This is a genomic window from Streptomyces sp. NPDC020965 (genome assembly GCF_044333555.1).
Classification (GTDB): Bacteria; Actinomycetota; Actinomycetes; order Streptomycetales; family Streptomycetaceae; genus Streptomyces.
Genome location: NZ_JBIRRE010000003.1, coordinates 740,279 through 795,074, shown reverse-complemented (window position 1 = coordinate 795,074; position 54,796 = coordinate 740,279). Strand labels below are relative to the sequence as shown.

The following is a 54,796-nucleotide window of genomic DNA, read 5'->3' as shown; positions in this document are numbered from 1 at the left end:
TTCGCCTTTCGGCTGCTCCGACTTTATCAGATCCTTTCGGGCCTGACTCCCGGTCGAAATCGGGTTGTCTTTCCGGCTGTTGGGCCGTTCCGACGTTTCAAACTCTAGCGGATTTCCCGACCGACTCATAATCGGGCCTGTCGAATGATTTTCGGCAGGCCGAAAATCATCCTGGTCAGGGATCGTGCTGAGTTTGGTTGCCGCATTTCGCGGCGGGAGTGGTCGTCGCAGAACCGTTCCGGCTCCGTGACAACTCGAAGAACCTTACGGACGGATGAAGTCCGTGTCAACTTCAGCCCACGACCCCGCCGAGCGACCCGTTCTGGTCCAGATCCGTCAGCCGGCCGCCCGCATCAGGCTGGGTGTCCTCCACCCTGCGGAGCAGGCGGATCAGCAGCTCACCCAGGACGCCCCGCTCGTCCGTAGAGAGGTCCTGGAGCAGGTCCTCCTCGAAGACGGTGGCCATGCGCATCGCCTCCAACCACTTCGTACGGCCCTCGTGCGTCAGCTCCACGATCACCCGCACCCGGTTGTTCTCGTCCCGGTCGCGGGTGACGAGACCTTCGCCCGCCATCCGGTCGATGCGGTGGGTCATGGCCGCGGGGGTGAGACCCAGGCGCTTCGCCAGTTCACCGGGACCCATCCGGTACGGGCTGCCGGCGAGGACCAGGCTCTTCAGCACCTCCCACTCGGCGTTGCTGATGCCGAGGGCGGCGACCTGGCGGCCGTACGCGACGTTCATCCGCCGGTTGAGTCGGCCCAGGGCGGAGACGACCTGCTCGACCTGGGGGTCCAGGTCTCCGTACTCACGCTGATAGGCGGCGATCTGCTCGTCGAGAGTCGGTTCCTGGATGGCCGGGCCGGTCACTGCTGGGCCCTCGGGGCTCGCGGTAGGCATACACCGGAGTATCGCATGGCGTTCATTGGCTTCGAAGTCCTTCGACATGTATTGTTAAGGCTCTAACTTTACTGTTGAAGTCTTCGGACTTCACTCCTCTTGAACACCAAGGCAGGTGAGTGTGACCAGGGTGATGGGTGCAGCGATGCGCCGAATCCAGGTGGGAAGCGCGCTGAGCGCGTTCGGACTCGGTTTCACGGTTCCGTACCTCTATGTCTATGTGGCGCAGGTACGGGACCTGGGCGCGACGACGGCCGGCGCCGTCCTCGCGGTCTTCGCGATGGCCGCACTCGTCGCGCTCCCCTTCACCGGCCGGGTCATCGACCGGCGCGGGCCGCTGCCCGTGCTGGTGGGGGCCGCGGTGCTGGCGTCCATCGGCGCGCTCTCCCTCGGTCTCGCGGGGAATGTGACGACCGTCGTCCTCTCCGCCGCCCTGCTGGGCGCCGGTACGGCGGTGATGCAGCCCGCGCTCGCCACCATGCTCGTCTGGTGCTCGGACGCCTCCACCCGGACGCGCGCCTTCGCCATGCAGTTCTTCCTGCAGAACCTGGGCCTCGGCCTCGGTGGTCTGATCGGTGGGCAGATCGTCGACAAGAGCCGTCCGGACAGCTTCCTGCTGCTCTTCGGCATCGAGTCCGTGATGTTCCTGGTGCTCGGCGGCATCGCGCTGACCATCCGGCTGCCGCGGCCGGCCACCTTCCAGGACCCGTCCGCCGCGCGTGCCGCCGCCAAGGGTGGGATGCGCGTACTGCTCGGGCACAAGGCGATGGTCCAGCTCTGTGTGCTCGGGTTCATCCTGTTCTTCGCCTGCTACGGACAGTTCGAGTCGGGACTCGCCGCGTACGGCACCGAGGCCGCGGGGATCGAGCCCGCCACGCTGGGTACGGCGCTGGCCGCCAACACCGCCGTGATCGTGCTCGCGCAGTTCCTGGTGCTCAAGTTCGTCGAGCGCCGCAAGCGGAGCCGGATGGTCGCCGCGGTCGGCCTGATCTGGGCGGTCGCATGGATCTTCGCGGGGTACGCCGGGCTCGGCACCCACAGCCAGGCCATGGCGACGGCCGCGTTCATCACCACGTACGCCCTCTTCGGACTCGGTGAGGCGATGCTGTCGCCGACCGTGGCACCGCTGGTCGCCGATCTGGCGCCGGAGTCGATGGTCGGGCAGTACAACTCCGCTTTCGCCCTGGTCAAGCAGCTCGCGCTGGCTCTCGGTCCGGCGATCGGCGGACCGATGGGGGCCGCGCTGCACGGTCCGTACATCGTGACGTTCGTGCTGTTCTCGCTCGCGATCACGGTGCTGGCGCTGCGGCTGGGCCGGGAGCTGACCCCCGTACAGAATCAGCCATCCCTCGCGGCGTCGTCGCGGGTGGTGGCGCAGCACAAGCCGGCCGAGCAGGTGGAGGCCGTCGCCTGACACCCGGACCGCCCGGTCCCCTGGCTGGGGGACCGGGCGGCGGTGCTCTCGCAACAGCCTTAGGAGGGCAGGGCGAACTCGCACCAGACCGCTTTGCCGCCGCCGGGAGTGCGGCGGGAGCCCCAGGACGAGGCGATCGTCGCGATGATGGAGATTCCGCGACCCGCCTCGTCTTCCGTTTCCGCGCGGCGGCGGCGCGGGAGGTGGTCGTCCCCGTCCGTCACCTCGACGATCAGGCGGCGGTCGGTGCGGCGGAGCCTGAGGCGCATGGGTGGGGTGCCGTGTTGGAGGGAGTTGGCCACCAGCTCGCTGGTGGCCAGGACGCCCAGGTCGCGCAGCTCCGGGGAGAACCGCCAGGAGGCGAGGACCCCGGAGGCGAACGCGCGGGCGCGCGGTGCCGCCTCGACGCCGCCGAGCAGATCGAGTGCCGCGTTGTGGAACAGCTCGGCGGACGCGCCCGTACGCGCGGGGTGCTGGACCACCAGGACCGCCACGTCGTCGTCGTGCTCTGCGGTCACTCCCAGGGAACGGATCAGCCGGTCGCAGACGACCTGTGGGGTGCCCGTCGCCCCGGAGAGTGCGCGCTCCAGGGCGGCCACGCCTTCGTCGATGTCCTCGTGCCGGCGCTCGACCAGACCATCCGTATAGAAGACGGCGCTGGAACCGGGCGGCAGCGCGATGGTGCCCGAGGTGTGCAGCCAACCGCCGGTGCCGAGCGGCGGGCCGGTGGGGTCTGCGGCGCGGCGGACCGTGCCGTCCTCGTCGCGCACCAGGATGGGGAGGTGGCCGGCCGAGGCGTAGACGAGCCGGCCCTCGTTCGGGTCGTGGACGGCGTAGACGCAGGTGGCGATCTGGCTGGCGTCGATCTCGGCGGCGAGCCCGTCGAGGAGTTGCAGCACCTCGTGGGGTGGCAGATCGAGGCGGGCGTACGCCCGGACGGCGGTGCGGAGCTGTCCCATGACCGCGGCGGCGCGCACCCCCCGGCCCATGACGTCGCCGATGACGAGGGCGGTGCGGCCCGCGCCGAGCGTGATCACGTCATACCAGTCGCCGCCGACCGCGGCCTCCGTGCCACCGGGCTGGTAGGTGGCGGCGATCCGCAGGTCGTCGGGTTGTTCCAGCTCCTGGGGGAGTAGGGAGCGCTGGAGGGTGACGGCGGTCTGGCGCTGGCGTCGCTCGCTGGCGCGGAGTCGTTCGGCGGCCTCGGCGTGGTCGGTGACGTCGGCGGCGAAAACGAGGACCCCGCTGCCCTCGGTCGGGCTGTCGACGGGCAGGCAGGTGACCGTGTACGAGCCTCCGGCGAGGACCTTGCGGGACTTCACGGTGCGTGGTCTGCCGCTGCGGATGACCTGGTCCATCAGCGGGGACAGTCCCAGCTCGGCCAGCTCGGGGCAGGCGTCGGCGGCGGGGATGCCGATCGGGCGGGGGCCGAACGCGGTGGTGTAGGCGTCATTGACGTAGGCGAGCCGGTGCTCGGGGCCGTACGTCAGGGCGACCAGGGCGGGCAACCGGCCGAGGATCTCGCGGACGGGGCAGTCGGCGATGGATGGTGTGGCGGCTTCGGGCGGTTTCTCGGATTCACCGCCGCGGGCCGCTGGGACCGCCCCTTCCCCTCTGTCGCTTCTGTCGTCTCTCTCGTTGTCCTGGGCACCCGTCTCCCCGTCCTGGGCGCCCGCTTCCCCGCTGCCGTCCCCTTTGTTCTCCCCTCGCCGGGCCGGTCGTGGTGCCGTGGAGATCGCCCGATCGGTCCGCCGCGCTGCTGCACGGCGCTGTGTACCCGGGAGCCTTGCGCTCCAACGCGTGAAGTTCACTGACTTTCTAGCCTCAATGGTTGTCGCCAAGGGTCACTAGGGTCACTCTGTGCAAATGTGAGCCCACCTATGGTCACACGTCCAGTGTGACCGACCGTACTGACAGTCGGTGTCGTGCGGTGGTCCGAGAGGCACCTTCGGCGTGGCCGCCGGGGGGCCGCTTGGACCGGGTTCAGGTGCCTCTGGGGTCGCCCTTCGGCGGTTCGCCGGCTGGCCCGCCCCCCGGGCCGGTTCCGGATCCCGGCCCCGGCGTGTTCGGCCCTGGCGGCTTGGGTTCGGGCCGGCCGCCCGCCGCGATCTCGAACTCGGCGCGCGGGTGTTCCAGCGAACCCAGGGAGACGATCTCCCGTTTGAAGAGCCCGGCGAGGGTCCACTCGGCGAGCACGCGCGCCTTCCGGTTGAAGGTCGGCACCCGGCTGAGGTGGTAGACGCGGTGCATCAGCCAGGCCGGGTACCCCTTGAGCTTGCGACCGTAGACATGGGCGACGCCCCGGTGCAGGCCGAGGGAGGCCACCGAACCGACGTACCGGTGCGCGTACTCCTTGAGAGGGGTGCCGCGCAGGCTCGACACGATGTTCTCGGCGAGCACCTTGGTCTGGCGGACGGCGTGCTGGGCGTTCGGGGCGCACTCGGCGCCCGGCTGGTCGGAGGTGATGTCCGGCACGGCGGCCGCGTCACCGGCGGCCCAGGCGTGCTCGGTATCGGCGACGGCGAGGGTGGCCGTACAGCGCAGCCGGCCGCGCCCGGTGAGCGGCAGATCCGTGGCGGCGAGCACGGGCGCGGGTTTGACGCCCGCCGTCCAGACGACCGTGCGGGCCGGGAAGCGGCTGCCGTCGCTGAGGACGGCGACCCGGTTCTCGCAGGAGTCCAGCCGGGTCTCCAGCCGGACGTCGATATTGCGGGAACGCAGCTCCCGGATGGCGTAGCGGCCCATCTCCTCGCCGACCTCGGGGAGGATGCGGTCGGTGGCCTCCACGAGGATCCATTTCAGATCCTCCGGCTTGATGTTGTGGTAGTACCGCGCGGTGTAGCGGGCCATGTCCTCCAGCTCGCCGAGTGCCTCGACGCCGGCGTAGCCGCCGCCGACGAAGACGAAGGTGAGGGCCGCGTCGCGGATCGCGGGGTCGCGGGTGGAGGAGGCGATGTCCATCTGCTCGATGACGTGGTTGCGCAGACCGATGGCCTCCTCGACCGTCTTGAAACCGATGGCGAAGTCGGCGAGCCCGGGGACGGGCAGGGTGCGGGAGACCGAGCCCGGGGCGATGACGAGTTCGTCGTACGGCACCGTGATGGCGCCGGCCCCCTCCTCGGCGGTGGCGAGGGTGGTCACGGTCGCCGATCGCTTCGCGTGGTCGACGGCGGTGACCTCACCAATAAGGATCTTGCACTTGTCCAACACCCGTCTCAGTGGCACCACCACATGGCGCGGGGAGATGGATCCGGCCGCTGCCTCCGGGAGAAAGGGCTGATACGTCATATAGGGCTCGGGCGTGATCACGAGGATCTCCGCCTCACCGCGCGCCAGCTCGCGCTTCAGCATGCGCTGGAGGTGCAGAGCCGTATACATGCCCACATAGCCGCCGCCGACGACGAGGACACGGGTGTCCCCGGTGCGCGCGGTCGGCGGGGGGCCGGGGGTCGAGTCCGGGGAGTCAGCTGCCTTCACCATCCCATGACGCACCGGTCCCCGGCGTTTGTCCACAGGCCCGGCAATTTGTGTGACCGGAGCTCCCCTGTGGCCATGCGCCGGGATTCCCCCACGAGACGGTGAAGGTGCGCAGGTCAGCGGGCGCGCGATAGGCCGTGCTCGGGGGCGTAAACGGGAGCCTTCCGGTCCTTGCTCCGATCGGGGGGCGCTCCATGCGGAACTACCCCCTTCTGAATTGACTCGGGCTCAACTATGTTCGTACCTCGTCGGGGTGCTCGGTCAAGGCACGCCCGACAGACCAGGCGGGGCGGTCTCCGGGGGGAGACACAGTGACCGGGGGAACATGTATGACCATTCAGGATTCGCATTGGCAGGCTGCCGTACCACCGACCGCGGACACGCGCGCGCACGGCGGTCACCTCGGCGGCGAAGGTAACGGACGAGCGGGATCGGGCGGGGCCAGCCGCTCGGCGCCGCTCCGAGTGGATGCGCAGCGCAACCTTGAGCATGTGCTGCGAGCGGCTCGCGAGGTCTTCGGCGAGCTGGGTTACGGGGCGCCGATGGAGGATGTGGCGCGCCGGGCCAGGGTCGGTGTCGGGACGGTCTACCGCCGTTTCCCGAGCAAGGACGTACTGGTGCGCCGAATAGCCGAGGAGGAGACCTCCCGGCTGACCGAGCAGGCGCGTACGGCCCTGGGGCAGGAGGAGGAGCCATGGTCCGCGCTGGCCCGGTTCCTCCGTACGTCGGTCGCATCGGGCGCGGGGCGGCTGCTGCCGCCCCAGGTGCTGCGGGTGGGCGTGGAGCCGGAGGACGCGGCGGAGCAGACGGCCCCCGACGGGGTGCGCGTTCCGCATCAGCGGTCGGGCGCGCAGCCCGAGCGGTCCCCCGGCGGGCCGCCCGAGTTGCGGGTGGTGGGACAGCGTCCGCCCGCCGGCGACGAGCCGGACGACGCGGGTGCGACGGATCTGCTGGAGGTCGTGGGGCAGCTCGTCGACCGGGCGCGGGCGGCGGGTGAGCTGCGGGGTGATGTGACCGTGGCGGATGTGCTGCTCGTGATAGCCACGGCGGCGCCCTCGCTGCCGGATGCCGCGCAGCAGGCGGCGGCGTCGGCCCGGTTGTTGGACATTCTGTTGGAGGGGCTGCGGCCGAGGGCTGCCTGAGCCATGGCCGGGGAGCGCGGTGCGCCGGGTGGCCGTGGCCCTTATGGGCGGACCGCTATGGGCGGACCGCGCTCCGTCCGGCGCCCGCAGAGCTGATTGATATTTTCACTAACAAGCCATGGAGGTGCGGGGATCCGGTCAAGTCTCCCCGGATGAGTGGTTGACGCGGATGGGGGCTCGGCGCGCTGTTGCCGTGTGGCACGCTTGCCCGGTGTTCGGGTCCGAGGGTGCTGACGGGAGCTTCCGCGATGAACGAGGGCTTCCGCGATGAGTGGTGACGGTCGGGACGCACGGGACGATTCACCGGGCGGTGCGGGTGGTGCGGAGCACGGCGCACCGCGTTCGCGGCAGGTGCCCGGGCAGGGCGGGCCCGGTGGGTCCAGGACGGGTTCCGGCTTCGGCCTGGGGCACGGTGTCCCCGGTCCCGCGAGCGCCGGTCCCGGGGCGATCGATCCGGACGGATCCGCTCACACCGTTCCCAACCAGGGGACCAGCGGTACCCCGGCCGATGACTCACCGGTGTTCGCCGCCTCCGGTGTCGAACCGGACGGCGGCCCCGAGGGCGGCTTCGGCAGTGGCTCGGACACCGGCTTCGGCAGTGGCTTCGACTCCGGCTTCGAGGCGGAGATCCATTCTGTGCCGTCGCAGCGCGAGCGGGTCCGCGGGTCCGACTCCCTGCTGCCGCCGTCCCGTGATCCGGTCCAGTCCGACGCCGAGTTGATCCAGCGGATGCGCGACGGCGACGACAGCGCCTACGCGGAGCTGTTCCGGCGCCACTCCGACGCGGTGCGCCGCTATGCGCGCAGTTGTTGCCGGGACGCGCACACCGCCGACGATCTGACGGCCGAGGTCTTCGCCCGCACTCTTCAGGCGGTCCGGGGTGGCGCCGGCCCTGAGCAGGCCGTACGGGCCTATCTGCTCACGACGGTTCGGCGGACCGCCGCCACCTGGACGAAGTCGGCCAAGCGGGAACAACTGATCGACGACTTCGCGGTGTTCGCCGCGGAGGCGGCCCGTGGCGCGGACTCCGGCACCGGCGAGACGCACGATCTGGGCGCCGATGTCCGGGCGATGCACGAGGCGGAGCAGTCGCTGGCCATGCAGGCGTTCCGGTCGCTGCCGGAGCGCTGGCAGGCGGTGCTCTGGCACACCACCGTGGAGGAGGAGTCGCCCAGCGAGATCGCGCCGCTCTTCGGTCTCACGGCCAACGCCACCGCGGTGCTGGCGAGCCGGGCCCGTGAGGGCCTCAAGCAGGCGTATCTCCAGGCGCATGTGAGTTCCTCGCTGACCTCGGAGGGCGATTGCGCGCGGTATGCGGACCGGCTGGGTGCCTATGCCCGGGGCGGGTTGCGGATGCGGGCCGAGCGCGGGCTGCGGAAGCATCTGGACGAGTGCGTCAAGTGCCGGCTGGCCGTGGGCGAGCTCCAGCATGTCAACGCCGGGATCCCGGCGCTGCTACCGGTCGCGGTCATCGGTTGGTTCGCCGCGGGTTACTCGGTCAAGGCGGCCGGGATCGTCGCCGGGGGCGCCGCGGGTGCGGCGGGAGCGGGAGCGGCCGCCGCGGCGACGGGTGGCGGGGGTTCCACGGGGGCCGCGGGAGGCGCCGCCGCGTCCGAAGGACTGGGGATGCCGGCGAAGGCCGGGATCGCCGGAGTGCTGGCGGTCGCCGCGGCGGCCGGGCTGGTGTGGGCGTTCACGGGTGATCCACGGCCGGCACCCGAGCCGAAGGCGAAGCCGCCGGTCACCCAGCCCCTCGCGCCGATGAAGCCCGGCCCGCCCCCGGCGAAGCCGGAACCACCGGCGCCTCCCACCCCGGAGGAGCCGCCACCGCCCGCGCCCGTGCGGGCGGAACCCCCACCGCCGAAGCCCGAACCGACCCCGGTGAAACCCGAACCGAAGCCGAAGCCGACACCACCCGAGCCGGCGCCACCGGCGCGTACCCCACCACCGTCACCGACACCGCCCCCACCCGAGCCGGAACCCACTCCGTCGCCGACGCCGGAGCGGAAGGTGTACCAGCTCAACCGGCTGGAGTTCAGCGTCACCGGCGACCACAGCGGCCCGGAGGTGGAGCTCGCCGAGAGCACCTGGCTCTGGCAGCGCACGGGCCTGCGGATCGGCGGCGAGCGGTACCGGCACGGGGTGACCGTGCACGCCAAGTCGAGCATCACCATCCAGCTCAACCGCTCCTGCGCGCGCTATGAGGCGCTCGTCGGGGTGGACGACATGACGCTGGGCCTCGGCGCGGTGCGCTTCTCCCTCTACGGGGACGGCACCCGGCTCTGGCGGTCCGAGGTGATCCGTGGCGGCGACCGAGCCGTGCCGATGGCGGCCTCGATCGCCGGCCGGAAGACGATCCGCCTGGTGGTGGAGCCGCACACACCGTTCGACTCGGTGGCCCTGGCGGACTGGGCCAGATCCCGCATCACCTGCGGCTGACCGCCCCCCAGCCACGACACGGCACCACCGCGCCGCGAACCTCTCGCCCCCGCCCCACCTCATCCGTGAACCACGCGGCAACGGGCCAACGAACGGGACCGGAACGAAAGGGCGGGAGGGGGGCGCGCAGGAGTGGTGGCGGGACGTAGAGCGTGATTTGTGGCGCTGAAGGTGCCCCGGCAAACAAGGGCCTGAGTAGCGCCGTAAATCATGCAGTCCCGCCGCCACACCGGAGCGCACCCCGGCACCACCCACCCACCCGCACAAGCACCCGGGGCACCCACAACCCGGCCCACCCACGCACCCGCACGCGGGAACCCCGCCCCCGCGACTAGGACCGCAGCGTGGGCCGTTGGGGAACGCCGCCCGCCACCGCGCGTTGGCGGGGGGCCGCCGTGCCCGTCCAGCAGGTGCCCCGGCGGGAGAGCAGCCGTCGCAGCCACAGTTCGGTCGAGATCAAGTCCGCCAGACCGTCCAGCGGCACCGGTTCGCCCTCCGACGCCGCGCGCAGGGCCTTGCGGACCACCCGCGCCTCCACCAGGCCCGCGTCCGCCAGCAGGGGTGCGTCGAAGAGGGCCATCAGATTCGGGAGCGCGGCGCGCAGGCCCACGAGCGCCTGCCCGGTCGAGGCGGTGGGGGTCGTCGCGCCCCAGCCCGGGGGCAGATCGTGGATGCCCGCGCCCGCGAGGACGGTGCGCAGTATCTCGGCCCGCGCCCCCGGCCGGACCCGCAGCGACTCGGGAAGCTCCCGGCACGCCCGTACGACCTGGTTGTCCAGGAAGGGGGCGTGGAGTCGCTGACTGCGGACCTCGGCCGCCTGTTCCAGGATGCGGTGGTCCGTCGCGTGGCGGGTGAGGGCCGCGCGGGCGCGGGCCTCACCGGGTCGCTGCATGGAGACCGGCCGGGTCGCCGCCTCCATCAGCCGAACCGATACTTCAGCCAGTGCCTCGCCCGTCAGCCAGCGCGCGGCCGGACCCGGCCGCGACCAGGTCAGGGCGGCCAGGGACGCGCCCAACGGCCCCACCCCGCCGCCCCGCGTCCCCGGGCGGTTCGCCTCCAGGAGCCGGTCGGCGGCGGCCTCAAGTCCCGTCCGGTAGGGCGTACGGGCCAGTCGCCGGGCCGCCCGGTACACGGTCAGCGGGATGAACAGCGACTGTGGCGAGGCCCCTTCGGCCCGTGCGAGCGCCGTCGCCGGCCGCATCAGATGGCGGCGGCGCCGGTCGATGAGGAGATCCGCGAGCCGGGCGGGGTGCGCGTCCAGGACCTGGCGGGCGCCCGCGCCGGTGAAGTGGTCCGCGCTGCCGGAGGCCAGCCGGCCGCGATGCCGCTCCCCCAGCACGAGGGAGGGCGCGGGTTCGTCGGTGAGCGGCCCGTTCTCCAGGTTCGCGTACGGCAGCCCCTCCTCGCCCGCCGCCACGACCACATGGTGCAGCCGGGGGTTGGAGGCGATGGCGCGGGCCCGTTCCAGTTCGGCCTCGCGGCCGTCCTCGGTGAGGTCGTTGTAGGTGACGGCGAGGAGTCGCTCGCCCGCGCCCGTGCCGTGTCCGAGTACGGTGCCCGGCACTCCGGGCAGCCCGGCGGCGAGGAGTGCGAGCGTCCCGGACGCGCTGCCGCCGGAGAGGTCGGCGCCGATCCCGGGAGCGGGGGCGCCCCGTCGCGCGCGGCGCTCGGCCGGTCCCATGCCGGGTACCGGACCCGGGTCGGGCGGCATGGTCTCCGGGGCGTGCCGGGGCGCGGTGAGTCTCGCCCGTACGGCGTCGATCAGTGCGTCCCGCACCCCGTCCACGGCCCGTTCGGGGTCCTTGCGCGGCCCGGCGACGGCGAGCGAGGCGACCGGCTCGTACCCCGCGATCTCGCGGGAGCCCTCCCGGAGGATCAGGGTGTGCCCCGGCGGGATGCGTTTGACCCCTTCGTACGGGGTGGAGTCGCGCAGCGCCTCCGGTGTCTCCGGGCAGGCGAGCAGCGCGGCGAGGTGCCCGATGTCGAGCTGGGCCTCGATGAGGTCGGCGAGGGGCAGCGCGGCGGTGGCGTAGGCGGTGCCGTTGGCCCAGGGGGTGTAGAAGACGGGCCGGGCGCCCGCGAGGTCGCCCACGATGGTGATCCGCCGTCCGACCTGGACGATGGCGGTGTAGCTACCGGCCCAGGCGGTCAGGTGCCGCAGTGCCCCGCCGCGCGCGGTGAGCAGTCCGGCCCGGAGTTCCTCGTCGCTGGCGGCGCAGCAGCCGAGGACGGCGAGCCGGGTGGTGGGGGCCTCGCGGCCGAAGCCGGGGGCGGCGTCGACGGTGACGATGCGGATCTCGTCGGGGCGCCAGTCACCGACCGCCCAGAGCGGATCGGGGTCGCCCCAGAGGAGTTGGGATCCGACGGGCTGCACGGCGAGGCCCTCGTCGGGCGAGCCGACGGCGCCGGCCGAACCGAAGTGAGCGGCGATACTGCTCCACCCCACCAACCACCGCATCGCCGCCTCCACAGGCTGTGGACAAACCCTGGCCGCCTGGATTCCTCGGCCGTACGGGAGCACGCTACGCCCGGTCCGGGAGCGCGCCACACCTGGTTGTGCGCAAGGCGCGTCGTGCGCCGTTCGGGAGCGTGCCGCACCCGGCCGTTCGGGAACATGCTGCCACGAAGGCGGCGCACGGGAAGAGGTTCGGGTAGCGCGCCCGCCAGCGGAAGGGGGCGCCGGGGAGGCCGTTTTGACGGTAGTTCAACAGTTACCGTAACGATCGCGCCAACGGCATACAGGGATATTCACCGCGAGAGGGACAGTCGACATTCAGCCAATCTACAAATGTCGACGGGCAGCACAAAGACCGCACAGGCCCACCGAACCAGCGCTCCAGCAGTCCGGATACATCACCATGCGTCCGGATACCGCCGCCCGGGGGCTACCGTGCGGTACGACAGCGCGTCACGACTCTCCCGTACGACAGTCCGGGAGGCGCTGCCACCTCCCGGACCGCTTCGCCGCCCGCGGGGATATGAAGGCGGCGTGTCCCCCAGCCCACTGGTTCCAGTACGCAGCGGGCCGACCCACGCGAGACTCATCGAAACGCCCGCCTCACCACCCGGGCCAGAGCGCACGCACGGGCGCACGGCCACACACCCGGAGCACGCGATGGGGCGTCAACGACCCTTCACGGAGGGCAGGTTCATCGCGCGCCCACCCCGGCGCGCAACAATCTCGCCATCCGGAACACCGCCCCTTAACGGTCGGGATGCGGCGAACTACGCTGTGTTTACTGATGTTCTGAACCGACGGGCATATTCCTCAGGGTTGGGCCAGGCGCTTGTGCGACCGGGACCGGTCGGGGGCGAGGAGCCGCCCACCGGGGACGACTCAGTACGAATGCCGCGCGCGCCGGACGGCGACGCGGCGGCCGTCCGGGTGTCGAGGGGTGGGCCATGACCAGAGAGCTACGCGGGCCGAACGAAAAGCTCGGCACTGTCCTCGCCCTCGCCGGAATCAGCAACGCCGGACTCGCCCGGCGCGTCAACGACCTGGGCGCGCAGCGGGGTCTGACCCTCCGCTACGACAAGACCTCCGTGGCCAGATGGGTCTCGAAGGGCATGGTGCCGCAGGGCGCGGCCCCGCACCTCATCGCCGCCGCGATCGGCGCGAAGCTCGGCCGCCCCGTGCCGCTGCACGAGATCGGGTTGGCCGACGCCGACCCGGCGCCCGAGGTCGGGCTCGCCTTTCCCCGCGATGTCGGCCAGGCGGTGAAATCGGCCACCGAGCTGTACCGACTCGATCTCGCGGGCCGGCGCGCGGGCAGCGGCGGCATCTGGCAGTCGCTGGCCGGTTCCTTCGCCGTCAGCGCCTATGCGACCCCCGCGTCCCGCTGGCTGATAACGCCCGCCGACCCCTCGGTGGAGCGGATCCCGGAGACCGGGGCCGCGGATGACGCCCCCGCCCGCGTGGGCCACAGCGATGTGGCCAAGCTGCGCGAGGCGGCGGAGGACGCGCGCCGCTGGGACTCCAAGTACGGCGGCGGCGACTGGCGCTCCTCGATGGTCCCGGAGTGCCTGCGCGTGGACGCGGCACCACTGCTGCTGAGCTCCTACTCCGACGAAGTGGGCCGCGCCCTCTTCGGCGCCGCCGCCGAGCTGACCCGGCTCGCCGGTTGGATGGCGTTCGACACCGGCCAGCAGGAGGCGGCCCAGCGGTACTACATCCAGGCGCTGCGGCTGGCCCGCGCGGCGGCCGACGTACCGCTCGGCGGCTATGTGCTGGCGTCGATGTCGCTCCAGTCGATCTACCGGGGCTTCGCCGACGAGGGCGTGGACCTCGCCCAGGCGGCCCTGGAGCGCAACCGCGGGCTGGCCACCGCCCGCACCATGAGCTTCTTCCGGCTGGTGGAGGCGCGGGCGCACGCGAAGGCGGGCGACGCGCTCGCGGCCGGGGCCGCGCTGAAGGCGGCGGAGGGCTGGCTGGAGCGGGCCCGGGACGGCGATCCCGATCCGTCCTGGCTGGGTTTCTACACCTACGACCGGTTCTGCGCGGATGCCGCCGAGTGCTACCGCGATCTGAAGGCCCCCCGGCAGGTGCGCCGCTTCACCGAGCAGGCGCTGTCCCGGCCGACGGAGGAATTCGTCCGCTCGCACGGACTGCGGCTGGTGGTCAGCGCGGTCGCCGAGCTGGAATCGGGCAATCTCGACGCGGCCTGCGCGGCGGGCACCCGGGCGGTCGAGGTCGCGGGGCGGATCTCGTCGGCCCGGACCACGGAGTACGTACGGGACCTCCTGCACCGCCTGGAGCCGTACGGGGACGAGCCCAGAGTGGTGGAGCTGCGGGAGCGGGCCAGACCGCTGCTGGTGGCTCCGGCGTAAAACCGGGCGCACGACCCCGGCCCGACTGGTTTAACCGCGTTGTCAGTGGGCCAGTGCACTATCGGGGTGGGAGGTGGCGTGGTGATGACGGTCAGACCTGGCTTCGACTGCGACGTGCTGGTGATCGGCGGCGGGATCGTCGGTCTGTCGACGGCGTATGCCCTGACCCGCGCGGCACCCGGCACGCGGGTGATCGTCCTGGAGAAGGAGCCCGGCACCGCCCGCCACCAGACCGGGCGGAACAGCGGAGTGATCCACAGCGGGATCTACTACCGGCCGGATTCGCTGAAGGCCCGGTTCGCGGTGGGCGGCGCGGCCGAGATGGTGAAGTTCTGCGCGGAGTACGGCATACCCCACCGGGTCACCGGCAAGCTGATCGTCGCCACCGGCCGGGACGAGCTGCCCCGGCTGCACTCCCTGGTCCAGCGCGGCCGGGAGAACGGCATCCCGGTCCGGGAGCTGGGCCCCGCGCAGATCATGGAGTACGAGCCGGGGGTGCGCGGACTCGCGGCGATCCACGTCGGGACGACGGGGGTGTGCGACTTCGGCGCGGTGGCCGGCCGGCTCGCGTCCGCCGCCGAGGCCGCCGAGGCCGAGATCCGCTGCGGCGAGGAGGTCACCACGGTCGACCGCCGCCCCTGGGGCGTCGCGGTGCGTACGGGGGCGGGCACGGTGCTGCGCGCGCGGGCTCTGGTCAACTGCGCGGGGTTGCAGAGCGACCGGGTGGCGCGGCTGGCGGGTGACGACCCCGGGATGCGGATCGTCCCCTTCCGGGGCGAGTACTACGAACTGACGGACCCCTCGCTCGTCCGCGGGCTGGTCTACCCGGTCCCCGACCCGGCCTTCCCGTTCCTGGGGGTGCATCTGACCCGGGGCATCGACGGCGGCGTCCACGTCGGGCCGAACGCGGTCCCCGCGCTGGCCCGCGAGGGTTACAACTGGTCGGTGGTGCGGCCCGGAGAGCTGGCCTCCACGCTGAGCTGGCCCGGTTCCTGGCGGATCGCCCGCCGCCACTGGCGTTACGGGGGCGGCGAGCTGTACCGCTCCCTGTCGAAACGGGCCTTCACGAACGCGGTGCGCCGACTGCTGCCAGCGGTGACGGAGGACGATCTGCGCCGGGCGCCGGCCGGGGTGCGGGCCCAGGCGGTGCTGCGGGACGGGACCCTGGCGGACGACTTCCTCATCCGGGAGGCGCCCCGCACGGTCCATGTGCTGAACGCGCCGTCCCCGGCCGCGACGGCGTCCCTGCCGATCGGCCGGGAGGTGGCCCGCCGGGCGCTGGCCCTGCTCTAGGCGGCGCCCCGGGGGCCGGCCGCTGGGCACCGGAGACCGCTACCCGGGCGGGGGGCACGGTGGCCGGCACGAGTCGCGTGGGCGGGGCGGGGCGGGCGGTACGAGGTCGGGCAGCGGTATCCGGGGCCAGGTCGGACGGCGGTACGGGGCCGGGCAGCGGTATCCGGGGCCAGGTCGGACGGCGGTACGGGGCCGGGCAGCGGTATCCGGGGCCAGGTCGGACGGCGGTACGGGGCCGGGTGGCGGTACGGGGCCGGGTGGCGGTACGAGGTCGGGCGGCGCCCCGATGAAGATCCGACAGTCCGGGGTGCTGGAGCCGGGCGCCGGGCCGGCGCGGACTCCCCCGTTAGAATCAAGGCACTGTGTCCAAGCTCCGAAACCCCACCCCGAACAGCGAACCCATCCGTGACCGAAGCGCGCCGCGCTTCCCCGGAGGGCCCGTCGCCGACCCCGCCGGATCGCATCATGAACGGCGGATCCGCAGCTTCCAGCCACGCCGCAGCCGGGTCACGACCGGCCAGGAGGACGCGCTGAAGCGGCTCTGGCCCGTCTGGGGCTTCGAGATCGACGGACACGGCGTCCTCGATCTGGAGGAGATGTTCGACGGGCTGCCCGTCGTGCTGGAGATCGGTTTCGGGATGGGCGAGGCCACGGCCCAGATGGGGGCCGACTCCCCCGGCACCGGCATCCTCGCCGTCGATGTGCACACCCCGGGGCAGGGCAATCTGCTCGGTCTCGCGGAGCGGAACGGCCTGTCCAACATCCGGGTGGCCAACGGTGACGCGATCATCCTCCTTCGCGAGATGCTCCCGCCCCGCTCCCTGGAGGGTCTCCGGGTCTACTTCCCCGACCCCTGGCCGAAGAAGCGGCACCACAAGCGGCGGCTGATCCAGCCCGAGTTCCTCACGCTCGCCGCCCGCTGTCTGAAGCCCGGCGCGGTGCTGCACTGCGCCACCGACTGGGAGCCGTACGCGGAGCAGATGCTGGAGGTGTTGTCGGCGCATCCGGAGTTCGAGAACACCCGGGACGACGGCGGTTTCGCCCCGCGTCCCGCTTTCCGGCCGCTGACCCGGTTCGAGGGCCAGGGTCTCGACAAGGGTCACCGGGTGAACGACCTGCTGTTCCGTCGGGTGGCCCGGGACGCACCGCTCGACCAGCACGAGCACGACCAGCAGGAGCAGGACCCGCAGGAGCAGGACCCGCAGGGATAGGACCGGCAGGGGCCAAAACAGGACCGGACTGACCAGGACCGGACTAACCAGGACGGACAGGTCAGGGCCGGATGGGTCAGGGCCGGATGGGTCAGGGCCCCCAGGGCCAACGGCCCCGGGGGAAGTCGACGGCCCGGTAATGGCGTCGCCGGTTGTCAGTGGGCGTCGTTAGGGTCATGAGGTGTCCGAGCCGGTCCCGCAGCACCCCGTCCAGAGCCACCAAGGCGCCCAGGAGGCCCCCGCCGACCCCGCCCACCCCGCGCGGCCTCCCCAGCCCCAGCACCATGCCCACCCCGCCGTCCCGGCGTTCCACCAGCAGCCGCGGTTCGACGCCGTGCCCGAGCGGGCGCGCTGGCGCTACAAACCCCGTCGCGCCTTCCGCCTCTGGCACAGCAAGGCGATCCGCGCCGGCATCCTGATCACGGTCCTCGCCCTCTGCGCGCTGGTCATCCTCGCCCTCGTCCGCGCGCAGACCGGCACCGAGGGATTCCTCGTCGGCCTCGGGCTCGCCACCCTGCCCGTCCCCCTCCTCCTCGCCGCCTTCCGCTGGCTGGACCGGGTCGAGCCCAGCCCCTGGCGGAATCATCTCTTCGCCTTCGCCTGGGGCGCGTTCGCCGCCGCGCTGGTGGCGATCCTGGCCAACTCCTTCGCGACCCGCTGGATCGCCACGGCGACCGCCGACCCGGCCGGCGCGGACACCCTCGGCTCCACGGTCGTCGCCCCGATCGTCGAGGAGAGCGCGAAGGCAGCGGCGATCGTGCTGATCTTCTTCTTCCGGCGGCGGGACTTCACCGGGATCGTGGACGGAGTCGTGATCGCCGGCTTCACCGCCACCGGTTTCGCCTTCACCGAGAACATCCTCTATCTGGGCACCGCCTTCGGCGAGGACCAGGACCTGGGCTTCTCGGGGCTCCCGTCGGTGACCGCCGCGACGTTCTTCGTGCGGATCGTCATGTCACCGTTCGCCCATCCCCTGTTCACCGTCTTCACCGGCATCGGCTTCGGGATCGCGGCACTGGCCGGGCGGCACCAGCGGATCCGCCGGATCGCGCTGCCGCTGCTCGGTCTCGTCCTGGCCATGGGGGTGCACGCACTGTGGAACGGCTCCGCGTCGTTCTTCGGGCCCTGGGGGTTCTATGTGGTGTACGCGGCGTTCATGCTTCCCGTCTTCGCCCTGCTGACCTGGCTGACGATCTGGACCCGACAGCGCGAGCTGCGTACGATATCCACCGAACTGCCCGCCTATGCCATGGCCGGCTGGCTGACCGCCGCGGCTCCGCAGGCGCTCTCCTCGATGAAGGCCCGCACCCTCGCCAGGGACTTCGCCCGCCGTGCGCACGGCCCGGCGGCGGCGCACGCACTGCTGGAGTATCAACGGTTCGCAACATCGCTGGCGTTTCTGCGCCACCGCGCCCGGCGCGGTACGGCCGGCCCGGACTTCGTGGCGCGCGAACAGGAATTGCTGCACCACATGTGGCAGCGGAGGGAGCTGGCGGGACCGGCCCTGACGTACGCGGCGCGGGCGACGGGCCGGGTGTGGGTGCCGCCGCCGTACCGGGATTACGAGGGCTACAACCCCTACCGACGCTGACCCAGCGCCGAGCCGACGGGACCCTGCCGAAGCTGAGCCACCGGGCCGGCCGGCCGGGACCGCGGCACGAAAGAACCGGCGGCCCTGGCGTCGGGGGGTGTGCGCCAGGGCCGCCGGGGTACAGGGACATCACACGAACGACGCCGGTGGTGTGGGCGCCGGAGTGCGGCTTTCAGCGGTACGAATCTCGGTGACACGGCCGCTGGTGACACGCCGTTGGTGACACGACGGACGGTATCGCGGGCGGGCGCACAGAAAACCGTACGGGCGGACCGTACGGAATCAGGGGTTCAGGTTCTTGCTGCGCAGCCAGGCCATCGGGTTCATCGGCGATCCACCCGGGGTGAAGACCTCCATGTGCAGGTGGTCGCCGGACGAATTGCCCGTCGATCCGACCCGCCCGACATTCTCGCCCGTGGCCACCTTCTGGCCCGCACCCACGCTCATCGACGACAGGTGCGCGTACCAGATCTCGGTGCCGTCGTTCAGCTCCAGCACGACGCGGTAACCGTACGAGCCGGAGTAGCCGGCCGACTTGATGGTGCCGGAGCCGACCGCCTTGAGGGGGGTGCCCGCTGAGGCGGAGAAGTCGAGACCGGTGTGCTGGCCCGACGACCAACTGGACCCGGACTGACCGTAGGTGGCGGTGATCAGGTAGGAGGAGAGGGGCATCGTGTAGCTCTTCGCGAGCCGCTCGGCCTCGGCCTTCTTCGCGGCCTCCGCCTCGGCCTTCTTCTTCGCCTCCGCGGCGGCCTTGGCCTTCTCCTTGGCCTTCTTCTCCGCCTCCGCCTTGGCCTTGACCTCCGCGGCGCGCTCGGCGGCGGCTCTCGCTTCGGCGGCGGCCTGGGTCTGCTGCTGTTCGGCCTGAAGGAGGATCCGGGAACGCAGCGCCTCGCCGGTGCCGGACTGCTCGGCGCCGACCTCCTGGGTGGCGAGACCCATCGCGGCGAAGGATGCCTTCTCGTCCGCCTCGGCGGCCTTCGGCTCCTCCTCCGTGGACATAAATGCCCCGACATCGGGAAGAGATATGGAGACGGCGGGCTTGTTCTGAGCGGTGGCGATGCCACCGGCGCCGACCGCGGCGATCACACCGACGCCGAGGACCGTGGAGCTGCGGGCGAAGCCGCCGCGCTGCTTCATGACCCGCTGGCGGTGGCGCCCACGCACCGGGACGGTGTCCGCGGTGGGGTTCCACTCCCCGGTCGACCGCGCGGCTCCGTCTTCACTGAAGACGCCAGTCGTGGGGGGTGCTTCCGGGGCAGGACTGTTTGACGCCACTGAGGCGTGCTCCTTTCCTTCCTTCTCGCCTACCGGGTTAGCTGACGGGTTCGGAGCAGGAAGGTCTCCTACGGGTGTCGTCCGCCGCGAGTAACTCGACGGAAGACGCCCGATTCACCCCAATTGGTGGTTCCCCGGTTCCCTTGCGGAATTCGGCGCTCGCGCACGGCGCCGTCCTGACGACGGCTGGGCGACCGCGCTGCGTTATCGAACGTTAATAGACACGGGGACTATATTCCAAGCTGTTCCGGTTGATCATTAACACCTTCGGGTGGGTCTAACCGGGACACAAGCGGCCGGATTCGGGCGACTTGCTTACACCTCGGAGAACCTCACACTCTTGATGGTTCGTCAAATGTTATGCGGAGGGCTGCACTTCAACTACAGCGTGTTGCCTCCGCATGCGCCCCCGGGTCCGGCCCCTCCCGCCGCCGCGGGGCCTGCCCCGGCGCTCCTTCGACAGACACCTCGGGAGACACCTCAGGAGAGCCCTCGGGAGACACCTCGGGGGCCGATTCGGGGGACACCTCGGCAGCCGGCCCGGCGGCTGACTCGGCAGCCGGCCCCGGGGGACCCTCCGAGCCCTCCTCGGACGGCCTGGCCACGGCCAGCAGCGCCATATCGTCCGTCGCGCCCCCGCCCGTATGCCGCCGTACGTCCTCGACCAGGACGTCGAGCAGCTCCCCCGGCCCCGCGAAGGACCGCCCGATGAGCCACGCGGCCGGATCGTAGAAGACACCCCGGGCATCACGCGCCTCGGAGAGCCCGTCCGTGTAGAGCAGCAGAGTGGCCCCCGGGGGCAGCGGATACTCCTCCGCCCGGTCCGGCCAGGTCGCGATGTCCACCAGGCCCAGCGGCAGCGCGGGCGTGCTGGGGGCCAGCACCACGAGGGAACCGTCACCGAAGAGCAGCAGCGGTTCGGGGTGGCCGCGGTTCACCAGCCGTACGACACCCGCCCCGTGCGGGATCTCGGCGAGTACGGCGGTGGTGAACCCTTCCTCGGCGTCGAGGGTGTCCCGCCGCTGGGCCTCGCGGATCATCGACCGCTCCAGGCGCGCGGCGACGTCCACCAGTGACCGCTCCATCTCGGCGGCCTCCCGGAACGCCCCGATGGCCACCGCCACCGCCTCGACGGCCCCCAGTCCCTTTCCCCGTACGTCTCCGACGACCAGCCGCACCCCGTGGGAGGTGTCCTGGACGGCGAAGAGGTCGCCGCCGATGAACGCGTCCGCGATGGCCGCCTCGTACCGCGCGGCGATCCTGAGCCCGCCGATCCGCTCGGCGGGAGTGGGCAGCACGGCCCGCTGCGCGGTCTCCGCGATCACCCGGGCCGAGGCGAGCCGCTCGCTACTGCGCTGGATGACCCGGTTGATCAGCAGCGCGAGCCCGGAGACCGTGATCACGGTGACGGTCTCGGTGTACGACGTGGACGCGTACACCGTGTCCTTGTAGATATGGAGGCCGATCACGCCCAGGGTCGCCGCGATCCCGGTCAGCAGGGTGGTGAGCCAGGAGAAGAAGGGAGCGGCGATCAGCGGGGCCGCCGCGAACATCGGCGAGGCCGTGAACCCCTTGGGGGTCAGGGCGTCGAAGGCGACCGCGCCGACGATCATCAGAGCCGGCAGCATCCGGACGAAGCGGCGGGCGCCGTAGCCGTTGGGCTGGTCTCGCTGCGCCAAGACTGCCCTCCTGCCCGGTCCGGCGACGGCCACGGTCACGGCTTCCGCGCCCCCCTCATGCTGGCGGCACCGGCGCCGGGCGGCGAGCCACCGCGGTCCAACTGGGCGATACGGGGATGTGCGGGCCCCGCAACCGCGTGCAGACAGGACGGGCGGGGGTCCGGAAACGATCTGGGCCCGGCACTCGCAATGAGTGCCGGGCCCAGATCTTCAGTAGCGGGGACAGGATTTGAACCTGCGACCTCTGGGTTATGAGCCCAGCGAGCTACCGAGCTGCTCCACCCCGCGTCGTTAAACCCAACTCTACGCCATCCGGAGCATGGCCCGCGCCACTCCCGCCCCCATGGGCACCCGAGTGGCGCGGGTCACCGTCATCCATGGAAATTCATGACGCTACGGGGTCACTCGGCTACCCATCGCTCAATTCCCGCTCCCCGTAGCTCCGCATCGCGTCGCGGACGAACTCCGCCGTCCCCGCACCGTGCCGGTCGTACACCGCACGGAAGCGCTCATCGGCGACATACATCTCGCCCAGCCCGATGAAATGGCTCTTCGACGGCGCATCCATGACCGAAAGCCATGCGTACTGACGTCCGGCGATCCTCTGCACCTCGTCGCTGTCGGCGGCGGCACCCGCCGCCAGTGCGCGGGCGAAGTCCTCGGCGATGGCGGTCTGCTCCTGGTGGAACGCCTGCTTCCGCTCATCGCTCAGCGAACGCCACCACTGGTCGCTCCGCCGATAGGAGTCCCGCCCCCAGCGCTCGGTGACCTCCTGTTCATAGGTCGTGTGGTCAAAGCCGTCCAAGACTTCCTCGGCCATCAGTTCCTCTCCTCTCTCCGTCTTGTGGAGAGTGGTCCGCACCGAGGCGATCAGCCGCCCGACGCGTTCGCGTTCCTGTTCCAGGAGTCCCAGATGGGCCCGGAGCGCGGCGGCGGTGTCCCGCTGCCCTTCCAGCACCTCGGCGATGGCGGGCAGCCCGAGGCCCAGCTCGCGCAGCAGCAGGATCCGTTGCAGCCGGACCAGCGCCTCCGGGCCGTAGTAGCGGTAGCCGTTGCTCCCCACCCGGCTGGGTTCGAGGAGTCCCAGCTCTCCGTAATGCCGCAGTGTGCGGCTCGTCGTCCCGGCACGCCGGGCGATCTCCTGGATCGACCACTCCATGACCTGAACGCTAGAACTTGACGTTGCGTAAAGGTCAAGCCTGGGCCGATCGGCCGATCCGTACCGGTCCCGGACACCGGTCCCGGCCGGGGTGTCAGCGGGGCAGTCGGGCCGCGCGGGTCCGCAGGTACCGCGCCTCGGGCTCGCTGAGTGTGCCCCGCGCGGCGAGCCGGTAGGCATCCCGCGCGCCGTCCGTGTCCCCCGTCTGCTCCAGCAGGTGCGCGCGTACGGCGGCCAGCCGGTGGTGCCCGGCCAGCCGCTCCGCCAGTCCCGCGACCTCGGCGAGCCCGGCCTCGGGCCCGTACACCTTCGACACGGCCACGGCCCGGCCCAGCGCGGCCATCGGCTCGGGGGTCTGGCGGACGACGAGGTCGTACAGGGCCAGGATCTGTGGCCAGTCGGTGGCGTCCGCGGTCGCGGCCTCGTCGTGGAGGGCCGCGATGGCGGCCTGGAGCTGGTACGGGCCGGCCGGACCCTGCCGCAGCGCCTGCTCCACCAGGTCCACGCCCTCCCGGACGGCGTCCCGGTCCCAGCGGTCCCGGTCCTGTTCGTCCAGCGGGATCAGCTCGCCGGAGGGGCCGGTGCGGGCGGCGCTGCGGGCCTCGGTCAGCAGCATCAGCGCGAGCAGTCCGGTGACCGCGCCGTCCTCGGGGAGCAGCCGGCGTACGGAACGGGTCAGCCGGATCGCCTCCCGGGCCAGGTCGGCGCGGTGCAGCGAACTGCCCGATGTGGCCGTATAGCCCTCGTTGAAGATCAGGTACAGCACCTGGAGCACGGCGGAGAGCCGCTGGTCGCGGTCGGCGGGCTCGGGCGGCCGGAACGGCACCCCGGCGATCTGCCGCTTGGCCCGGCTGACGCGCTGGGCCATCGTCGCCTCCGGCACCAGATGCGCGCGGGCGATCTCCGCAGTGGTCAGACCGCCGACGGCCCGCAGGGTGAGGGCGATCTGCGCGGCCGGGGTGAGGACCGGGTGGCAGCAGAGGAAGAGCAGTGTGAGCGTGTCGTCGTCGGTGGGGGCGCGGCTCTCCCCGGGGCCCGGGGCCGTGTGGGCGTCGCGCGGGGTGAGGGACGCGGCGGTCTCCTCACGACGGCGGCGGGCCTCGTCCGCGCGGAGCAGATCGATGAGCCGGCGCGCGCCGACCTTGATCAGCCAGCCGCGTGGATTGTCCGGGACACCCTGCCGGGGCCACTGTTCGGCGGCGGCGAGCAGGGCCTCCTGGACGGAGTCCTCGGCCGCGTCGAAGTGTCCGTACCGGCGTACCAGCGCACCGAGGACCTGCGGCGCGTGGTGGCGCAGCAGGTCCTCGGTCTCGTCCGTGCGTCTCATACGGCCGGGAGTGTCACACATCGCCTCCGCCGGTGCCCTGGAGGGGCCGGATGACGATGGGGTAGTTGACCGCCCCTGCCGGGATCGGACAGAGCGAGATCCTGGTGGCGATCTCGGTGACGCGCTCCAGACTCTCGCAGTCCAGGACCCAGTAGCCGGCGAGGACCTCCTTGGTCTCGCCGTAGGGACCGTCGGTGATCACCGGCCGTCCCTGGGGGTCCACCTCGACCGTACGGGCGCGGGCGGGCTCGGTGAGCCCCTGGGCGTCGACCAGTTCGCCGGACTCGGCGAGGTCGTTGTCGATGGCACCCATGAAGTCGAACATCGCCTTGAGGTCGCTCTCGCTCCAGGCCGGGCTGTTCGGGGATGCCTGGCCGGCCATTCCCGCGTACTCGGCCTGGGTGCTCTGGACCATCACCAGATACTTCATGACATCGCTCCTGTGGATACGGGGTCGTCCCTGGTGGGCGACTCTCACAGGGGACGTCGGAGCAGGTGCCGGGTTCTCGACACGTGCCGGGAATGTTTTCCGGATTTTTTTCTCCGGGGCCCGGCCGGAGTCTCGGTGATCCAGCGCGCTCCGGATCGATCCGGAGCGTATCCGGTGCATCCGGCGCGTATCCGGGTGAAACGCACTACTGGACGGCGCCGAGGACCTGGGTCACCGGGGCGGTCAGCGGGAGGAGGTGGTTGGGCACCTCCATCAACTGGTTGAGCTGGTTCAGCTCCCTGAGCTTGCCGAGCTGGTCGAGCGAGGTGGCCCCGGCTGCCGTCTGCTCGGTGGTGTGTCCCGAGGCGGCGGCTCCGGAGACGGCCATCGCGGAGGCTCCGGCGGCGAGGGCCACGGCGGTGAGGATGCGCTGAGTCTTGGTCATGCCGGGGACAACGGTCGGGGCGATCGGGGGTCACGGGCCGGGGCACGGGATGACCCGCAAGGACCGCGGGGGTCGGGTGGTGTTCGGCCGACCGGGGGCGGCGGGGTGTTCGGTCGGGGCAGGTGCGGGTCCGGGGGGCGGCACGGGGGGCCGGGGCGCGGCGCGGGCGGGCGAGCGGGCGAGGAGTCGGCGGGGCGGGCGGATGCGGGTCCGAGGGGCGGCGGGGCGGCGGCGGGCGCGGGGGTTGGGGTTGGGGTTGGGGACCGAGGGTTGAGGGGCGGCGGGCGCAGGGTCGGGTGCAAAGGCTGAGGGGCGGCGGGCGCGGGACCGGGGGACACGGAGCGCGGGCGGGGTGAACCCACGCGCCCATCCGGCGCAGTTGTTCGGTTCACTGATCCACTTCAGGGTGATGGACGCGTATCCCCGTTGACGTGATCAAGAATCTGTCGCGGGCCGCCACGGCCGTCGCGCTCGCCCTACTGCCCCTCTCCCTCTCCGTCCCGGTCTCGGCCGCCCCCACCACATCAGCCACATCAGCCACATCCGGCGCTCCCATCGCGTCCGCCGCGTCCGTCGGCTCGCTCGGCTCGCTCGGGCGGGCGCCCGAGACCGTGCCGATCACGGTCGGGGTCAGTCGGCTCTCCGTCGTGGTCGAGGACCGCACCGGCTACGAACGGGACTCGTTCCGCCACTGGAACGCGGGACTGAACCTCACCGACGGCTGCAACACCCGGGCGGAGGTCCTGATCGCGGAGGCGGTCACGGCACCCACGGTCGGCGAACGGTGCGCGCTCACCGGGGGCTCCTGGTTCTCGTACTACGACAACCAGACCGTGACCCCGGCCGGCTCCCTCGACATCGACCATATGGTCCCCCTCGCGGAGGCATGGGACAGCGGCGCCTCGGCATGGACGGCCGGGCGCCGCGAGGCGTACGCCAACGACCAGGGAGCCGCTGCGTCGCTGGTCGCCGTCACCGCCCGCGCCAACCGGCAGAAGTCCGACCAGGACCCGGCCCAGTGGCTGCCCCCGGCCGCCGACGCGCTCTGTCGGTACGTGTCCGAATGGACCGCGACCAAGCTCCGTTGGGGCCTGACGGTGGACGAGACCGAGCAGGACCGGCTGTTCGCGCTGGCGACGGAGTGCTCGGGGACCACGGTCACTTACGAGCCCGTACCGTAAATCTCACGAACTGACCCACTTCGGCAGCATCGCGGAGGGTGTGACGGGCCCCCGGCCGTCGCCGTGTTGACGGCGGCCGGGGGCGGCGGCCGAGGACGGCGGCCGGGGGCGGCGGCCGGATGTCACGCCGTATGGCGGCCCTGGACCGTCTCGTCGAAGTACCTGATGACCGCGGACCGTCCGCCGCGCAGGCCCTGCACCGCGCCGGTGACGTCCGCCTTCACCCGGGCGGTCCAACTGCTCGAACGGCCGTTGTTCTTCCGGTTCTCGCGGATGTCCATCCGGTTCATGATGGGGCGGAGCATGAGGGTCAGCTCCGTCATGAAGTTCATGGCGTCCCCGAACCAGTTGAGCGCCTCCGCCCGGGACAGCTCCCGCGTCTGGAGCCGCGCCTTCGCCTCCTCCATGTCGAAGGCGTCCATCCGCTTCATCACGACGACGGACGGATGGTCGTCGGGCGCGTAGTGGTCGGTGGTGTCCTCCAGCGCCAGATAGATGCGGAAGAGCGCGTCGTCCACCATCTCCAGCGAGGCGAAGACCGGGGCGAGCCGGCCGATGTCCGCCACATGGGCCACCGGCAGCCGCGTCACAGAGCTGTCCGGCTCGGCATCGGCCGGCTCGGCGACGGCCGGCGCCGGCTGCCCCCCGTCGTCCCTGACGACCGTCAGGGGGAAGGGACGGAAGTCGGCCCGGCCACCCCCGGTGGCCCCCGGGTGGAGGGCACCGGTGAGGATGCGGAGAACGTCGGTGTCGGGATCTTCCAGGAGCTGATCGAGGAGGTACTGGGCGCCATTCGGCTCGTGCCGGTGCGGTGTGAGGTCACTCATGTGCGTCCCTCTGTGTCAGTTTCCGGGGTGATGACGAGACGGGACCCGGGTCGGTGGGGCTGGTGCGACATCGACGGTGCGACCACGGGACGGTGTAGCGCATCGGGCGGGAGAAGTGAGGCGATCGCCCGGTGTGCCGCGGGCTCGTGTGTCGTCGGCGGGGTTCTCGTACAACCTCGACGGCCATGGCGGACAACTCCGGGGAGTCTGCTCCGCGCAACCGTCGGGCCTGGGGTTTCTACGGCTCACCGCTGATTTCATCCCGTGTTCGGATTGTTCGGCAGCCCCTTCCTGTGACGAAACATTGGCCTTGGGCGATCTTTCAGGGTGGGAAGTGTGTGCGTAGCTTGAAGCGTTGGTCTTGGAGGGGCGGGTGGGATGGCGGGGCGACGAGAAGTACCGGTGGACCCGGGAGCCGGACCGGTTCAGCGGTTCGCGTACGAGTTGCGAAAGCTGCGGCGGGACGCCGGCGGCCTCACCTACCGGGCGATGGCGCGGCAGGCGGGCTACTCGGTGACGACACTGTCCCGGGCGGCGGGGGGCGAACAACTGCCCTCGCTTCCGGTGGCCCTCGCGTATGCCGTGGCGTGCGGCGGCGACGAGGGGGAGTGGGAGGCCCGGTGGCGCACGGCGGTGGAGGAGAGCGCCGTCGAGCAGGCAGAGGGGGAAGAGTGCACGGATCCGCCGTACCGGGGACTGGCTCGGTTCGAACCGGGGGACCGGGGGCACTTCTTCGGCCGGGACCAGCTCGTGGACGATCTGTTGGCACTGGTCCACTCGCGGCGGATGGTGGCCATCGTCGGCGGGTCGGGGAGCGGGAAGTCCTCTCTGTTGCGCGCCGGGCTCATCCCCCGGCTCCAGGAGGGCGATCTCCTGCCGGCCGCGATCCGGATCCTCACACCCGGCGAGCACCCCGCCCGTACTCATGGCGATGTCTTCACCCCGAGCGAGGCGCCCGGCGACACGATCGTCATCGTCGATCAGTTCGAGGAGGCGTTCACCCTCTGCACCGATCCGGCCGAGCGCGCCCGCTTCATCGGTCTGCTACTCGGGGCGCTCGCCCCGGAGAGCCGGCTGCGCGTCGTCATCGGCGTCCGCGCCGACTTCTACGGCCGCTGTGCCGAGCACCGGCCCCTGGCCGACGCCCTGCGCGGCACCGGACTCCTCGTCGGACCCATGACCCGCGCCGAACTCCGGGAAGCGATAACCCGGCCGGCCAAGGCCCATGGACTGACCGTCGAACGCGAACTGACCGCCCGCATCATCGACGAGATCGCCGACGAGCCCGGCGCGCTCCCCCTGATGTCGCACGCACTGCTGGAGACCTGGCGCCGGCGTCGCGCCCGTACCCTCACCCTCGACGCGTACGAGGCCACCGGTGGCGTCCAGGGTGCCGTGGCCACCACCGCCGAGGCGACGTTCGCCGGCCTCTCCGCCGAACAGGCCCGGCTGACCCGCCGCATCCTGCTCCGGCTGATCACCCCCGGCGACGGGGCGGCCGACACCCGCCGCCCCATCGACCGCCGGGAGCTGGACACCCCCCGGTCCGACGAGCGCCGGGAACCGGACGCCCAGCCGGCCGGGGACACCGCGCTGGTGCTGGAGCGCCTCGCCGCCGCCCGGTTGATCACCCTCGACCAGGGGAGCATCGACCTCACCCATGAGGCGCTCATCACCGCCTGGCCGCGCCTGCGCACCTGGATCGACACCGACCGCCAGCGGCTGCGCGTCCACCGGAATCTCACCGAGGCCGCCCGCGCCTGGGACGACCTCGGGCGGGATTCCGGGGCCCTCTACCGGGGGCTCCGGCTGGCCGAGGCGCGGGAGGCGTTCCGAGCGCTCGACCGGCTCGCGGAACTCACCCAACTGGAGCAGGACTTCCTGGTCGCCAGCCGCGCGGGGCGCACTAACGAACGACGCCGCAGAAACGTTCTCACCAGTGCGATCTGTCTATTGCTCGCCTTGACGCTGCTGGCCGGAGTCACCGCCTGGCAGCGCAGCCAGGCGGGCGAACAGCGGCTGGCTGAGGCCACCTCACGGCGAATCGCCTCCCTCGCCGACACCATGCGTTACGACGATCCGCGGACCGCCATGCGGCTGAGCGTCGCGGCCTGGCGCATCCACCCCACCCTCGAAGCGCGCGCGGCGCTCCACGGTTCCCTGTCCCAGCGCGAACACGACTCCGTGAGCCTCCCCAGGTCCCGGGTGGAGAGCCAGGTGCACCTGAGTTTCGACGGCAGGAAGGCGGCCGTCATCGACGCCGGCGACAAGGCCCACGTCTGGGACCTGGAGAACCGCGAACCGGACCAGACCGTCCAGCTCGCACACGGGGAGGAACTGGTGCCCATCCCGTTCGTACCGCCGCATCTGCTGACGAGGGTGGACGACCGGTGGCACCTGCGGAACATCGTGTCGGGCTCGGTGCACCCGCTCCCCTTCGGCCCGACCGAGACCTTCAACATCGTGGGTTCGAACGGAACCGTCTTCTTGTCGGCGGCCAGGGATTCGGTCAGCGTGTGGGACGTACGGAAACCTCGCAGGCTGTTCCACCGCGCGATCCCGGTCCGGCGCGCGATGCTCAGCGCGGACGCCCGGATCGCCGCCTTCTGTACGACCTCCGACCAACTGGAGGTGTGGGACGTTCGGCTGAACCGCCGGATACCCACCCCCGAAGCGGCGGCACTGTCACGGCTGGCCTGCGACACCCAGGGGACCGGCATACAGATCGAGTCACAGGCGCGGCGGCTGATCATCACCGCCGAGGAGCAGATCAGGATCTGGGAGCTGGACCGGGGCAGGGCCCTGCGCCCCATCCCCGTCACCCGGATGAACCCGTCCGACGTCAGCGACGACGGACGGTTCATCGTGACTGCGAACGAACAGGAACTGGCGGTCTGGCGGGTCGACCGCCAGGAGGCGCCCGTCTACCGGTACGCCTTGAAGGGCGGCACCCTCGGGGAGCTGACGCTGGACCCGGAAGGCAAGGTGGTGCGGTACATCGAGCCCCACCCCACCTCCACGGTCCGTACCCTTTCCCTCGGCAACGCCCTCGACCCGGCCTGGCACCCGCGGGAGCACGAGACACCCCCCGCGCGGCCGCCGCTGCCCACCGCCGTGACGGAGGACGGATCACCCGTGGTGGCCGGCCCGAAGGGCAGCGGTCGCCTGGCGCAGGGCAACAGGACGGGCTGGGTGACGATCCTGGACGCCGACCATCAGCCGCTCGCCAGCTTCGCCGCCACCTCCACGGCCACGGGGGCTCCCGAACCCGAGGGCGTGCGGGCCCTCGCCTACTCCCCCGACGGCCGGATCCTCGTCTCGGGGGGCTCCACCGGGACCGTACGGCTGTGGGACACCGCATCGAACCGGCCACTGGGCGGTCCCCTGCTCACCTCCGGGGACTCGGTCGTCTCGCTCTCCTTCAGCAAGGACGGGAAGACACTCACCGTCGACGGCGACCACACTCCGCCGCGCACCTACCCCGTCGATCCCGATCGGGTGGCCGACGCCGTCTGTGAGCGCTCCGGGGGCGGTCTCCACGCGGACGAGTGGAAGCAGCACATCTCGAACCTGCCCCACCGGAAGACCTGCTGAGTGAGGCGGGGGCGACGGGCGGGGCGAATTGGGTGACCGGGGGCGGGGTGCCGGGGGGTGATGGGGGCGGCCGAGGGCAGAGGGCTGATGGGGGCGGCCGAGGGCAGAGGGCTCAGATCGCGTAACGCCACGTGGTGAGCATGTGCGCGCCGTACCAACTGCCGAAGAGCGTCGCTGCGGTCAGGGTGACGACGACGGTACGGGTACGGGCCCGGCTCAGCCCGTGGGCGAGCGGCAGCAGGAAGACGAGCGCGGGAATGACCAACCGCAGCTTGGAGTGGTAGTAGTTGCTCTGCCCGAGGGCCACGACCAGCATCACGGTGCCGTAGACGAGCAACGGGGGCCAGGCGCCGCGACGCCAGGCGGCGAAGGTGGCGCAGACGGTCGCCAGCAGGAGTACGGCGGTGCTGACCGGCACCCAGCCGTCCCCGCGCAGCAGGGTGTCGCGCACGAAGTCGACGAAGGCGGCGCCGTTGTCCCAGCGGGTGCCCCAGCCCGCCTCCTGTATGACGAACCAGGCGTTGAGCTGCCCGGACCGGTTGCCCACCCAGAGGAGATAGAGCGGAGTGCCGGCGGTGGCCAGGCCGAGACCGATGAGCGGGGGCCAGGCGGGGCGGCGCGCCCGCCGCATCTCCAGGACGACCGCGACCGCCAGGGCGACGACCAGGGCGAGGGCCGCGGGGCGGGTGAGACCCGCCAGCAGGCCGAGCACACCGGCCGACAGCCAGTGGCGGCGGTGGGCGGCGAGCAGGGAGGCGGCGGCGAGGGCGAGGAAGAGGGCCTCGCTGTACGCCATGAGGAAGGTCAGCGCCATGGGCTGCGCACCGGCGAGCAGGGCTATGGCGATGGTCGCGGTGCGCGCCCCGTACAGCGGGATCAGCAGTCGGTGTACGGCGAAGAGCGCGGCGATCAGGGCGAGATGGGCGACGATGACGCCCGCGGTGCCGGCGTCGAGGCCGGTCAGTTGGTGCGTCCAGCGGGTCAGCAGCGGGAAGAGCGGGAAGAACGCGAGGTTGTTGCCGGTCGGTTCGCCGTCGGGGTTGTAGGTGAGGCCGTCGGGATATCCGTCGGTGGCTATGGAGAGGTAGAGCAGTCCGTCCCAGGCCAGCAGCCGATCGCGGACGGTGGGGCCGTCGGGGCCGGTCATGACGGCGAGGACCAGGAGGTGGACGACGGTGCTCACGGCGTAGACCGTGAGGACGGACCAGGCGGTACGGGCGGTACGGGCGGTACGGGCGGTACGGGGCGAGAACGAGTCCGGGGCGGCGGCGTGCTCCGCTCCCGTACCCCGGCTCCCCTCTCCCCAGCCGTCGCCCTCACCTTCCCGGGCGCCTTCCCGGGCACCGCCCCCACAGATGTCCCGGTGGTCGCCGTCCCGGTCGCCTTCCGGGTCGCCTTCCCTGCTGTCGTTCTGGCCATCGCCCCGGGCCTCCGCGACCTGGTCGCCCTCTCCCCGGCCGGCCGGCCGAGCGACGGGGGCAGAGGCGGGGGTGGGGATGGAGGCGACGATGGCGGGGGTACGGGTGACGTCGCTCTCTGTCTGGTTCACCATCGGCTCCTCGTGGGTCGGCTGCTACGGGCCTGTGTCCGCAGGCCGCGACGGGGTGGACGGAACGGTCACGGTGAGACGCGCGTCATCCGGGGAGGCGTCCGCCCGGGGGGCGTGACCGCCCAGGCCCTGTCCGGGCCGCCAGACCCGCCCCCCGGGCGGATGACGCCACTTTGAAGACACTCCCTAGGGCGACCGGGTGGGCCCGGCCCCGGTGGTCGCGGTGGTCGGGTCCGGTTCGCCGGTGCCCCTCGGCGGCCCCGTCGACGGCGGAACGGTCCGGCTCGGCACCGGCGTCGGGAGTCCGAGCGAGTCCTCGGGCAACGGCGCCGGCTCGATCGGCACCGTCGCGGGCACCGAAGGCGGTACGGGCGCGGGAGCGGCACCACCGAACAGCACCAGCACCACGGAGGCGACCGCGCACAGCGCGCCCGCCCCCGTCACGGCCAGCGCCCGCCGGCGCCGGCGATCGCGCGCCCTGGCCGTGATCGCCCGGATGTCCATGGGCCGCGCCCGCTCCGCGGCGCGCCCGGCGGCGTACCGCAGCTCGTCCGCCACCCGGTCGTCGTACTCAGGCGTCACGGCTCTCCCCGGTGTACGCGTGGTGGTCCAGCTCCCGGGCGAGCTTGGCGCGCGCCCGCGAGAGATGGGTCTTGACGGTGCCGGTGGCCAGCCGGGTCTCGGCGGCGATCTGCTCGACGGGAAGGTCGCAGACGTAGAACAAGGCGGCGCACTGCCGCTGGCGGAGGGGCATCCGGCGCAGCGCCCGTTCCAGATCGACGAGGCCGGGCCCGGGTCCCTCGCCTGACACCGGGTCGCCGCGCCGCTGCCAGGCGCGCTGTCCGCGCACCACGCGCCGCCACCGGCTGATCGCGAGCCGCCAGGCGACGATCCGTACCCATGCCTCGGGCCCCAGGTCCCGTTGGAGCTGCCGGCGCCGCCCCCAGGCGCGGATGAAGGCTTCCTGCACGACGTCCTGGGCCTCGTGGAAGTCGCCTGTCATCACATACAACTGGCCGGTGAGCCGGTGGACCGATCGCGCGTAGAACTCGGCGAACTCCTCCTCGGTCAACGTCGGCTCCTCGCAGTCATTCGGGTCTCGATGGCACTACGCCGGGGAACGGGTGTCCGGTTGACGCGGTGAGACACGGATCACTCTCGTCGGCCCGTGCCGTCCCGGTCTCCCGGCCGACGCAAAGTGGCAGCCGTCCCTCCGGATCGCACCGCGCGGAGGTCACTGGCTGCCATGGCCCGATCGTGACCGGAACCGAGCGGCGCATGGCCGGCTTCCGACCTTACGGAACATATAAGTACGGTAACCGGGCCCCTACACCCGAAACCGCGCGCCATGCATTCCAGGGCGGCGGCACATCCGCACCCCTTACCGGCGACGCGGTTCGATTGACGCACATTCGTACGATAGTTAGCCTGCTCCGGGCACACACAGCCGCGCGAACACACAGCCGCGCGAACACACAGCCGCGCGAACACACGGCCTCGGGACGGGATGACGCAATGGGACGCCTGGCGGACAAGGACAGCGACATACGCCAACAGCGCCGGCTCAGCGGCGCGGCGAACGCGGCGGACTTCTCGGAGGCGCTGGCGCGGGGGCTGTCCGTACTGTCGGCGTTCGGCGCCGAACGCCGCCGACTGACCCAGGCGGACCTGGCCCGCGAACTCGGCCTCTCCCGGGCCACGGTGCGGCGGGCGGTGCTCACCCTGGAACACCTCGGCTATCTGGTGGCGGACGGTCGGACGTACGAACTGACCCCCCGGGTCCTCCGACTCGCGGCGGGCTACCTCAGCTCCAACACCGTGAGCTCCGTGCTCCAGCCCGTCTGCGACCGGATCACCGCCCGGCTGGGGGAGGCGTGCTCGGTGGCGGTGCTCGACGGCGAGGACGCGGTCATCGTCGCCCGCGCGGTGCCGAACCGACTGATCGCGCTGGGCAGCAATATCGGCTACCGCACACCGGTCGCCATCTCCTCCCTCGGCAAGGTCCTCCTCGCCCACCTCACGCCGCCCCCCACCGACCCTTCCCCCATCGGCTCCTCCACCGTCGAACGGATCCGTGCGGACGGCTACAGCTATGTCGCCCACGACATCGAGCGGGGCTCCCACTCGATCGCGGTCCCGCTGCGGCGCTGGGACGGCAGGGTAATCGCGGCGCTCCATGTGGGCTGCGTCATCGAACGGATCGATCCGGACACCATGCACGGAGAGGTGCTCTCCCTGCTGCGCGAAACGGCCGCCGAACTCGCCCCCCAGCTCATCTGACGCCACCGTTCGGATCGCGCCGGAAGACGGGCGCGTACCCCTGACCCCCGCCCCTCCCGCCCTCTTCACCCTCCTGCCCTCTTCGCTCCTCCCGCCCTCTTGACCCCTCCCGCCCTCGTCACGCCATCCGGTCGGCCATCAACTCCCCGGCCATGACGGCCGCCAGATGCGTGTTCGCCCGGGGAACGGTCGGGAAGACGGAGGCGTCGACCACCCGCAGGGCGTCGACACCCAGCACCCGGCACTCCGGATCGACCACGGTCGCCGAAGCCGCCGGATCGCCCATCCGGCAGGTGCTCGTCGCGTGCTGGGCGTCGGAGACCGTGGCGAGCAGATGGGCGTCCAACCGGTCATCGTCGTCGACGACCGCGAGCAGATCCCGGTTGAGCCGGTCCGGCGAGAACGCGGTGATCGGCGCGGTCTGCTCGCTCCGGGCCAGGGCGAGCAGCTCCCTGATCCCGGTGCGCAGCCGCGCGAGATCCCGGTCGTCGGACAGCATCCGCTGGCGCACCTCCGGCTGCGCGGTCGGATCGGCGGAGACGAGGCTCACCGAACCGCGGGAGTGGACCTGGTTCACCCAGAGCCCGAAGGCGCCCGCCCCGAAGTGGACCTCGGCCACCTCCATGGCCAGCACGTTCTGATTGCCCGCGGTGATCAGCATGTCGTTCACCCGGGCCTCCGGATGATCGCTGGTGTAGCGGACGCAGACATTCGTGTGACGGTCGTCCGGGGACCTGACCGCCGACTCCTCATTCAGCGGGATACCGACGAACACCACGGGATGGTCCTGCAGTCCCTGTCCGACCGGCAGGTCCCGCACCACGTCGATCCCCAGCGACCGCAGCCGGTCGGCCGGGCCGATGCCGGACCGCATCAGGATCGCCGGACTGTGGACCGCCCCGGCGCTCAGCACGACGAGATCCGCGTACTCTCGCGTCATCACACCGTCGACCAGCACCTCCACACCGACGGCCCGCCCCCCGGCGACCAGCACCCGGTCCACCAGCGCCCCACCCCGGACGGTGAGCCCGGCGAGCGCCCGCGCGGGCTCCAGATACCCGTCGTTGGTCGACACCCGGCGCCCGAGCCTGGAGTTGATGGGGTACGGGGACACCCCGGTCGTCCCCGGCTCGTTCACATCCCCGGCCCAACCGTGCCCCGCCGCCCGCGCCGCCCGATCGAGCGCGGCGTCCACCACGCCCCACCGCTCCCGGGGCGTCCGATGGATCGGAATCGGCCCGCCGCGCCCGTGCCAGGGCGCGTCGCCGAACTCCTCGTCGTCCTCCAGCCGTACGAAGTGGGGCAACACATCCTCCGGCGCCCAGCCCGCACACCCGGCGCGGACCCAGTCCTCGAAGTCCTCCATCGGCGGCCGGATCGCTATCTGCCCATTGATCGCCGAACTGCCGCCCACTCCGCGCCCCCGCCAGAACGGCGCCGGATCCTGCGCATCGGTCCGCGAGGCGTAGAGCCCTCGCCACACCAACTCGGCCCCCGCGGCCGGATCCAGCAGCGCCCGCATCGGATTCGGCGACCGCCACACCTCGGGCATCTCCGCCGCCCGGTAGTCCGGCCCGGCCTCCAGCAGCAACACCCGCTTCCCCTGCCCGACCGCCCGCGCGGCCACCACCGCCCCCGAGGATCCGGCACCGACCACGATGAGGTCCCAACCGCGCTGTCCCACAGGCCGTCCTTAGCATTGAGTTCGATTACCGCACCAACGTTCGTTATTCATGGGCACGGTAGGTCGTGGACGGCGATCGACACAACGGGTTTAGCGTGGCGACAGGCCATGAACGGGCGGTCGCGCGACCACATAAGACACGGTCTCGACCGAGCCGGCGACCGATCGCCGCCCGCCCCTGACGCGAAGGAGACTCCTATGCCCGCCGCCCCTCTGAGCGATGCCGACCTCGACCAGGCCCTCACCGACCTCCCCGGTTGGAGCGTGCGGGACGGCAGCCTCACCGCGGTCTTCAAGGCCGACCGGGCGGCGATCCCCGGCCTGTACGCGGCCGTGGCCGCCGCCGAGGACGAGGCCAACCACCACGCCGACATCCGCGTCCTCTACGGAACCATCTCCTTCGCGCTCAACACCCATGACGCCGGTGACGCGATCACCGCCCTGGACACCGCCCTCGCCACCCGCATCACCACGCTGGCCACGGAGCACGGCGCCCGCCCGGACGCTTCCTGAGGTCCTCGGACCCGCCCGACCCCGGCACAACAGAAGCGCCCCCGCCCGGCGGGGGCGCTTCCATCGAGATCCGGCACCGGTGCATGCGTCGCACGGCTCAGTTCATCCGCCCAGAATCCAACTCAGCCCGTCGGGGTTGTCGAGCCGGACGCGTTGCTCGTCGGCGGTGATGGCGATGCCGTAGCGGTCCGGGGCAGGGCGACCCGCGATCCGGCAGGCGCGGTGGGCGTCTTCGAGAGCGGCTCGGAGAAGGCAGGGCCCCGCCCTGCGACCAGTGGGCTCAGCTTCATCACCATGATCTCGATCTGCCCGTGACCGTCTTCCCACCCCGACACCGGCTCACAGCCCTCGTCCTGTAGGACGGTCGTTGTCTCACCCTGATAGCGGGGCATCATGCCCTCCTCGCCGTCCGTGCAGAAGTAGGCGAGATGCGTGCGCAGCGCGGCGTGCTCGATCGTGGCCAGGTCCTCCTCCCACTCCTCCTGCGGTTCCGTGGGGAGGGTGAGGGTGAAGGGGACCAGGTCTTCGGGGGTGCGGCCGGTGTCCAGAGCGACACGCAGGGCGTCGAGAAGGGTGCCGTCGGAGACCAGGCGGGGGAAGTGGATGTCCCAGGTGTCTCGCAGGGCAGGGGCGGTGAGATCGACGCCGAACCGGTCCAGCAGAGGCGCTATGTCGGCGCCTCTGACCAGGCTCCCCGCGAAGCAGGCGGCCTTCAGGGCCGCCGCGAAGTCCTTCGGGAGCGGTGATTGCGGGCTGTCGCACCGGTCGAACTCGAAGATCGAGGTGCTCGCGTCGAACAGCGGCAACCGGTCGGCCTCGCTGCTCAGGCCGAAGGGGCAGGGGATCGGTCTGACGCCGCTCAGGGCCTCCGGAAGCACCCAGTCCGGCTCCCGCAGGAACCCGCTCTCGTACAGCGCATTGCCCCGGAGCCCGGCCGCGTAGACCGCGTCCGGGTCGAACTCGTCCAGGGGGCGGCCCACCAGGACGCCGAAGGCGCGGGCCAGTTGGCGGTCCCAGTCGGACAGGAAAGCATCAAGGGTTCCGGGGGGTTCAGCTGTCATGGCGGCACCGTAGTGCCGCCCACTGACAATCTGACGCCCCGGCCACAACCGGGCGCCGCCCCGCTCCACCGGCCCCCTCACAGCGGTGCTCACCTCAGACGCGGGGGAACCTCGTCTCCCGCACACGCAGAGAGACGGCAGCCGAATCGAGCCGTCGAGTACGACTTACGACGACTTCCCCAAGCCGGAGACCCGCTGGAAACGAAGCTGACCACAGGCAAGTGCGTGAAGGGGAAGGCCGTACTCACAGTGCCTGCGAAAGAGCGACCCGCGACGATCGTGTACGCACCGAACTCCGTTGAGATACCGCTGGAGTAGACCGTTCCCGCGAAGTAGCAGGCCGGAGGCACCAACCGTTGTAGCGGCGCCCTCCTCAAGGTCACGACGTGCGTGATCGTCACATGGTCAAGATCCGGGTTGGCCCGTCGGGGCTATCGAGCCAGACGCACTGCTCGCCGGGCCTGATGGTGATGCCATAACGATCAGGCCCCGGGCAGTCGGCCATCAGGTGGGTCCGGTGGACATCTTCGAGCGCAGTCCAGAGAGGTCGGAAGCCAGTCTCGGTCACCGTGGTGCCGGGGTGAAGCTGAGCGATTGAGCCGTCAGGGTGCCAGACGCGGGCTCCCGTGATCTCGCCGTTCTCGCCCAGGTCGTACTGCCAGGTGAGGCCGGGAACGGCGATGCCGACGAGGAAGCGGAAGTCGTTGTCGGCGATGGCCTCCGCGGTAAGGGTGGAGGGACGGCCGGGAACGGTGGGCAAGGGCGGTCGGCGGGTCGGAACGCCGTCGGTCGACGTGTGGCGGAGAGGCATGAAGAAAGCGCCGTGGGGGAGGAAGCGGCCCGTGGCGGCGCCCGGTCCCGTGGGGTGGATGCGGGCGAGAGCGTTACCGAGGGGGGCGAGGAGGAAGCCGTCGTCCGTGAGCTGCTGGAGCAGGGCCGGGGGGACAGAGGAGAGGCCGCAGGTGACGATGATGCGATCGTAGGGCGCACGGTCGGGGGCGCCGAGGGAGCCGTCGCCGGTAATCACGGTCGGGTGGTATCCGGCGGTGGCCAAACGATCGCGGGCAGGTCCAGTGATGTCCTCGGCGATGTCGACGGTGGTGACGTGATCGTCGCCGAGGCGGTGGGCGAGGAGGGCGGCGTTGTAACCGGTGCCGGCGCCGATCTCCAGCACGCTCATCCCGTCCTGGACGGCGAGGGCTTCGAGCATGGTCGCCATGAGGGAGGGCTGCGAGCTGGACGAGGTCGCCGCCCCGTCCGTGCGGTGGGTGACCAGGCTTCGGTCCTCGTAGACGGCAGTGAACCACTGGTCGTCGCCAGAGATCCGGTCACCGGACGGCGCGTAGAAGTACGGGACGAAGACATGGCGCGGAACCTCTTCGAAGGCCCGGCGCCACTGGAGGTCGGTGAGGTCGCCCGCGTCGGTGAGGGCCTGGGCGAGCGCGCGCCGAGCCACGGCGGCCCGGATCGTGAGGTCGTCGGTCATCAGCGGGTGGAGCCCTTCTGGAGGAGATTGGCGATGGCGTGGGTGATCGGTTCGCGGGTGGGTTCGATCCAGGCCCACTGGCCTCCCGCGTTGACGTCGACCAGGTAATGCGCGCCCTGGGCGTCCACGATGAAGTCGAGGGCAGCGAAGACCAGGCCGAGGCGGCGCATCATCTCGCGTACCGCGTCCGCGATCGAGACGGACAGGTCGATGGCGGTGTGGGTGAAGGCGTCGGAGTCCTGGCGCCAGTCCGGGGCGGTGCGCCCGGCCGGAGCGTGGATCGCGGCGGCGAACAGCCTTCCGGCGACGACCGCGACGCGGACCTCGTACACCCGGTCGGTGATCTCCCGCTGAAAGAGGTGCGCAGTCAGTGCGATCCGGGGGTCGCGCCACTGTTCTTCGGGGACACGGCGGGTGTAGAGCTGGCCCCGGGTGCCGCCTTCGGTGTGGACGATCCCGCCCAGCACCTTGGTCACGATCCGCCCACCACAACGCCGGGCGAAGGGCGGCACGGCGGCCGGGTTGTTGGTGATCAGCGTCTCCGGCACCTGGAGTCCACTGGCCACGGCGGCGGCCAAGTGGGCGGGCTTGGTGCAGTCGACGTTCGCCTGCGGCCGGTTCACCCACAGCACCCCGGGCAGGGAGCCGAGGACAGTGACCGCCCGCTTGGCCTGCCCGACCGCGAACCGGCGCTCCGGACCACTCATCGACTCCGGCAGCTCGTGAACGGTGGGCTTGCGCCACCACACCGCCCGCAGCTCCGATAAGTCGACACCTCGGGCGTCATCGTGCAGAGAACCGGTCCACCGGCCGTGAGCCCCCAGCTCCGTCCGCAGAGTGGTGCGGGTGGGGAAGTCGGCGAGGTCGGTCCGCCAGAACGGGACCCGCCGCTCGTTCAGCTCCCGCAGGACGAAATCCGCGGTGGGGTCCAGGGCGTGGGTGACGACGAGCACGCGCGGCGGGAGACAGCCGCGCGTGCCCTGATTGGCGCGGAACGTCATCAGTCGTCGTACTCGTCGTCGTTCTGGTCCGTGTCGACGGCGATGGCGTCCTTGCCGTCCGACTCGGTGTTGCACGACGTCTTGCTCATGGTCGGGTGGGCGCCGGCCGGGAGGCCGTCGGCCAGGGAGAGCTGGGTGACCGGGTCCACGGTCAGCACCGGACGGTGACCGGTGACCGGAACCGGGTTGGTCAGGCTGTCCAGACCGAACGGGCGAGTCTCGGCCGGTCCGGCGGGTTCGGCGACGATCTCGTGGGAGAGCGACGGGACGCGTTCCAGCAGCAAGGACACAGGTTTCCCCTTTCATCGTGGAGAAGGCTCTCGGGCGTCCCCGGTCCGCATGGACGGGGTTCGTGCACCCCAGCAGGGCGCGGGGGTTCAGAGTCCCTGCCCGGGGCGATCTCAGGTGGTGGGCGGTCCGGGTCTCAGTCCGCCGGTGAGGAAAGGAAACCGGCAGGTGGGGCACCGAGGGAGAGTCGTCCTGCCGACATGCAAGCGACGTACATCCGGCGTAAATGACGTACAAAACCTCGTGTTCCGGGCGGCGTTGACGCGACAATCCACTCAGCGGAAGGTGGGGAACCGTGGTCCTGGACGACACACACCCGATCTGGAGCACGCCGCCGATGCTGGAGGCCATCGCTCAGAGCAGATCCGGTGCCATCGTGAGACTGGCCCGTGTCGCGGCGGAGCTGACCCAGGCCGAACTGGGCGCGTCAACCGGCTACACCGCCGCGTCGATCTCCAGGATGGAGCGCGGTAAACAGCCAATGCGGGACATGGCGTTGCTGAGGCGGATCGCGGAGGTTCTGAACATCCCGCCCCAGCTACTCGGCCTCGCGTTACGACACACCCCGTCTGGGGCGTACGCATCCGACTCTCACCTGCCCGGCCCGACAACTAGGGTGGCCGGAACATCGCCGTTCGGCGAGGAGGGTGAGGATCCTGTGCGACGCCGCAATCTCCTGACCGGGCTGGCCACGACCGCCGCGAGCACGGTCTTCGGCACGGCACCGGCCACCGCCCGGCCGGTTCTGTCCGGGCTGGAGGATCTGCTGCTGCACCGGAGTGGCTCGGCCACTGGCGTTGAACCCACTCCGCAGACAGTGGCCGCCGCACTCGCGGCCTCCCGCCGGGAGTTCGGCACCTGCCGGTACGACGTCCTCGCCCGTGCGCTGCCTTCCCGCATCGCCCTGGCTCAGGCCCTGGGCCAGCAGGGGGCGGCCGAGCGGTCTGCCACCGCCGTCGCCGCGCTCTACAACACGGCCACCCGGCTGTGCATCAAGCTGGGGGAGGACGGCCTCGCCGCGGTCACCGCCGACCGGGCGCTGACCGCGGCCCTCTCCGGTGCCGGTGCTCTCACCGTCGCCGAAGCTCACCGCATGGTCTCCAGTTCCTGGCGCCGGCAGGGCCATTACGCCCGCGCCACCGATGTCGCCGTGACTGCCGCCCAGCATCTGGCGGTGGATCGCACCGCGCCGGGCGCCGAACGGCTCTCCGTACAGGGCAATCTGTATGCCACCGCGGCCTACACCGCCGCCAAGCAAGGCGATCGACAGACAGCCCGCGAGCTGATCACCGAGGCAGAGACCACCGCCGACCGTCTGGGCCACGACGAGCTGGGTGGCACCGCCTTCTTCGGCCCCAGTCAGGTCCTACTGCACCAGATCTCCATCAGCCACCTCCTCGGCGACTCGGGCCAGGCCATCGAACACGCCCGCCGCGTCGATGTCGGCCACTTGCCGACACCCGAACGACAGGCCCGCTACTGGATCGATGTCGCCCGGTCATTCGACCAGTGGGGCAAACCCGATCGCTGCTATCGGGCCCTCTTGGCCGCCGAACAGGCCGCCCCGCAGGAAGTCCGCCGCGGTTCCGTACGCACCATGGCCGCCGGCTTGATCAGGCACGACCGCGTACTCCCCGGCGTCCGGGCTTTCGCCAACCGCGCGGGCGCACTGACCTGAAACCGTCGCTTCCAGCCGGCTGGTCTGTCGGCGCCCCCGCTCCCCCACGAGCCCCCAACAGCGAAGCGCCCCGCCCGGTATCAGCCAGGTGAGGCGCTTCTTCGCAGGTCAGAGCAGTACAGCCTGCCCCGCGACTCGTAGGCCGTGTGGGACTCGAACCCACAACCAACGGATTAAAAGTCCGCTGCTCTGCCAATTGAGCTAACGGCCCTCGACGAGTCACCCCCGAGCATAGCCGGAGCCGACCCGTGAACCGATCGGGTATCCGATCACTGTCCCGGACACGCCCACCGTAACCGCCCGGTCGGCGCCTCCCGGAGCCGGGCCCGCGCGACCCGGCTCCGGGGGATGAAGCTCCGCGCGACCCGGCTCCGGGGACAGGCGCCGCGCGATCGGCCACGGGCGACAGGCAAAACAGGAGACGACTCCGGGCCCCGGGGAGACGAGAGGGACCGGCCCCCGGGGCAGGCCAGACGAAAGGGTTCAGTACAGCGCCCGGTACGCCGCCCACCCCGTCCCCACCCTCACCGTGCCCCCGAAGGACCCCTTCCCGTCTCCCGCGTTCCGGAGCAGTTTGCCGGTCGTGTCGCGGGAGAGCAGGTCCGGGCGGCCGTCGCCGGTCAGGTCGCCCGTGCCGAGGATTTCCTTGCGGCCCGCGCCCCAGTCCTTGAACACCAGTGCCCGTGGCTTCAGGCCGCCCCGGCCGTCGCCCGCGTACCGCCAGAGTTCGCCGCCCGTGTCACGGGCCAGGAGGTCGCCGTGGCCGTCGCCGGTGAGGTCGCCCGCGCCGATCAGGGTCAGGCCCCGCCAGCCGGTGCCGACGCGGACCGGGGCGGCGAAGCGGGCCGTGGGGGTTGCGGCGTAGAGGAAGAGGTGGCCCGTCGAGGTCTGGCGGGCCAGCAGGTCGGGGCGGCCGTCGGCGGTGAGGTCGCCGGGGGCCGCGAAGGAGTCGAAGGCGTTGAAGCCGGTGCCGATCCGGACCTGCCGGGAGCCGGGCGTGAAGTGGCCCTCGCAGCCGCCCCCGGTGCGCCACATCGCCCCGTCCACGGTCCGCCGCAGCATGTCCTCGCAGCCGTCGCCGTCGATGTCTCCGAACGGGATGAACCGGGTCGCCGGGTCCCACGGCCCGCTCGACCAGGAGCCGGTCGCGCCGATGCGGTGGGCGGAGAGCCTGCCGGCCTTCGTCATCGCGTAGAACTCGCCGAGCCCGTCGGCGTCACCGTCGCGGAACGCCGTCCGCCCGCCCGTCACCCGTACGGTCCCCGAGCTGATCGCCCGTAGCGGCGGGCCGTCGCCGGGGGTCACCGACAGCGTCCAAGTGTATGGGCCGCTGATCACCGGACGGCCGTCGACGTCGCGGCCGTCCCAGGTGGTGCGGATCGCCGCGCCGTCGCGCGCGCTGCCGCCGATGGTCTGCACGACCCTGCCATACGGCGACGTGAGGGTCAGGTTCCAGTGTTCGGCGGGGCGGCTCAGCCGCCAGTGGCCGGACCAGCGGGCCGACGGGGAGCCGCCCAGCCGGAGGGAGGCGTCCGTACGGGCGTCCAGTGCGGCGATCGGGGAGCGCGGCACCTTGATGGGGGTGAGGTGGATACGGCCCGCCTCGTCCACGAACGCCACCTGGCCGCCGTACTTGTCGACCGTCCAGCTCCAGAGGTGCGACTGGTCCGCGATCACCGTCTCCGTGGTGGGCGATCCGCCGCCGCGATGGAAGTCGATCATCTTCAGCCGGTACCCCTCCTGGGGCTGCCAGACGATGAATCCATCGCCGAGCTGAGCCCGCCAGACGACCGGCAGCGGGATGTTCCGGCGCGTCGAGTGGTCCCAGATGCCTGACTTGTTCTTGTCGGCGCACCGCCAGTAGAGCCAGCGCCCGACCGCCTGGAGCTCATCGGGCCGGCAGTCCGCGCCCAGCGCGATATCGGCCGAGTTGACCTTCGTCCGCAGGTCGAAGGAGTTGACCGTGCCGAGCCTGGTGCCCGGTTTCCACAGTTTGTCGCCCCAGACCGCGGATGCGGTGATCGAACGGGCGTGGGCCAGCCCGGGTGAGTCCCCCTGCGGATCGCGGTCCGACGCGTCGAACGATCCGATGAGCTGTTGGCCGCGGCGTGTGTTGTTGACGATGACGTACGGGCCCGAGGCCCCGGCCACCAGGTCCGGCGACTCCCACCAGCCGAGCTGGGTGGAGCTCTTCGGCATCTCCCCGCCGGCCGCCTCCTGGTTCCCCATCGGCGAGTTGTAGCCGATCCGACCGTCGCCCAGTGCCCACAGCCGGGATTCGAAGTGGTCGCACAACTCCTCGGTCTGCCCCCCACAGGGCCACTGGGTCCAGAAGTGCTCATCGACCGTCCGGCGCGGCCCCGGAGTGGGCGTCCCGGAGGCCGGCAGATCGTACTCGTACAGCCCCCGCCAGCGCTCCGGGTCCGCCCAGCCGATGGCACTCAGCCGGCCGCCGCCGAGTGCGATGCCCTCGGGGCGGGCGATCCGGCCGTCCCGGGTGCCCAGGGTGAAGACGACGTCATCGGCGCCGGGATCACGCGGAACGGCCGCCGCCGGCGCCAGGGGCGTCAGCCCGGTGGCTCCGACGGCGGCCGCGAGTGCCACGCCGATCGTGAACGCCGTCCGTTTTTTCGTTCGGTCGGTCATGCCTGTTCCCCCTGACGGTCACACCCCATCAACTGAGAGGTGTGACCCACGACACAGGGGATTGGTTGTACAGGGACGTACGGGGATGTACGGGGATGTACGGGGGAACGGGGCTGGGGCGGCTCAGTAGAGGCCGAGGTAGCGCTGCCAGCCCGTACCGATCTGGACCGTGCCGCCGAACGATCCCTTGCCGTCGCCGAGGTTGCGCAGCAGCTTGCCCGCCGCGTCCCGGGAGACCAGGTCGTTCTTACGGTCGCCGTTGAGGTCACCGGCGCCGACGAACGCGTTCCGCCCGGCACCCCAGTCCTTGAAGACCAGGGTCTTCGCCGTGAAACCGCCCTTACCGGTGCCGTTGTACCGCCACAGCTCACCACCCGCGTCCCGCGCCAGCAGATCACCGTGACCGTCACCGGTGAGGTCACCCGCACCGATCAGCGTCAGCCCCTTCCAGGAACCCGGCAGCTTCACCCCGGCCTTCAGACCGCCCGTACCGTTGTCCGCGTAGAGGTAGAGGTCGTTGGTGGTGCGGACCCGCGCGAGAAGGTCCGTACGGCCGTCACCGGTGAGGTCACCGGCCGACAGCGGCGGGTTGAAGGCGTTGAACCCCGCGCCGATCCTGGTCTTCGGGGACTTGGGGGTCGGGATGCCCTTGCAGGCACCGCTGTACCGGTACAGCTCGCCCTTGGCGTTCCGGACGACCGTGTCGTTGCAGCGGTCGCCGGTCATGTCCCCCATGGGCACGATGTGGTTGGCGTCGGTCCAGCCCTTGGAGGTGGTCCGCGCGGCCCCGGCCGAGGCCGTCTTGACGAGCTGCTCGTGCGCGACGAGATCCGTCGACTGCTTGGTCAGCAGCTCCGGGACGCCGTTTCCGTCGTAGTCGCGGAACGGGGTCGCCGCGCGGCTCAGATCGAACGCGCCGCTGCCCACCGCGCGCAGACCGTCGCCTTCGCCGGAGTCGGCGTTCAGCGTCCAGGTGTACTTCCCGCCGAAGACCGGCTTCCCCGAGGTGTCCTTGCCGTCCCAGTTCGTGGTGATCACCGCGCCGTGACGGACCGTGGACGCGATCGTCCGTACGGTGGTTCCCGCCGCGTTCTTGATCGTGACGCTCCAGCGGGCCGGGGGCCGGGTGAGCTGCCAGGTCCCCTTCCAGACCGGGGTGGCGTCGCCGTACGCGGAGGTGCTCACCATGGTCTCGGCGACCCCGACGGGGGTCTTCGGCACATTCACCCGACGGACATGGACGGCCTGCTGAGCGTCGGTGTAGGCGAGCCCACCGCCGAACTTGTCGACGGCCCACGGCGCACCGGCCGGGATGTCCGCGATATCGGTGGTCTTCGCGGTGCCGGTGCCCTGGTGGAAGTCGGACAGCCGCAGCTTCGTCCCGTCCTGGTGCACGAGGAAGCCGTCACCGAGCTTGGACTTGCCCACCGGTACGGGGGTGGACTTACGGGTCTTCTGGTCCCACACGCCCGCCTTGCGGGTGACACAGCTCCAGTGGATCCAGCGGCCCACTGCCTGCAGCTCGGTGGGCACACACCCCGAGCCGATCGCGAGGTCGGGCGACTTCTTCCCGGACTTGACGTCGTGCCAGAGGATGCTGCCGGCGGTCTTGCCGGGGCTCCACAGAGTGCTGCCCCAGATGGTGGCGGCGCTCTGCGGGCGGGTGAGGACGACCCGACCCAGGGCACCATGCTCCAGATCCCCGACCTGCTGCATACCGTCGTCGGTGTCCATCACCACATAGCGGCCGGTGGCATCGACGATCCGGTTGACGATGGGGCCCGTGTTGATGGATCCAAAGCCCGTCTCGCCCACCGGGATGAGCACATCGGTGCCGTCGCTGTAGGCGTACCGGCCATTGCCGAGGGCGTGGACAGCGCCGTCCGGGCCGGGGTTCAACCGGGAGTTCAGCTTGCGCTCCGAGAGCTCCGGCGCCCCGGCCCCGGCGCTCACCTCGTGCTCGTACAGGGCCGGTCCCGACGACTCCTGGGCGCTGACGTAGGCCAGCTTCCCGGCGCCGAGCAGGAGCTGTTCGACCCGGATGCTCACCGGCTGCACATCGAGGAGCTTCGAGAGCTCCGGAGCCCCGTCTGCGCCCTCGGTGATCCGACGTACGGCCCAGTCCTGGGAACTGCTGCCCCCGACCGCGAGCACACTTCCGTCCGGCGCGGCGACGAACTGGGCGTTGGCCTTCGCGAGCAGCTCACGCGGCGCGCCCCCGCCGATCGGGACGGCCCGCAGCTTGCCGGAGTCCACGGTCGTCCCGGTGTGGCGGTACACCAGCCAGTCGCCGATGGCGCCGGCCCGGAGCTGGCTCTGCGCCGCGTCGGCCGGCGGCGGCAGCGTGGTGGTGACCGGGGCCACCGTGGGGTCGCGTCGGTCGACGGTGACCGCCTGGGCGTTCCCACTGGTGTAGGTCAGCAGATGGCGCCCGTACAGGCGGATGCTCGTACCGGTCCGGTTGAACTCCGCGGGCAGCTCGGTCGCCGTGGCCTCGGCGACCTGGTGTTCGACGAGGACGTTGAGGGACCCGCCCGGCTTCGTGAGCCGCAGGACCGCGCCCCGGGTGTCCTGCCAGGAGTGCTGGGTCGCCGCCCTGGTGTATCCCGCGGGCAGCCCGGTCACCGGGCGCGCCTCGGTCCGCCCCGCGGCGGCGGTCAGCACGGCCAGCTCACTGACCGTTCCGTCCTCTCCCGTCCGGTGGGCAACGACCGAGTCCTTGGCGTACGCGCCGGTCCAGGTGTACCCCGCGGGCATGGTGACCGTGACGACCGTCCCGTCGGCCCGATCGGTCAGGGCGATGCTCCGGGAGCCGTCGGCGGCGGGCTCGGCCTGCCGGGCGCGCAGCCCCGAGTGCCCGTCGGGGCCGCCACTGATCGCACGGGTCTCCCCGGTCGCGTAGTCGGTCCACTGGAGTCCGGAGAGACCGTCCTGGGTGCGGGTGAACCCGGTGGCGCCGGCCTCGTACAGATAGGTGTGCCGGGGTGTGGTGCGCGCCATCGGCGGCAGCACGGTCTCCTCCCCCACCGCGGGACCCGTGGCCGCCGTCGCCGTGGGCGCGGCCACCGTGTACAGCCCGGCGCCGACAGCGATGACGACCGCGGTGGCGGTCACCCGCCTCAGCCGCGCCGTGCACCGGAGAGTTGAGCCATACCGCACAGAAGTTCCTTCCCTGATGGCCGGCCGAACCTACTGTCCGACCCGCCCCTGCATGTTCGTTGTTGCGTGTTCGTTCTTGCGTATGCGTCGGACGGCGACCGCCTGGAGGTCAGAAGACGCCCTTGTACGTCGTCCACCCGGCGCCGATCCGCACCGTCGACCCGAACGACCCGGCCCCGTTGCCGCTGTTGCGCAGCAGTTGGCCGGTCGCGTTCCGGGAGACCAGGTCGGCCCGGCCGTCACCGGTCAGATCGCCGACGCCGACGAACGCGTCGCGGCCGGTGGCCCAGTTCTTGCCGAGGACGAGGGCGCGGGCCTTGAGGCCGCCCGCCGCGGTGCCGTCGTACCGCCAGAGCGAGTGGGTCTTGTCCACGGCGAGCAGATCGCCGATGCCGTCGCCGTTGAGGTCCCCGGCGCCGAACACCGAGCGGTACAGCTTCCAGTTGGTGCCGATCCGGCCGCGCGCGGTGAGCTTGCCCTTGCCGTCGACGGCGTACAGATACATGTCACCGGTCGTGGTCTGGCGGGCGACCAGGTCGGGCCGGCCGTCACCGGTCAGATCACCGGGCGACGTCAGCACGTTGAACTGGCCCCAGGTCTTGCCCAGCGAGGTGTACGGGGCGCGCGGGCCGGGGACGGTGCCGCAGTGGTCGGTGCGGTAGGCGCGCAGTTCGGAACCGATCCGGACGAACAGGTCGTTGCAGCGGTCGCCGTTCAGATCGCCCGTCGGCACCACGGTGGCCGTGGTCGGCCAGCCGCTGGAGCCGACGACACCGCTGATCCCCCCGGCGCCGTTGCCGAAGTGGGCCCCGAGGACGCCCTTGGCGTTGATGGAGAGCAGGTCGGCCCGTCCGTCGGGCGGTCCGGGCCAGCTACGGGGGCTCCCGTGGTCACGCCAGAGCGGCGCCCCGAAGTCGACGCCGAACGCGCCGGTGGTGACGGCGTCCGGCCCCTGGCCGTTGGCGGGCCGGACGGTCAGGGTCCAGGTGTGGGAGCCGTTGAGGGAGGGCTTCCCCTGGTCGTTCCGGCCGTCCCAGGCCGCTCGTACGGTGCCGTCCCGGCCGGTGCCGGAGAGCGTACGGACGGGCTTGCCGTACCGCTCGATCCGCAGCGTCCAGGTGCTCGCGGGCCGTGACAGCGCGAACCGGCCCCGCCACTCCTTCTTCGCCGCGTCGGCCCCGCTCTCGCTCTCGACGACGGCGAGCCGTTCGGTGGCCACCCCGGTCGGCGCCAGGCGGATCCGCCCGTCGTCGGCGATGTAGGCGACGCCGCCGCCGAACTTGTCGACGCTCCAGGTCTGGCCCGGAGTCGACGGTTCGGTGAGTTCGCCGATGGTCCGGTCGGCGCCGGCCGTGCCGTCCCGGAACTCCGTGAGCAGCAGTTTCCCGGCCGTCAGATCGTGCCGTACGAGGAATCCGTCACCGATCCTGGCGTCACCGGAGGGTACGGGGATGTTCTTCCGCGCGGTCCGGTCCCAGACGCCGGCCGGACCCTTGGGGCCGCAGGACCAGTAGAGCCAGCGGCCCACGGCCTGGAGCTCCTTGGCGACACAGGGCGCCCCGGTGGTGAGCGTGGCGGTGACGCGGCTCTTGAGGTCCTCGGCGGTGAGCCTGCCCGCGGTGGTGGACTGGGTCCACAGGGTGGTGCCCCAGACGGAGGCCGCGCCGGCCGTCTTCGTACGGATGGGCTTGAGGTCCTGGTACACGCCGAGGTCGCCCACCTGGAGCTTGGCGGGCCCCGTGGTGTTGACCAGTGCGTACCGGCCGGAGATGTCGGTGAGCTGCGCGCCGGTGCCGGAGGTCCGGAAGAACCCGGCCGGATCGTCCTTGACCAGCGAACTCACGGCGACCGTCCCATGGCCGGACTCCAGCCGCACCACCCGGCCGTCCCCCGCCGACCAGGGCGCGTCGTCCGGCGCGTGGGTCGCCCAGGTCAGCACGGAGGGGTTCCCGGCGGTCAGCCGTTCCCCGTCCGTCGTCACCGGGCGGCGGACGTACGCCGGCAAGGAGTTGCTGTCGGTCTCCCGGGTGGCCAGCGTGCCGTTGGCGAGCGAGAGCCGCTGGATGTGGGCGCGGGCGGGCTTCAGCGTGGCGAGGGTGGTCAGGGTCGGTGCCCCGCCCCCGACGTCGGGCGCGGCCAGTCGCCGTACCTCCCAGTTCTGCGCGTCCTTGCCACCGGCGACCACCAGATCACCGCCGGGGATCTGCGTCAGCTTGGCCTCGGCGTGCGGCAGCAGGGTCAGCGGGGTACCGCCGGTCAGCGGTACGGCCGTCAGCGGCATCCCCCGGACATTGACCTCGTCGTCACCCTGCTGTGCGTCGTAGTGGCGGGCGACGATCAGCCACGGTCCGGCGATGCCGAGGGTGAGCTTGCGCTTCTCGTTCGGCATCGGCACGGTCCGCGGCGCGGCGCCGGGGGTGTCGCGCGGCACGGTGCGCACCGGCTGTCCGGAGGAGTGCCAGGCCAGCAGCTCCTCGCCGAGGGCGACCGTGGTGGGGGTGGTGGTGGGTCGGATTTCGGCGACATCGGCAAGCCGGCCGGTGGTGAGGTCGAGGGTCATCAGCCGGTGCCGGTTGCCGTCGACGTACTCCTGGGCGCGCAGCACCACCGTACGGGCGTCGGCGGCGAGCGGCGCGCGCTCGAACGACAGGCCCGGGCGGGCGGCGACCTCCTGGCTGGTGACGGTCCCGGCGGCGGTCAGCCGGTGCAGGACGAAACCGCCGATCAGCCCGCCGGAGCTGTCCTCGCTGTAGGTGAGGACGGTTTCGCCGAAGGTGCCCATGTAGCGGTGCCCGCCGGGGAGCGTCAGGGTCCGTACGGTGCCGTCTGCGAGGTTCCGCAGCTCGACCGCACGGTCCCGGACGAGGGGCACGATGTCGGACCCGGCGCCCAGCTCGCCCACGAAACCGCTGGTGGGGGTGAGACCGGGGATGGTGGAGCTGTGGTTGCCGGCGAAGGTCGTCCAGCGGATACCGGCGCCGTCCTGCTGGTGGAGCATCCCGGTGGGGCCCGCCGACCAGACCTGGTGGTGGCGCGGTGTGTAGCGGTCGACGTCGATGACGGTGTGCGGCGGCAGGGGCGGTTCGGCGCGCGCGGGAGCTGGGGTGGGTGCGGCGGAGGCGGCGGTCAGCGGTACCAGTGCACCGCCGACGAGCCCGGCCACCACGGCGACGCCGATCAAGGCATGACGAGTCACAGAGAGTCCCTCCCCAGGAACGGAAACCCGTTGGAGCTGCATCACAAGGCCCCCCGGCCGCAGCTTTCACACGAGTATCGAAACTTTACTCCCGTCACATCGGCGACGGCAGAGAGTTCTGAACATGTTCAACGAGCACTGAGGGGTTCTGTGAAGTGAGACTCGCGACCACGCGAATGGTTGTGCTGTGCATCCGGATAACTGCGGCCGGCGGTCCGGCCCGGTCACGACCGGTGGCCGGTCCCCCCGTCCGTACGGGCGCCCGGCCACCACTCCATCGTCAGCGGCAGCCAGGGCCCCCCGGCGGGGAGACGGCGGGGGCCCTGGTCACCACCCATCAGAACAGGTCGTTGTACCCCTGCCAGCCGGTGGCCACGGTCCCGGTGGCCCCGAACGATCCCTTGCCGTCGCCGAGGTTGCGCAGTAGCTTGCCCGCCGCGTCCCGGGAGACCAGGTCGTTCTTACGGTCGCCGTTGAGGTCACCGGCGCCGACGAACGCGTTCCGCCCGGCACCCCAGTCCTTGAAGACCAGGGCCTTCGCCGTGAAACCGCCCTTACCGGTGCCGTTGTACCGCCACAGCTCACCACCCGCGTCCCGCGCCAGCAGATCACCGTGACCATCACCGGTGAGGTCACCCGCACCGATCAGCACCAGCCCCTTCCAGGAACCCGGCAGCTTCACCCCGGCCTTCAGACCGCCCGTACCGTTGTCCGCGTACAGATAGAGGTCATTGGTGGTGCGCATCCGCGCCAGCAGGTCCGCACGGCCGTCACCGGTGAGGTCACCCGCCGACAGCGGCGGATGGAAAGCGTTGAACCCCGCCCCGATCCTGGTCTTCGGGGACTTGGGGGTCGGAATGCCCTTACAGACGGCGCTGTACCGGTACAGCTCGCCCTTGGCGTCCCGCACCACCACGTCGTTGCAACTGTCACCGGTCATATCGCCCATCGGGACGACATGGTTGACACCCGTCCACCCCGTCGACGTGGTCACCGCGCCGGTCAGCGGCTCATGCGCGGTGAGCCGGGTACCGGTCCTGGTGAACACCTCGGGCGTACCGTCGGCGTCGTAGTCGCGGAACGGCGTGCCCCCGCCGGTCAGCCGCAGCGTGCCGCTGGCCGCCGTCGCGAAGACGCCCCTGCCGTCGTCGACCGTCAGCGTCCAGCTATACGCGCCGGTGTTGACCTTCTTCCCCGCGCCGTCCTTGCCGTCCCATCGCGCCGTGATCGCCGCGCCCTGGCGCTCGTTGGTCGACAGGGTCCGTACGGTCCGGCCCGCCGCGTCCTTGAACGCCACCTTCCACGCGACCACGGGCCGCGAGAGCTGCCAGGTGCTGTCCCAGGTGTTGTCCTGGCTGGCGGGCAGCCCGATGTTCGCGTTGGTGTCCGTACGGGACTCGATGGCCCCGACCGCCGAACGCGGCACCGTCACCGCCTGGATGTGGACGCGCTGCTCGGCGTCCGTGTACGCGATATGCCCGCCGAACTTGTCGACGGTCCAGCCCACGCCCCGGGTCGCGGTCAGCGGCACGGTGGCGATCCGGTTGACCGGAGCCGGCGCGCCACCGCCCGCGCTGACATCGGTGAGCTGGAGGTCGTGCAGATTCCTGCGGACGACGAAGCCGTCGCCGAGGAGGGATTCGCCGTAGCCGACCGAGGTCGAGGTACGGGTCTTCTGGTCCCACACCCCGGCCCGTTTGACCGTGTCACAGCTCCAGTGGATCCAGCGCCCCACGGCCTGGAGCTCGTTGGGCACGCACCCCGCGCCGGTCGCGAGATCGGGCGAGGTCTTCTTCGTCTTGAGGTCCTGCCAGGCGACACTGCCCGTGGTCTTGCCCGGCACCCACAGCGTGGTGCCCCAGACGGCGGCGGCGGTACGCGTCCTGGTGAGCGCGAGGCTGCCGTTGTTCACCCCGTAGTCGCCGATGTACTGCTTGCCGTCGCTGCCGTTCACGATGGTGTACCGGCCGGTGGCGCCGATCAGGGTCCCGGTGGCCGGCAGCGGGACGAAGTCCAGGGCCGTCGGGGAGAGCGGCGAGCGCACCTCCTTGCCGCTGACATGGGCGGTCCGGCCGTTGCCGAGGGAGAGCGGCAGCGCGCCGGAGGTCCAGGGCGACAGCAGCGTGCGCTGGCCGATCGCGAGCTTGCCGGTGATCGCGACATGGTGCTGGTACAGCGACGGGTCGGGGTGGCCGTCGGCGAGGCTGACATAGGCGAGCTTCCCGGCGCCGAGCGCGAGGGCGTTGATCTTCGCGGGCACCGGCGGGACGACCCGCACCACGCTCGTGACCAGTTGGCCGCGGGCGCCCAACGAGATCCGGCGCACCGCCCAGTCCTTGGCGTCCTTGCCCCCGACGACCAGCAGACTGCCGTCCGGCGCGAGGGCGAAACGCTCATCCGCGTACGGGAGTAGATCGCTGACCGCGCTCCAGCCGCCGATCGGGAAGACCTTGAGGGGAGCGGCGGGAACCGTGGTCATGGTGGGCCGCTGGAACGCGACGATCGAATCGCCCACGGTGGTGTACGAGAGCCCGGGGCCCTTCAGCCCGACCGGCATCGCGGTGATCAGCGGGGTCTGGGTGGGGTTGGCCCTCGGGACGCTGGTGAACGGCGGACCGCCCACGACCGTACCGTCGACCGCCAGAATGTGGTCGCCGCCCAGCAGGACCGGCTTCTGCGGCCCGGGCTGGATCGGCAGCTCGGTGAGGCGCGCCGTCTCGTACGCGAAGTAGTGCAGCAGCCCGTCGACGGTGATCAGCGCGCCCCGCGAATCCTGCTGTCCCACGGTGACGGTCGTGGCGTCATACGGCAGACCCTCCACCCACTGATCGGTCACCTGACCGTCGACCCGCCGCAGGATCTTCGCCTCGGCGAGGACCCCGTCGGCCGCCTTCCGGATGACGACCACCGAATCGGCGTTGTAGGCGCCGCTCGGACCGAAATCGGCGCGGGCCCGGATCCGGGTGACGGCGCCCGATCCGATATCGGTGACCGTGAAGTGCTCGGTGCCGTCGGGGTCCGTCACCAGGCCCGCCCGCAGCCCGGAGTGTCCGGCGGTGGGGTCGTCGGCGACCGGCCGCGACTCACCGGAGGCGTAATCGGTCCACTGGGTTCCGGTCGTGCCCTCGCGCTCGTGCAGATAGCCGGTGGCGCCGGCCTGGAACACCTGCTCCGCCCGGGGCATGAACCGCGCCCCGGCCGGGAGGGTGACCTCGGCTGCCGGGTCGGGCGCCGCGACGGCGGCCGGGGCGACGACGGCGCAGAGGCCGGTGCCCAGGGAGAGGACGACGGCCGTGGCCGCGGAGCGGCGGAGCTGCGTGGAGCGAAGACTCATGGGGCCCTTCCAGATGTCGGGTGGGAAACCGGCGGTACGGGAGGGCACCAGGAGACTGCCGGAGCGTGTGCGTCCCCCCCGGCGGTGGCCGTGGGATCACCCGGGAGAGCCGGGCCGACTCGGTCCAACCGCGTCCCGGTTCCAGCGCCGATCGCGACGGCGCGCGAGATGGCGGCCTGATCCATTTCGGCGGTGGGCGCGCGCGTCCGGCCGTCTGCCCGTGATCATCCCCTGGCCCCCCGGCGGGGAGACCCCCCGGTCCGCGCCACCCGCCGTGCCCCCCCACCGCGAGTGAACGGATCGTAACAGCCACTCACCTGCGAAGGAACGAATTTTCGACCCCGGGGAACGAGCAGGGCCCGTACCTCGTGCGAGGTACGGGCCCTGTGGTGTCCGGCAGGCGATCAGTGCCGGCCGGACGGGGTGCTGAGGGTGAGATCAGCCGTTGCGCTTCCAGCGCGGCTTCTCGTCACGGCGGCCGAAGGAGCCGGTGTTGGTGCCGGTGCCGGTGCTGCGGTGGTCGTCACGGCGGGCGTACGGACGCTCGGCCGAACCGGAGCGGAAGCCGCCACCGGTGGACGGGCGGTCGTCACGACGGTCGCGGTTGAACGGACGGTCGCTGCCACGGTGACCACCGGACGGGCGGTCATCGCGGCGGAAACCGCCACCACCCGAAGACGGACGGTCATCGCGACGCTCATCACGACGG

35 protein-coding genes, 2 tRNA genes, 1 pseudogene and 1 riboswitch are annotated in these 54,796 nt (G+C 71.5%); of the genes and pseudogenes, 12 read left to right on the top strand and 26 right to left on the bottom strand.

Going from position 1 to position 54,796, the window contains the following annotated elements:
• Positions 1 to 292: 292 nt before the first annotated feature.
• Positions 293 to 898: a MarR family winged helix-turn-helix transcriptional regulator gene (locus ACH4S7_RS13905; RefSeq protein ID WP_398521339.1), complete on the bottom strand. Its 606-nt coding sequence runs from the start codon at positions 896 to 898 to the stop codon at positions 293 to 295.
• Positions 899 to 1,043: 145 nt separating this feature from the next.
• Here ACH4S7_RS13905 and ACH4S7_RS13900 point away from each other — a divergent pair, with 145 nt between their 5' ends.
• Positions 1,044 to 2,312, top strand: a complete 1,269-nt coding sequence (locus tag ACH4S7_RS13900; protein WP_398521338.1) for an MFS transporter — start codon at positions 1,044 to 1,046, stop codon at positions 2,310 to 2,312.
• Positions 2,313 to 2,371: 59 nt separating this feature from the next.
• Here ACH4S7_RS13900 and ACH4S7_RS13895 read toward each other — a convergent pair whose 3' ends face one another.
• Positions 2,372 to 4,123 (bottom strand): SpoIIE family protein phosphatase, encoded by a 1,752-nt coding sequence (locus ACH4S7_RS13895; protein WP_398521337.1) that lies wholly within the window; start codon positions 4,121 to 4,123, stop codon positions 2,372 to 2,374.
• A gap of 172 nt (positions 4,124 to 4,295) precedes the next feature.
• Positions 4,296 to 5,792, bottom strand: a complete 1,497-nt coding sequence (locus tag ACH4S7_RS13890; protein WP_398521336.1) for an NAD(P)/FAD-dependent oxidoreductase — start codon at positions 5,790 to 5,792, stop codon at positions 4,296 to 4,298.
• 326 nt (positions 5,793 to 6,118) lie between these two features.
• On the opposite strand from ACH4S7_RS13890, the gene ACH4S7_RS13885 reads away from it, so the two are divergent.
• Both ACH4S7_RS13885 and ACH4S7_RS13880 read left to right on the top strand, forming a co-directional pair.
• The gene (locus ACH4S7_RS13885) at positions 6,119 to 6,931 is read left to right on the top strand and encodes a TetR/AcrR family transcriptional regulator (RefSeq protein WP_398521335.1); all 813 of its coding nucleotides are present in this window, start codon (positions 6,119 to 6,121) and stop codon (positions 6,929 to 6,931) included.
• 267 nt (positions 6,932 to 7,198) lie between these two features.
• Positions 7,199 to 9,370, top strand: coding sequence for a sigma-70 family RNA polymerase sigma factor (locus ACH4S7_RS13880; RefSeq protein ID WP_398521334.1), 2,172 nt, complete (start codon positions 7,199 to 7,201; stop codon positions 9,368 to 9,370).
• A 331-nt stretch (positions 9,371 to 9,701) separates the two neighbouring features.
• On the opposite strand, the gene ACH4S7_RS13875 is transcribed toward ACH4S7_RS13880, so the two are convergent.
• On the bottom strand, positions 9,702 to 11,828 hold the full coding sequence (locus tag ACH4S7_RS13875) for an asparagine synthase-related protein (protein ID WP_398521333.1): 2,127 nt from the start codon (positions 11,826 to 11,828) through the stop codon (positions 9,702 to 9,704).
• A gap of 944 nt (positions 11,829 to 12,772) precedes the next feature.
• Between ACH4S7_RS13875 and ACH4S7_RS13870 the strand changes: the two genes are divergently transcribed.
• The 4 genes from ACH4S7_RS13870 to ACH4S7_RS13855 all read left to right on the top strand — a co-directional run bounded on the left by ACH4S7_RS13870 (position 12,773) and on the right by ACH4S7_RS13855 (position 18,292).
• Positions 12,773 to 14,197, top strand: a complete 1,425-nt coding sequence (locus ACH4S7_RS13870) for an MFS transporter (RefSeq protein WP_398521332.1) — start codon at positions 12,773 to 12,775, stop codon at positions 14,195 to 14,197.
• 84 nt (positions 14,198 to 14,281) lie between these two features.
• Positions 14,282 to 15,490 carry an L-2-hydroxyglutarate oxidase gene (lhgO, locus tag ACH4S7_RS13865; RefSeq protein WP_398521331.1) on the top strand — a complete coding sequence of 403 codons (1,209 nt, stop codon included), beginning with the start codon at positions 14,282 to 14,284 and terminating at the stop codon, positions 15,488 to 15,490.
• A gap of 362 nt (positions 15,491 to 15,852) precedes the next feature.
• Positions 15,853 to 16,701 carry a tRNA (guanosine(46)-N7)-methyltransferase TrmB gene (gene trmB, locus ACH4S7_RS13860; protein WP_398521330.1) on the top strand — a complete coding sequence of 283 codons (849 nt, stop codon included), beginning with the start codon at positions 15,853 to 15,855 and terminating at the stop codon, positions 16,699 to 16,701.
• A 181-nt stretch (positions 16,702 to 16,882) separates the two neighbouring features.
• The gene (locus ACH4S7_RS13855; protein WP_398521329.1) at positions 16,883 to 18,292 is read left to right on the top strand and encodes a PrsW family intramembrane metalloprotease; all 1,410 of its coding nucleotides are present in this window, start codon (positions 16,883 to 16,885) and stop codon (positions 18,290 to 18,292) included.
• Between the two features lie 282 nt (positions 18,293 to 18,574).
• On the opposite strand, the gene ACH4S7_RS13850 is transcribed toward ACH4S7_RS13855, so the two are convergent.
• The 7 genes from ACH4S7_RS13850 to ACH4S7_RS13820 form a co-directional block, all read right to left on the bottom strand.
• Entirely contained in the window at positions 18,575 to 19,570 is a 996-nt protein-coding gene (locus ACH4S7_RS13850) for a M23 family metallopeptidase (RefSeq protein ID WP_398521328.1), read from the bottom strand.
• An 11-nt stretch (positions 19,571 to 19,581) separates the two neighbouring features.
• Positions 19,582 to 19,738: riboswitch (cyclic di-AMP (ydaO/yuaA leader) on the bottom strand.
• 209 nt (positions 19,739 to 19,947) lie between these two features.
• A complete protein-coding gene (locus ACH4S7_RS13845; RefSeq protein ID WP_398521327.1) occupies positions 19,948 to 21,249 on the bottom strand; it encodes a PP2C family protein-serine/threonine phosphatase in 1,302 nt (433 codons plus the stop codon).
• 214 nt (positions 21,250 to 21,463) lie between these two features.
• Positions 21,464 to 21,537, bottom strand: a tRNA-Met gene (locus ACH4S7_RS13840).
• Between the two features lie 121 nt (positions 21,538 to 21,658).
• Complete coding sequence (locus ACH4S7_RS13835) at positions 21,659 to 22,408, bottom strand: MerR family transcriptional regulator (protein WP_398521326.1); 750 nt, start codon at positions 22,406 to 22,408, stop codon at positions 21,659 to 21,661.
• Between the two features lie 94 nt (positions 22,409 to 22,502).
• A complete protein-coding gene (locus ACH4S7_RS13830) occupies positions 22,503 to 23,735 on the bottom strand; it encodes an RNA polymerase sigma factor (protein ID WP_398521325.1) in 1,233 nt (410 codons plus the stop codon).
• Positions 23,736 to 23,748: 13 nt separating this feature from the next.
• Complete coding sequence (locus ACH4S7_RS13825; RefSeq protein WP_398521324.1) at positions 23,749 to 24,165, bottom strand: YciI family protein; 417 nt, start codon at positions 24,163 to 24,165, stop codon at positions 23,749 to 23,751.
• Positions 24,166 to 24,370: 205 nt separating this feature from the next.
• Complete coding sequence (locus ACH4S7_RS13820; RefSeq protein WP_398521323.1) at positions 24,371 to 24,610, bottom strand: hypothetical protein; 240 nt, start codon at positions 24,608 to 24,610, stop codon at positions 24,371 to 24,373.
• Between the two features lie 431 nt (positions 24,611 to 25,041).
• On the opposite strand from ACH4S7_RS13820, the gene ACH4S7_RS13815 reads away from it, so the two are divergent.
• On the top strand, positions 25,042 to 25,791 hold the full coding sequence (locus ACH4S7_RS13815) for an HNH endonuclease family protein (protein WP_398521322.1): 750 nt from the start codon (positions 25,042 to 25,044) through the stop codon (positions 25,789 to 25,791).
• Positions 25,792 to 25,913: 122 nt separating this feature from the next.
• Here ACH4S7_RS13815 and ACH4S7_RS13810 read toward each other — a convergent pair whose 3' ends face one another.
• The gene (locus ACH4S7_RS13810; protein ID WP_398521321.1) at positions 25,914 to 26,618 is read right to left on the bottom strand and encodes a hypothetical protein; all 705 of its coding nucleotides are present in this window, start codon (positions 26,616 to 26,618) and stop codon (positions 25,914 to 25,916) included.
• A gap of 378 nt (positions 26,619 to 26,996) precedes the next feature.
• On the opposite strand from ACH4S7_RS13810, the gene ACH4S7_RS13805 reads away from it, so the two are divergent.
• Positions 26,997 to 30,212 carry a helix-turn-helix domain-containing protein gene (locus tag ACH4S7_RS13805; protein ID WP_398521320.1) on the top strand — a complete coding sequence of 1,072 codons (3,216 nt, stop codon included), beginning with the start codon at positions 26,997 to 26,999 and terminating at the stop codon, positions 30,210 to 30,212.
• 112 nt (positions 30,213 to 30,324) lie between these two features.
• Here the strand turns inward: ACH4S7_RS13805 and ACH4S7_RS13800 are convergent, their stop codons facing one another.
• From ACH4S7_RS13800 to ACH4S7_RS13790, 3 genes are all read right to left on the bottom strand, one after another.
• Complete coding sequence (locus tag ACH4S7_RS13800) at positions 30,325 to 31,764, bottom strand: hypothetical protein (RefSeq protein ID WP_398521319.1); 1,440 nt, start codon at positions 31,762 to 31,764, stop codon at positions 30,325 to 30,327.
• A gap of 183 nt (positions 31,765 to 31,947) precedes the next feature.
• Positions 31,948 to 32,343, bottom strand: a complete 396-nt coding sequence (locus ACH4S7_RS13795; protein WP_398521318.1) for a hypothetical protein — start codon at positions 32,341 to 32,343, stop codon at positions 31,948 to 31,950.
• Positions 32,333 to 32,833 (bottom strand): SigE family RNA polymerase sigma factor, encoded by a 501-nt coding sequence (locus ACH4S7_RS13790; RefSeq protein ID WP_398521317.1) that lies wholly within the window; start codon positions 32,831 to 32,833, stop codon positions 32,333 to 32,335. Before ACH4S7_RS13790 ends, ACH4S7_RS13795 begins: the two co-directional genes overlap by 11 nt.
• Positions 32,834 to 33,276: 443 nt before the next feature.
• Between ACH4S7_RS13790 and ACH4S7_RS13785 the strand changes: the two genes are divergently transcribed.
• Positions 33,277 to 34,041 carry a helix-turn-helix domain-containing protein gene (locus tag ACH4S7_RS13785; protein WP_398521316.1) on the top strand — a complete coding sequence of 255 codons (765 nt, stop codon included), beginning with the start codon at positions 33,277 to 33,279 and terminating at the stop codon, positions 34,039 to 34,041.
• Between the two features lie 118 nt (positions 34,042 to 34,159).
• Here the strand turns inward: ACH4S7_RS13785 and ACH4S7_RS13780 are convergent, their stop codons facing one another.
• Positions 34,160 to 35,725 carry a GMC family oxidoreductase gene (locus tag ACH4S7_RS13780; RefSeq protein WP_398521315.1) on the bottom strand — a complete coding sequence of 522 codons (1,566 nt, stop codon included), beginning with the start codon at positions 35,723 to 35,725 and terminating at the stop codon, positions 34,160 to 34,162.
• Positions 35,726 to 35,923: 198 nt separating this feature from the next.
• On the opposite strand from ACH4S7_RS13780, the gene ACH4S7_RS13775 reads away from it, so the two are divergent.
• On the top strand, positions 35,924 to 36,238 hold the full coding sequence (locus tag ACH4S7_RS13775; protein WP_398521314.1) for a 4a-hydroxytetrahydrobiopterin dehydratase: 315 nt from the start codon (positions 35,924 to 35,926) through the stop codon (positions 36,236 to 36,238).
• Between the two features lie 122 nt (positions 36,239 to 36,360).
• Here ACH4S7_RS13775 and ACH4S7_RS13770 read toward each other — a convergent pair whose 3' ends face one another.
• From ACH4S7_RS13770 to tgmA, 4 genes are all read right to left on the bottom strand, one after another.
• Complete coding sequence (locus ACH4S7_RS13770) at positions 36,361 to 37,299, bottom strand: hypothetical protein (protein WP_398521313.1); 939 nt, start codon at positions 37,297 to 37,299, stop codon at positions 36,361 to 36,363.
• 397 nt (positions 37,300 to 37,696) lie between these two features.
• On the bottom strand, positions 37,697 to 38,785 hold the full coding sequence (locus ACH4S7_RS13765) for a methyltransferase domain-containing protein (protein WP_398521312.1): 1,089 nt from the start codon (positions 38,783 to 38,785) through the stop codon (positions 37,697 to 37,699).
• The gene (locus ACH4S7_RS13760) at positions 38,785 to 39,786 is read right to left on the bottom strand and encodes an MvdC/MvdD family ATP grasp protein (protein ID WP_398521311.1); all 1,002 of its coding nucleotides are present in this window, start codon (positions 39,784 to 39,786) and stop codon (positions 38,785 to 38,787) included. Before ACH4S7_RS13760 ends, ACH4S7_RS13765 begins: the two co-directional genes overlap by 1 nt.
• On the bottom strand, positions 39,786 to 40,076 hold the full coding sequence (gene tgmA / locus ACH4S7_RS13755) for a putative ATP-grasp-modified RiPP (protein WP_398521310.1): 291 nt from the start codon (positions 40,074 to 40,076) through the stop codon (positions 39,786 to 39,788). Before tgmA ends, ACH4S7_RS13760 begins: the two co-directional genes overlap by 1 nt.
• A gap of 293 nt (positions 40,077 to 40,369) precedes the next feature.
• Here tgmA and ACH4S7_RS13750 point away from each other — a divergent pair, with 293 nt between their 5' ends.
• Complete coding sequence (locus ACH4S7_RS13750) at positions 40,370 to 41,752, top strand: helix-turn-helix domain-containing protein (protein WP_398521309.1); 1,383 nt, start codon at positions 40,370 to 40,372, stop codon at positions 41,750 to 41,752.
• 138 nt (positions 41,753 to 41,890) lie between these two features.
• Here ACH4S7_RS13750 and ACH4S7_RS13745 read toward each other — a convergent pair.
• From ACH4S7_RS13745 to ACH4S7_RS13720, 6 genes and pseudogenes are all read right to left on the bottom strand, one after another.
• A tRNA-Lys gene (locus ACH4S7_RS13745) sits at positions 41,891 to 41,963 on the bottom strand.
• 272 nt (positions 41,964 to 42,235) lie between these two features.
• Entirely contained in the window at positions 42,236 to 44,398 is a 2,163-nt protein-coding gene (locus ACH4S7_RS13740; RefSeq protein WP_398521308.1) for an FG-GAP-like repeat-containing protein, read from the bottom strand.
• Positions 44,399 to 44,521: 123 nt separating this feature from the next.
• Positions 44,522 to 47,512: an FG-GAP-like repeat-containing protein gene (locus tag ACH4S7_RS13735; protein ID WP_398521307.1), complete on the bottom strand. Its 2,991-nt coding sequence runs from the start codon at positions 47,510 to 47,512 to the stop codon at positions 44,522 to 44,524.
• A 154-nt stretch (positions 47,513 to 47,666) separates the two neighbouring features.
• On the bottom strand, positions 47,667 to 50,753 hold the full coding sequence (locus ACH4S7_RS13730) for an FG-GAP repeat domain-containing protein (protein WP_398521306.1): 3,087 nt from the start codon (positions 50,751 to 50,753) through the stop codon (positions 47,667 to 47,669).
• Between the two features lie 337 nt (positions 50,754 to 51,090).
• Positions 51,091 to 54,087, bottom strand: coding sequence for an FG-GAP-like repeat-containing protein (locus tag ACH4S7_RS13725; RefSeq protein ID WP_398521305.1), 2,997 nt, complete (start codon positions 54,085 to 54,087; stop codon positions 51,091 to 51,093).
• Positions 54,088 to 54,525: 438 nt separating this feature from the next.
• Positions 54,526 to 54,796, bottom strand: a pseudogene (locus ACH4S7_RS13720) (RNA helicase); the annotation flags it as partial.

What these genes read in the sequence shown, in the direction of transcription:
- ACH4S7_RS13905 (WP_398521339.1), bottom strand. Translation starts at nt 898, where the DNA reads ATGCCTACCGCGAGCCCCGAGGGCCCAGCAGTGACCGGCCCGGCCATC.
- ACH4S7_RS13900 (WP_398521338.1), top strand. Translation starts at nt 1,044, where the DNA reads ATGCGCCGAATCCAGGTGGGAAGCGCGCTGAGCGCGTTCGGACTCGGT.
- ACH4S7_RS13890 (WP_398521336.1), bottom strand. Translation starts at nt 5,792, where the DNA reads ATGGTGAAGGCAGCTGACTCCCCGGACTCGACCCCCGGCCCCCCGCCG.
- ACH4S7_RS13885 (WP_398521335.1), top strand. Translation starts at nt 6,119, where the DNA reads ATGACCATTCAGGATTCGCATTGGCAGGCTGCCGTACCACCGACCGCG.
- ACH4S7_RS13880 (WP_398521334.1), top strand. Translation starts at nt 7,199, where the DNA reads ATGAGTGGTGACGGTCGGGACGCACGGGACGATTCACCGGGCGGTGCG.
- ACH4S7_RS13875 (WP_398521333.1), bottom strand. Translation starts at nt 11,828, where the DNA reads ATGCGGTGGTTGGTGGGGTGGAGCAGTATCGCCGCTCACTTCGGTTCG.
- ACH4S7_RS13870 (WP_398521332.1), top strand. Translation starts at nt 12,773, where the DNA reads ATGACCAGAGAGCTACGCGGGCCGAACGAAAAGCTCGGCACTGTCCTC.
- lhgO (WP_398521331.1), top strand. Translation starts at nt 14,282, where the DNA reads ATGACGGTCAGACCTGGCTTCGACTGCGACGTGCTGGTGATCGGCGGC.
- ACH4S7_RS13835 (WP_398521326.1), bottom strand. Translation starts at nt 22,408, where the DNA reads ATGGAGTGGTCGATCCAGGAGATCGCCCGGCGTGCCGGGACGACGAGC.
- ACH4S7_RS13830 (WP_398521325.1), bottom strand. Translation starts at nt 23,735, where the DNA reads ATGAGACGCACGGACGAGACCGAGGACCTGCTGCGCCACCACGCGCCG.
- ACH4S7_RS13825 (WP_398521324.1), bottom strand. Translation starts at nt 24,165, where the DNA reads ATGAAGTATCTGGTGATGGTCCAGAGCACCCAGGCCGAGTACGCGGGA.
- ACH4S7_RS13820 (WP_398521323.1), bottom strand. Translation starts at nt 24,610, where the DNA reads ATGACCAAGACTCAGCGCATCCTCACCGCCGTGGCCCTCGCCGCCGGA.
- ACH4S7_RS13810 (WP_398521321.1), bottom strand. Translation starts at nt 26,618, where the DNA reads ATGAGTGACCTCACACCGCACCGGCACGAGCCGAATGGCGCCCAGTAC.
- ACH4S7_RS13805 (WP_398521320.1), top strand. Translation starts at nt 26,997, where the DNA reads ATGGCGGGGCGACGAGAAGTACCGGTGGACCCGGGAGCCGGACCGGTT.
- ACH4S7_RS13800 (WP_398521319.1), bottom strand. Translation starts at nt 31,764, where the DNA reads ATGGTGAACCAGACAGAGAGCGACGTCACCCGTACCCCCGCCATCGTC.
- ACH4S7_RS13785 (WP_398521316.1), top strand. Translation starts at nt 33,277, where the DNA reads ATGGGACGCCTGGCGGACAAGGACAGCGACATACGCCAACAGCGCCGG.
- ACH4S7_RS13775 (WP_398521314.1), top strand. Translation starts at nt 35,924, where the DNA reads ATGCCCGCCGCCCCTCTGAGCGATGCCGACCTCGACCAGGCCCTCACC.
- ACH4S7_RS13770 (WP_398521313.1), bottom strand. Translation starts at nt 37,299, where the DNA reads ATGACAGCTGAACCCCCCGGAACCCTTGATGCTTTCCTGTCCGACTGG.
- ACH4S7_RS13765 (WP_398521312.1), bottom strand. Translation starts at nt 38,785, where the DNA reads ATGACCGACGACCTCACGATCCGGGCCGCCGTGGCTCGGCGCGCGCTC.
- ACH4S7_RS13760 (WP_398521311.1), bottom strand. Translation starts at nt 39,786, where the DNA reads ATGACGTTCCGCGCCAATCAGGGCACGCGCGGCTGTCTCCCGCCGCGC.
- ACH4S7_RS13740 (WP_398521308.1), bottom strand. Translation starts at nt 44,398, where the DNA reads ATGACCGACCGAACGAAAAAACGGACGGCGTTCACGATCGGCGTGGCA.
- ACH4S7_RS13725 (WP_398521305.1), bottom strand. Translation starts at nt 54,087, where the DNA reads ATGAGTCTTCGCTCCACGCAGCTCCGCCGCTCCGCGGCCACGGCCGTC.